At 29.1% G+C, this 57,671-nt stretch carries 57 protein-coding genes and 1 other annotated feature (1 of these 58 running past the window's edge); of the genes, 25 read left to right on the top strand and 32 right to left on the bottom strand.

What is annotated here, in order from left to right; all coding sequences use genetic code 11:
* Nucleotides 1–690, bottom strand: the 5' portion of a protein-coding gene (rsgA, locus tag B3W71_RS15695) for a ribosome small subunit-dependent GTPase A (RefSeq protein ID WP_346889886.1). 390 nt of this gene lie to the left of the window's left edge; only the first 690 of its 1,080 coding nucleotides appear in the window; its start codon is at nt 688–690; its stop codon lies beyond the left edge, outside the window.
* A gap of 918 nt (nt 691–1,608) precedes the next feature.
* Between rsgA and B3W71_RS15690 the strand changes: the two genes are divergently transcribed.
* The 4 genes from B3W71_RS15690 to B3W71_RS15675 all read left to right on the top strand — a co-directional run bounded on the left by B3W71_RS15690 (nt 1,609) and on the right by B3W71_RS15675 (nt 5,781).
* Nucleotides 1,609–2,475, top strand: a complete 867-nt coding sequence (locus B3W71_RS15690) for an acyltransferase domain-containing protein (RefSeq protein ID WP_346889885.1) — start codon at nt 1,609–1,611, stop codon at nt 2,473–2,475.
* A gap of 105 nt (nt 2,476–2,580) precedes the next feature.
* Nucleotides 2,581–4,302: a DUF4091 domain-containing protein gene (locus B3W71_RS15685; RefSeq protein ID WP_346889884.1), complete on the top strand. Its 1,722-nt coding sequence runs from the start codon at nt 2,581–2,583 to the stop codon at nt 4,300–4,302.
* 325 nt (nt 4,303–4,627) lie between these two features.
* A complete protein-coding gene (locus tag B3W71_RS15680; protein WP_346889883.1) occupies nt 4,628–5,086 on the top strand; it encodes an NUDIX hydrolase in 459 nt (152 codons plus the stop codon).
* A gap of 218 nt (nt 5,087–5,304) precedes the next feature.
* Entirely contained in the window at nt 5,305–5,781 is a 477-nt protein-coding gene (locus B3W71_RS15675) for an HIT family hydrolase (RefSeq protein ID WP_346889882.1), read from the top strand.
* Between the two features lie 590 nt (nt 5,782–6,371).
* On the opposite strand, the gene B3W71_RS15670 is transcribed toward B3W71_RS15675, so the two are convergent.
* Genes B3W71_RS15670 through B3W71_RS15655 form a run of 4 tightly spaced genes read right to left on the bottom strand, consistent with a single transcriptional unit; the run spans nt 6,372 to nt 9,511 of the window.
* Nucleotides 6,372–7,280, bottom strand: coding sequence for a cysteine synthase family protein (locus tag B3W71_RS15670; protein WP_346889881.1), 909 nt, complete (start codon nt 7,278–7,280; stop codon nt 6,372–6,374).
* Nucleotides 7,264–7,716, bottom strand: a complete 453-nt coding sequence (locus tag B3W71_RS15665) for an S-ribosylhomocysteine lyase (RefSeq protein ID WP_346889880.1) — start codon at nt 7,714–7,716, stop codon at nt 7,264–7,266. Before B3W71_RS15665 ends, B3W71_RS15670 begins: the two co-directional genes overlap by 17 nt.
* A gap of 1 nt (nt 7,717) precedes the next feature.
* Nucleotides 7,718–8,860 carry a trans-sulfuration enzyme family protein gene (locus tag B3W71_RS15660; protein WP_346889879.1) on the bottom strand — a complete coding sequence of 381 codons (1,143 nt, stop codon included), beginning with the start codon at nt 8,858–8,860 and terminating at the stop codon, nt 7,718–7,720.
* A 24-nt stretch (nt 8,861–8,884) separates the two neighbouring features.
* Nucleotides 8,885–9,511 carry a class I SAM-dependent methyltransferase gene (locus B3W71_RS15655; protein WP_346889878.1) on the bottom strand — a complete coding sequence of 209 codons (627 nt, stop codon included), beginning with the start codon at nt 9,509–9,511 and terminating at the stop codon, nt 8,885–8,887.
* A gap of 57 nt (nt 9,512–9,568) precedes the next feature.
* Nucleotides 9,569–9,820 (bottom strand) — a binding site (T-box leader).
* Between the two features lie 382 nt (nt 9,821–10,202).
* On the opposite strand from B3W71_RS15655, the gene B3W71_RS15650 reads away from it, so the two are divergent.
* From B3W71_RS15650 to B3W71_RS15630, 5 genes are all read left to right on the top strand, one after another.
* A complete protein-coding gene (locus B3W71_RS15650) occupies nt 10,203–11,048 on the top strand; it encodes an aldo/keto reductase (protein WP_346889877.1) in 846 nt (281 codons plus the stop codon).
* A 972-nt stretch (nt 11,049–12,020) separates the two neighbouring features.
* Nucleotides 12,021–13,025, top strand: coding sequence for a type II CAAX endopeptidase family protein (locus B3W71_RS15645; protein WP_346889876.1), 1,005 nt, complete (start codon nt 12,021–12,023; stop codon nt 13,023–13,025).
* Between the two features lie 18 nt (nt 13,026–13,043).
* Nucleotides 13,044–13,520: a GNAT family N-acetyltransferase gene (locus B3W71_RS15640; RefSeq protein ID WP_346889875.1), complete on the top strand. Its 477-nt coding sequence runs from the start codon at nt 13,044–13,046 to the stop codon at nt 13,518–13,520.
* Nucleotides 13,521–13,650: 130 nt separating this feature from the next.
* Nucleotides 13,651–14,454 carry a class I SAM-dependent methyltransferase gene (locus B3W71_RS15635; protein ID WP_346889874.1) on the top strand — a complete coding sequence of 268 codons (804 nt, stop codon included), beginning with the start codon at nt 13,651–13,653 and terminating at the stop codon, nt 14,452–14,454.
* A gap of 323 nt (nt 14,455–14,777) precedes the next feature.
* Complete coding sequence (locus tag B3W71_RS15630) at nt 14,778–15,365, top strand: hypothetical protein (protein WP_346889873.1); 588 nt, start codon at nt 14,778–14,780, stop codon at nt 15,363–15,365.
* A gap of 216 nt (nt 15,366–15,581) precedes the next feature.
* Here B3W71_RS15630 and B3W71_RS15625 read toward each other — a convergent pair whose 3' ends face one another.
* Nucleotides 15,582–15,761, bottom strand: a complete 180-nt coding sequence (locus tag B3W71_RS15625; protein WP_346889872.1) for a hypothetical protein — start codon at nt 15,759–15,761, stop codon at nt 15,582–15,584.
* A 384-nt stretch (nt 15,762–16,145) separates the two neighbouring features.
* Between B3W71_RS15625 and B3W71_RS15620 the strand changes: the two genes are divergently transcribed.
* The 3 genes from B3W71_RS15620 to B3W71_RS15610 all read left to right on the top strand — a co-directional run bounded on the left by B3W71_RS15620 (nt 16,146) and on the right by B3W71_RS15610 (nt 17,696).
* Nucleotides 16,146–16,496: an SdpI family protein gene (locus tag B3W71_RS15620; RefSeq protein WP_346889871.1), complete on the top strand. Its 351-nt coding sequence runs from the start codon at nt 16,146–16,148 to the stop codon at nt 16,494–16,496.
* Nucleotides 16,497–16,594: 98 nt separating this feature from the next.
* Entirely contained in the window at nt 16,595–16,927 is a 333-nt protein-coding gene (locus B3W71_RS15615; RefSeq protein WP_346889870.1) for a DUF3784 domain-containing protein, read from the top strand.
* Nucleotides 16,928–17,057: 130 nt separating this feature from the next.
* Nucleotides 17,058–17,696, top strand: a complete 639-nt coding sequence (locus tag B3W71_RS15610) for a hypothetical protein (protein ID WP_346889869.1) — start codon at nt 17,058–17,060, stop codon at nt 17,694–17,696.
* 198 nt (nt 17,697–17,894) lie between these two features.
* Here the strand turns inward: B3W71_RS15610 and B3W71_RS15605 are convergent, their stop codons facing one another.
* The 8 genes from B3W71_RS15605 to B3W71_RS15570 form a co-directional block, all read right to left on the bottom strand.
* A complete protein-coding gene (locus B3W71_RS15605; protein WP_346889868.1) occupies nt 17,895–18,425 on the bottom strand; it encodes a signal peptidase II in 531 nt (176 codons plus the stop codon).
* A gap of 480 nt (nt 18,426–18,905) precedes the next feature.
* Nucleotides 18,906–19,055, bottom strand: coding sequence for a hypothetical protein (locus B3W71_RS15600; protein WP_346889867.1), 150 nt, complete (start codon nt 19,053–19,055; stop codon nt 18,906–18,908).
* Nucleotides 19,056–19,224: 169 nt separating this feature from the next.
* Nucleotides 19,225–19,371 (bottom strand): hypothetical protein, encoded by a 147-nt coding sequence (locus B3W71_RS15595; RefSeq protein WP_346889866.1) that lies wholly within the window; start codon nt 19,369–19,371, stop codon nt 19,225–19,227.
* Nucleotides 19,372–19,420: 49 nt separating this feature from the next.
* Nucleotides 19,421–20,770: an ABC transporter permease gene (locus tag B3W71_RS15590; protein ID WP_346889865.1), complete on the bottom strand. Its 1,350-nt coding sequence runs from the start codon at nt 20,768–20,770 to the stop codon at nt 19,421–19,423.
* A 1-nt stretch (nt 20,771) separates the two neighbouring features.
* Nucleotides 20,772–21,434, bottom strand: a complete 663-nt coding sequence (locus B3W71_RS15585) for an ABC transporter ATP-binding protein (protein ID WP_346889864.1) — start codon at nt 21,432–21,434, stop codon at nt 20,772–20,774.
* 28 nt (nt 21,435–21,462) lie between these two features.
* Nucleotides 21,463–21,687 carry a helix-turn-helix transcriptional regulator gene (locus B3W71_RS15580; protein ID WP_346889863.1) on the bottom strand — a complete coding sequence of 75 codons (225 nt, stop codon included), beginning with the start codon at nt 21,685–21,687 and terminating at the stop codon, nt 21,463–21,465.
* A 14-nt stretch (nt 21,688–21,701) separates the two neighbouring features.
* A complete protein-coding gene (locus B3W71_RS15575; RefSeq protein WP_346889862.1) occupies nt 21,702–22,190 on the bottom strand; it encodes a DUF2975 domain-containing protein in 489 nt (162 codons plus the stop codon).
* Nucleotides 22,191–22,737: 547 nt separating this feature from the next.
* The gene (locus B3W71_RS15570) at nt 22,738–22,989 is read right to left on the bottom strand and encodes a kinase to dihydroxyacetone kinase (RefSeq protein WP_346889861.1); all 252 of its coding nucleotides are present in this window, start codon (nt 22,987–22,989) and stop codon (nt 22,738–22,740) included.
* Nucleotides 22,990–23,592: 603 nt separating this feature from the next.
* On the opposite strand from B3W71_RS15570, the gene B3W71_RS15565 reads away from it, so the two are divergent.
* Nucleotides 23,593–24,576, top strand: coding sequence for a M28 family peptidase (locus tag B3W71_RS15565; protein WP_346889860.1), 984 nt, complete (start codon nt 23,593–23,595; stop codon nt 24,574–24,576).
* A 687-nt stretch (nt 24,577–25,263) separates the two neighbouring features.
* Nucleotides 25,264–25,722: a hypothetical protein gene (locus B3W71_RS15560; RefSeq protein ID WP_346889859.1), complete on the top strand. Its 459-nt coding sequence runs from the start codon at nt 25,264–25,266 to the stop codon at nt 25,720–25,722.
* A 345-nt stretch (nt 25,723–26,067) separates the two neighbouring features.
* Here the strand turns inward: B3W71_RS15560 and B3W71_RS15555 are convergent, their stop codons facing one another.
* The 11 genes from B3W71_RS15555 to B3W71_RS15505 form a co-directional block, all read right to left on the bottom strand.
* Complete coding sequence (locus B3W71_RS15555) at nt 26,068–26,826, bottom strand: class I SAM-dependent methyltransferase (protein WP_346889858.1); 759 nt, start codon at nt 26,824–26,826, stop codon at nt 26,068–26,070.
* Nucleotides 26,827–26,917: 91 nt separating this feature from the next.
* Nucleotides 26,918–27,361 carry a GNAT family N-acetyltransferase gene (locus tag B3W71_RS15550; RefSeq protein WP_346889857.1) on the bottom strand — a complete coding sequence of 148 codons (444 nt, stop codon included), beginning with the start codon at nt 27,359–27,361 and terminating at the stop codon, nt 26,918–26,920.
* An 805-nt stretch (nt 27,362–28,166) separates the two neighbouring features.
* Nucleotides 28,167–28,838, bottom strand: a complete 672-nt coding sequence (locus tag B3W71_RS15545; RefSeq protein WP_346889856.1) for an ABC transporter ATP-binding protein — start codon at nt 28,836–28,838, stop codon at nt 28,167–28,169.
* 12 nt (nt 28,839–28,850) lie between these two features.
* Complete coding sequence (locus B3W71_RS15540) at nt 28,851–30,281, bottom strand: ABC transporter permease (protein WP_346889855.1); 1,431 nt, start codon at nt 30,279–30,281, stop codon at nt 28,851–28,853.
* Between the two features lie 173 nt (nt 30,282–30,454).
* Nucleotides 30,455–31,924 carry a HAMP domain-containing sensor histidine kinase gene (locus B3W71_RS15535; RefSeq protein WP_346889854.1) on the bottom strand — a complete coding sequence of 490 codons (1,470 nt, stop codon included), beginning with the start codon at nt 31,922–31,924 and terminating at the stop codon, nt 30,455–30,457.
* Complete coding sequence (locus B3W71_RS15530) at nt 31,914–32,576, bottom strand: response regulator transcription factor (protein ID WP_346889853.1); 663 nt, start codon at nt 32,574–32,576, stop codon at nt 31,914–31,916. Before B3W71_RS15530 ends, B3W71_RS15535 begins: the two co-directional genes overlap by 11 nt.
* 195 nt (nt 32,577–32,771) lie before the next feature.
* Nucleotides 32,772–34,343: a glycine betaine ABC transporter substrate-binding protein gene (locus B3W71_RS15525; protein WP_346889852.1), complete on the bottom strand. Its 1,572-nt coding sequence runs from the start codon at nt 34,341–34,343 to the stop codon at nt 32,772–32,774.
* 4 nt (nt 34,344–34,347) lie between these two features.
* Complete coding sequence (locus B3W71_RS15520; protein WP_346889851.1) at nt 34,348–35,472, bottom strand: ABC transporter ATP-binding protein; 1,125 nt, start codon at nt 35,470–35,472, stop codon at nt 34,348–34,350.
* 370 nt (nt 35,473–35,842) lie between these two features.
* Nucleotides 35,843–36,469 carry a TrkA C-terminal domain-containing protein gene (locus tag B3W71_RS15515; RefSeq protein WP_346889850.1) on the bottom strand — a complete coding sequence of 209 codons (627 nt, stop codon included), beginning with the start codon at nt 36,467–36,469 and terminating at the stop codon, nt 35,843–35,845.
* A gap of 397 nt (nt 36,470–36,866) precedes the next feature.
* A complete protein-coding gene (locus tag B3W71_RS15510; protein ID WP_346889849.1) occupies nt 36,867–37,955 on the bottom strand; it encodes a hypothetical protein in 1,089 nt (362 codons plus the stop codon).
* A gap of 94 nt (nt 37,956–38,049) precedes the next feature.
* On the bottom strand, nt 38,050–38,619 hold the full coding sequence (locus B3W71_RS15505; protein WP_346889848.1) for a GNAT family protein: 570 nt from the start codon (nt 38,617–38,619) through the stop codon (nt 38,050–38,052).
* A 363-nt stretch (nt 38,620–38,982) separates the two neighbouring features.
* Here B3W71_RS15505 and B3W71_RS15500 point away from each other — a divergent pair, with 363 nt between their 5' ends.
* The 3 genes from B3W71_RS15500 (at nt 38,983) to B3W71_RS15490 (ending at nt 43,145) form a co-directional block, all read left to right on the top strand.
* Entirely contained in the window at nt 38,983–41,367 is a 2,385-nt protein-coding gene (locus B3W71_RS15500; protein ID WP_346889847.1) for a cation-translocating P-type ATPase, read from the top strand.
* A gap of 622 nt (nt 41,368–41,989) precedes the next feature.
* A complete protein-coding gene (locus B3W71_RS15495) occupies nt 41,990–42,535 on the top strand; it encodes a CD3072 family TudS-related putative desulfidase (RefSeq protein ID WP_346889846.1) in 546 nt (181 codons plus the stop codon).
* A gap of 19 nt (nt 42,536–42,554) precedes the next feature.
* On the top strand, nt 42,555–43,145 hold the full coding sequence (locus B3W71_RS15490; RefSeq protein WP_346889845.1) for a CD3073 family putative ECF transporter S component: 591 nt from the start codon (nt 42,555–42,557) through the stop codon (nt 43,143–43,145).
* A gap of 266 nt (nt 43,146–43,411) precedes the next feature.
* On the opposite strand, the gene B3W71_RS15485 is transcribed toward B3W71_RS15490, so the two are convergent.
* From B3W71_RS15485 to B3W71_RS15465, 5 genes are all read right to left on the bottom strand, one after another.
* Nucleotides 43,412–43,555 (bottom strand): DUF6440 family protein, encoded by a 144-nt coding sequence (locus tag B3W71_RS15485; protein WP_346889844.1) that lies wholly within the window; start codon nt 43,553–43,555, stop codon nt 43,412–43,414.
* Between the two features lie 164 nt (nt 43,556–43,719).
* Nucleotides 43,720–44,187, bottom strand: coding sequence for a hypothetical protein (locus tag B3W71_RS15480; protein ID WP_346889843.1), 468 nt, complete (start codon nt 44,185–44,187; stop codon nt 43,720–43,722).
* Nucleotides 44,177–44,650: a DUF3990 domain-containing protein gene (locus B3W71_RS15475; RefSeq protein WP_346889842.1), complete on the bottom strand. Its 474-nt coding sequence runs from the start codon at nt 44,648–44,650 to the stop codon at nt 44,177–44,179. Before B3W71_RS15475 ends, B3W71_RS15480 begins: the two co-directional genes overlap by 11 nt.
* 52 nt (nt 44,651–44,702) lie before the next feature.
* Nucleotides 44,703–45,290 carry a hypothetical protein gene (locus B3W71_RS15470; RefSeq protein ID WP_346889841.1) on the bottom strand — a complete coding sequence of 196 codons (588 nt, stop codon included), beginning with the start codon at nt 45,288–45,290 and terminating at the stop codon, nt 44,703–44,705.
* The gene (locus tag B3W71_RS15465; RefSeq protein WP_346889840.1) at nt 45,283–46,038 is read right to left on the bottom strand and encodes an AAA family ATPase; all 756 of its coding nucleotides are present in this window, start codon (nt 46,036–46,038) and stop codon (nt 45,283–45,285) included. Before B3W71_RS15465 ends, B3W71_RS15470 begins: the two co-directional genes overlap by 8 nt.
* 1,171 nt (nt 46,039–47,209) lie before the next feature.
* Between B3W71_RS15465 and B3W71_RS15460 the strand changes: the two genes are divergently transcribed.
* The 4 genes from B3W71_RS15460 (at nt 47,210) to B3W71_RS15445 (ending at nt 51,132) form a co-directional block, all read left to right on the top strand.
* Nucleotides 47,210–47,482, top strand: a complete 273-nt coding sequence (locus tag B3W71_RS15460; protein WP_346889839.1) for a CD3324 family protein — start codon at nt 47,210–47,212, stop codon at nt 47,480–47,482.
* Between the two features lie 191 nt (nt 47,483–47,673).
* A complete protein-coding gene (locus B3W71_RS15455; protein WP_346889838.1) occupies nt 47,674–48,633 on the top strand; it encodes a GNAT family N-acetyltransferase in 960 nt (319 codons plus the stop codon).
* Between the two features lie 573 nt (nt 48,634–49,206).
* Complete coding sequence (locus B3W71_RS15450; RefSeq protein WP_346889837.1) at nt 49,207–49,710, top strand: GNAT family N-acetyltransferase; 504 nt, start codon at nt 49,207–49,209, stop codon at nt 49,708–49,710.
* Between the two features lie 240 nt (nt 49,711–49,950).
* Nucleotides 49,951–51,132 carry an SDR family NAD(P)-dependent oxidoreductase gene (locus B3W71_RS15445; protein ID WP_346889836.1) on the top strand — a complete coding sequence of 394 codons (1,182 nt, stop codon included), beginning with the start codon at nt 49,951–49,953 and terminating at the stop codon, nt 51,130–51,132.
* A 372-nt stretch (nt 51,133–51,504) separates the two neighbouring features.
* On the opposite strand, the gene B3W71_RS15440 is transcribed toward B3W71_RS15445, so the two are convergent.
* On the bottom strand, nt 51,505–52,341 hold the full coding sequence (locus tag B3W71_RS15440) for a class I SAM-dependent methyltransferase (RefSeq protein WP_346889835.1): 837 nt from the start codon (nt 52,339–52,341) through the stop codon (nt 51,505–51,507).
* A 301-nt stretch (nt 52,342–52,642) separates the two neighbouring features.
* Here B3W71_RS15440 and B3W71_RS15435 point away from each other — a divergent pair, with 301 nt between their 5' ends.
* The 3 genes from B3W71_RS15435 (at nt 52,643) to B3W71_RS15425 (ending at nt 55,069) form a co-directional block, all read left to right on the top strand.
* On the top strand, nt 52,643–53,233 hold the full coding sequence (locus B3W71_RS15435; RefSeq protein WP_346889834.1) for a putative glycolipid-binding domain-containing protein: 591 nt from the start codon (nt 52,643–52,645) through the stop codon (nt 53,231–53,233).
* Nucleotides 53,234–54,129: 896 nt separating this feature from the next.
* The gene (locus B3W71_RS15430) at nt 54,130–54,462 is read left to right on the top strand and encodes a PadR family transcriptional regulator (protein WP_346889833.1); all 333 of its coding nucleotides are present in this window, start codon (nt 54,130–54,132) and stop codon (nt 54,460–54,462) included.
* Nucleotides 54,455–55,069 carry a DUF1048 domain-containing protein gene (locus B3W71_RS15425; RefSeq protein ID WP_346889832.1) on the top strand — a complete coding sequence of 205 codons (615 nt, stop codon included), beginning with the start codon at nt 54,455–54,457 and terminating at the stop codon, nt 55,067–55,069. Before B3W71_RS15430 ends, B3W71_RS15425 begins: the two co-directional genes overlap by 8 nt.
* Nucleotides 55,070–55,127: 58 nt before the next feature.
* On the opposite strand, the gene B3W71_RS15420 is transcribed toward B3W71_RS15425, so the two are convergent.
* Complete coding sequence (locus B3W71_RS15420; protein WP_346889831.1) at nt 55,128–56,393, bottom strand: M20/M25/M40 family metallo-hydrolase; 1,266 nt, start codon at nt 56,391–56,393, stop codon at nt 55,128–55,130.
* Nucleotides 56,394–56,723: 330 nt separating this feature from the next.
* On the opposite strand from B3W71_RS15420, the gene B3W71_RS15415 reads away from it, so the two are divergent.
* On the top strand, nt 56,724–57,671 hold a 948-nt coding region (locus tag B3W71_RS15415; RefSeq protein ID WP_346889830.1), incomplete at its 3' end, for a C40 family peptidase.

Genomic DNA, 57,671 nt, shown 5'->3' with positions numbered 1-57,671 from the left:
TTCATCACCAAAAATATAATTAACAATTGTTGATTTGCCTACACCAGAAGAACCAAGAAATACTATGGTCTTACCACAGCATAAATATTTATCAAAGATATTCATATTGATATTATTTAAAACACTTATGGGATGTACAGCTATCCCTTTTGTAATAGTATTTATTTTTTCTATATAATCAGGTATGTTATCGCAAAGATCACATTTATTTAACAGTATAACAGGTGTAGCTCTACTACTAAGAACTAAGGTAATATATCTTTCAATTCGACCTATATTAAAATTATCATCAAGGCCACTTACAATAAATGCAATATCTATATTTGAGCCTATAATTTGTTCTTCTATATTTCCTCCAATCAGTATACCGTTTTTCATTTTTCTTCCGCCTGATATAGCAAGTTTACGAGCAAAGTAACTTTTTCTTGGTAATATCGCATATATAATAGCTTCAGTATCATTAATAATCTTAATTGCAACCCAATCTCCAACTGCAGGATAATCTTTTTTAACATCTGCATTATACATAAATTTTCCGCTTAGTCTACTATTAAAGTCACCTTTTTCTGAACGAACAATATAGTTTCCTTTATGCTGCGCTATGACTCTTGCAGCAAAGAACCCATTACTTAAATAGGGCTCAAAATTATTTTGAAAATATGTGTCCCATCCTAACTTTTCTAAACTCATAAAATCTCCTTTTCTGTAGTAAGCTAAATTTTAGCTTACTTAAATTTTAAAGCTTAATTTGAGTTTGAGATAAAGTTATATGAAGTTCTGAATGAATGAGCATTATCTTAAATTTATTTGTTAAAGTTATTTATATAAACAGAATCCTTTGCTCCAGAGGGGTTTTTACTCACACTGAAGCTTAGAAATCGTTATCCGATGGCTACCTGCTCTTTAGATAGGAGTATTAGAGCGGGTAGCCATCGGATAAAAAAGTATATAAAAATACCACAGCAAGATTAACCTACTGTGGTATACCTAATATTTGGGCATAAAAAATACACGCTAACCTGTACCGTGAATTCTAATACTAACTATTAAGGCTGAAAGGTTAAATCAAAGTTGTTCAAAAGGCACAACAAATAAAGAGTATACTAAGTACTCATAAAAAATCCTTTTGAACCTATATGCAATTATTTTAAAATCACCTCATATAACTTTTGCATAAAAAAACTTTCACTCCTTTCGGCTAAAATTTACTATTAAGCTTTAGCCATAATATACCATACAGCTACTAAAAATGCAATACTATGAATATTCTCTCAATATAACAGAAGTAAAGAACTCTGTTTATAAAATGCAGTTTTCCTCTAGGAGTCTTAATCCTAGTTACATCAAGGGTTCAAACATGGTAGAATATTGGAAGTGTGGAAGTTAAGAAGTTAGGAATAGTTACGGAAAATCGTTTCTTATTCTATAAAAGTTATTGAAAAAAATGAAGGTTCATTTATAAATTCAATAATAGATGAAGAAGGCATAGAACAAAATAAGTATTATTTAAATCTTAAATAGTTAAATGAATATATATTTGATATTTAAATTTGATTTAAATATTTCAAATATATATAATGTTTCATGTAATTACAAGAGGTGAAAAGCATGAAACAAGTAGGATTTATAGATACACTTTCCGAGTTATTACTTCATCTGGATTTTGATGAACAAGCAAAAGTCGAAGCATTAAAATATATTTCTGCTAATTATTCTTATATATCCAAGGTTTCAGATGAAGCTTATTTAGGAGATAATGAAGAATATTCAATAAAAAAAAGAAACTGCTATACTAGACTTATGATATTAATTTATAAGATGGTAAAACTAAAAAATATATATGATGAAAAAGGATTACCTGAGGAAGTGTTGTACGATACTTTATCAGATGTAACACTTCGCCAAAGATTGTATTCAAAAGAGCATGGTAGGTTAGGCCTAAATGATGAAGATATTATGTGGCTTAAGCACATTTATGAGCTTAATATTTTCAAACTTGGTTCTTTACAGTTTGAAATAGCACATATGGAATATTTAACTTGGAAAGGGCTTGTATATTTTAATGAAGCTTTTAAAAAACTTCCAGAAGGAAAGCCAACTTTAAGTGTTCATATTCTTAGAGGTGTTGATTTGTCAAAGGATGAAATTGATAAATCCTTCGAGAGAGCAGAAATCTTTTTTGCAAAATATTTTCCTAAACATAATTTTGTAGCATATACTTGCAATTCATGGTTATTGTATTCTGGAAACAAAAATATACTTTCGACCTCAAGCAATATTCTAGATTTTGCAAGAAGATTTGAGGTCATAGGTGAAAGCAATTCAAGTGATATGGCTATACAATATATTTTTGGTAAAAAATATAGAGAAAAAAAGGACTATCCTCAAGAAACAAGCTTACAAGTAAATGCACTTAGAGATTTCAAAAATTTAGGTGTAGGATGTGGCATTATCTACAGAAAAGATACAAACTAACAGACTTCTAAGTATCANNGGTGCGAATCGCTTTCACAGAGCGCGATGGGAGTATTAGAACGGGTAGTCATTAGAGAAAAATTTAATAAAAAAGGTTGTAGTAAGATGAATTTGGATTTAAAAATTTTAGATAGTTCAGTAAAACATATAAAAGGTAAAGAAAACTTTATTGAGAATAAAAATTTAGAAGTTGTAAAAGAAGAGAATTTTGCATTTCAAATATTATTAAAAGGAGATGAGCCTTTTTTTTGCTCATTAGAAAAAACTAGAGATATTTATTGGAAAGTACTAAATGATAAAATTCGTATAGATATTTCAGGTTGTGATGAAATATTTGATATGGGATTCTTAGGATATGTTAAAAATGATGATGGAAGCTTAGTAGGAGATCCTATTTTAAAGCATAAATCATTTTATATAGAAGATGGATATCAAATGATATGGGTATCTGGAAAAATCCCTAGTAATTTTTCAAAGGATGAATTAAATTTAGAAATAAAAGCTTATCATACAAAAGGATATGAAAAAGAAAAATTAATTAATTGCCAAAGTATTACTATCAAAATAATTGACTATATACTAAAACCTGTTAAAGAAGGAGATTTTTATTTAGATCTTTGGCAACACCTTAATAGTTGGGCGAGAGCTTATGATGTAGAATATTTTTCAGACGAACATTTTGGAATAATAGACAATTATATAAAAGATTTATCAGACTTAGGACAAAGAGTAATTGATTTAATTGTTACAGATTATCCATGGGCTGGACAAAGATGCTATCAATTTGAAGAAAATGCTTCCAATTTGTTTGAATTTAATATTGTAAAAGTATTAAAGGATAGAGAAGGAAAAATAAAATGCGATTTCTCATCACTTGATAGGTATATTGATATTTGTATTAAGCATGGAATTGACGAGGAAATTAACATATTTGGTATTTTAGGAAATTGGGATGCCTATTCATTTGGAAATCCTATAGAAGAGTATAAAGATCCTATGAGGGTAACTTATTATGATGAAAAAGAGCAGTGCTTTGATTTTATAAGATCAAGGGATGAACTTAAAAATTATCTTTCTATGTTATTTAGTCATTTAGTAGAAAGAGGTTTATGGGATAAAGTTAAGGTAATAAGTGATGAGCCTAGTAATGTTGAATTGTTTAAAGAATGCGTAGAATTTATACAATCTGCTATTTCAGAACATAAGGTTAATTTTAAATGTGCTATTCATGATCAGCAGTTTTTTGTGAATTTTGGAGAAAATATTCAGAGCCTTTCATTAAATACCTGTGAGCTTATAAAAAATATTGAAAAACTTTCTGAAATAAAGAAGGAAGTAAATAAAAGAAAAGGCAGATTTACATGGTATTCTTGTTGTTTTCCAGATAATTTGAATATATTTATTAAATCTCCATTGATTGAAAGTAGATTAAAGGGATGGTTCACATATTATTGGAATTTTGAAGGTTTTTTAAGATGGGCATATGCTATATGGCCAACAGATCCTTTTAAGGATATAAGATATAAATATCCAAAATGGAATGCAGGAGATATGTTTTTAATATATCCAGGAAAAGATCTTAAACCTATGAGTTCAGTAAGATTGAAAAATTTCTTGTTTGGAATACAAGATTTTAATATATTTAAGGAAATAGAAAAAATGGGTATTTCAAAGGATGAACTTATGAAAGAATTGGCAAGTTTGCTTGGAAAGAAGGAAGAAATGGAATTTATACCTGAAAGAAATGTGAAATTAAGCTATTCATTAGATCAGCAAGATTATATAAAACTTAGAAATTCATTAATAAAAAGATATTTAGTTAAATAGTTTAAAATCTTTTTACTATTATGCAGAGAATAATGCCAGTATGTAATCAGAGGATAATATTTGATATATTTGAAAAAGAAAATGATGTTATAACTATAAGTAAGCATTATCAGTTTAACCCACTAAAAACTTGATTGCACATAGCAATACAGCACATAATTATACTATGGTGGAGGATTTTAAGACAGGACAACCAATATCTGTTTAAAAGATGATAATTGTTTAATTTATGGGATTATAATCCATAAGTTATGTATAATAAAAATATAGTTTAAGATGTAAACTACCATTATATACAAAATTTTAAAGGGAGGAAAATATACATATGGATAGACATTTTACAGTTTCAATATTCATTGTTCATGAAGACAAAGTGTTATTACACTCACACAAAAAGGCTAAAAAAATACTTCCTTTGGGTGGTCATATAGAAGTTAATGAATTGCCAGAGGAGGCATGTATTCGTGAAGCCAAAGAAGAATCTGGCTTAAAAATAAGTATTTATAACTCAGTAAACAAAGAACTAAAAAAATCATGTGAATTGGTGGGCGAAAAATTATTAGCAAATCCTATGCACACAATTTTTGGTGAAATAACCCCAGATCATTGTCATATAGATTTTGTTTATTATGCAACTGCAAAATCTTATGAAACAAAACCAGCCAATGGAGAATCTAATTTACTTAAATGGTACACTAAAGAAGAATTGAAAAATGCTAATAATATTCAAGCAAATATTTTATCAATGGCTAATGAGGCGTTAGAATTGTTAACGGAATATTAAATCATAATAAACTAAAATAAAATAGTGGACAGGTTATCTGTTCACTATTTTAAGTTCTTATATCAACATTGGTTTAAAACAGAGCCTTATTTAAATATTACTTATTTTATATTTCAACCAGAATTATAATCCATAAGTTATGTATAATAAAAATATAAACTATTAAACAATAGTAATTTAAGACGTAACTGTATAATATCATGAAGGAGTGAATTATAATGAAAGATTTTATGAATAATGAGTGGAAATCTGAATGTATCGCTTGTGAAATAGATAAAGGGAATATTATACCTCCAGGTGGAATTATAAAGGAAACAGAGAATTTTTTTATACAGCAAGATTTAGAAACTCCACTAAAAGGCTTTCTCGTCATAGTATCAAAAAAACATCTAAAATCAATTGCTCAATTAACTTTAGATGAAGTAACAGAACTTACTAACCTAATATATAAATCTAGATTAGCTTTAAATGAGATTAGTGATATCAATGAAGTGGTTATTATTCAAGAAGAACGTTCAAACCACTTTCATGTATGGCTTTTTCCAAGATATAATTGGATGAATAAGTTATTTGAAAATTCATTAACTGACATTAGAAAAATTATGCAATATGTAAATTTAAATATGAAGAATGAAAAAAATATTAAAGAAGTTTTATCAACAGCTGATTTTCTTAGAAATTTAATGCAATCTTAAAGTTCCAATTAGTATGTAAATTCTAAGCTACCATTTAAGCGTTTTAAATGTGTGCAATGATACTGCATATATACTGCTCAAATAAATATAATACAAAGTTAAGTTGATTCACAATATTGATATTAGACGAACTAAATAGTAAAGTGGACAACTTGATTTGTCCACTTTTATCACGTTCTTATATCAACATTGGTTTAAAATGGAGCTAAAAATAAAAAAGTATTTAAATCTTATTATATGTTTTAGCTTTTTATGTTTTTATGTTCTTGCGCCTTTAACCCATTGAAATTACTAAGTTTATATCTCCCAGAGAAAGTTGTATTTATAGTTTTAATTTATGAAAATAAATTGTTTTAATCATTTTATCACTCCTATAAGTGGAGTGTAAAATGTTAGAAGTGAAGTTTCCTTGAGAAAGAAACTTCACTTCTTATTTTTTCATACAAACTTTAAGTTAATCGCTAAACCAATCATGGCTTTTAGTGATTTAGTTCTTTAAGAAATTATTACAATTAATTAAATGATAAAGTTAATTATAATGCAGATTGCACCACCTATAATTGATGATTGATAGATATAACCACCCCTAACTAATAAATATTTTTGCTGAAATACCTGTCTCCTCGATCTGGAAGAAGGGTAACTATATTGCCACTGTGGATTGTTTCAGCTATCTTTAAGGCAGCAGCTACGGCAGCACCAGAGGAACTTCCAACAATAAGTCCTTCCTTTAAAGCCAGAGTTTTGACCATGGCATAGGCTTCCTTATCGTTGACCTTTATAACCTGATCCACTAACTTCATATCCATTGTATTAGGTATGAAGTTATTACCAATACCTTCAATATCATAGCAACCTATGGTTCCACCTCCCATGGTAGAACCATAGGGATCAGCTAAAATCCCTTTCACATTTTTATTTTTTTCCTTAAGAAATTTTGTAACTCCTGTAAAAGTACCTCCACTCCCAGCGCCAGAAACAAAATAATCTATTTCCCCATCCATGGCTGAATATATTTCTGGACCAGTAGTTTTATAGTGAGCAAGTGGATTAGCTCTGTTTTCAAACTGTTTTAAGCTTATAGAATTTTCTATAGTCTTTAATAATTCCTCAGCTTTTTCAACAGCCCCTAACATACCAGTTTCTCTAGGTGTATTTATCACCTTGGCTCCTAAGGCTCTCATCAATGCTTGTTTTTCAACTGAAAATTTCTCTGGAACTACAAAGATTATATTGTAGCCCTTATTTATAGCCCCGAGAGCCACACCAATACCAGTATTCCCAGCAGTAGCTTCAACTATTGTATACCCTGGCTTTAACTTTCCTTCCTTCTCAGCTTGTTCAATCATGCAAATTCCTATTCTGTCTTTAACACTTCCTCCAGGATTATGATTTTCGAGCTTTGCAAAGATATTAATCCCTGGCTTAATGTCTAAATTATTAAGCTTTATAATAGGGGTATTACCTATAAGCTCTTTGATACTATCTAAATATTTCACTGCTAATCTCCTCGTTTAAAACGTGCTTTGCATACTCTTTCGCTGAAAATAGAGAATGATCCCTATAATTTCCGCATTGTACTGCATTAGTTGCAGGAACTTCTTCTGCTTCTATAACTTTATTTAAGCTATAATTCAGTGCTTCAATAACGACTTCAACTTCAACATCTCCCCAAGCTATCATATAAAATCCCGTTCTGCAACCCATTGGAGAAATGTCGATTATATTATCCATCTTTTCTCTCATATAGCCTGCTAGTAAATGCTCTAAAGTATGAACTGCTGCTGTTGGAAGCTCTTCTTCGTTAGGCTGTAAAAATCTTAAATCGAACTTAGAGATTGTATCTCCATTTTCACCTTGTTGAGTTCCGCATTTTCTTATGAAAGGTGCTTTAACCTTTGTATGATCTAACAAAAAACTTTCTACTTTGACCATTTTATATACTCTCCTTTAACGCATTTTTTAAATCTTGTATTAAATCTTCAGCATTTTCTATGCCCACAGATAATCTTATTAAATTATCTACAATACCAACCTTTTGTCTTAGCTCATAAGGTATGGAGCCATGAGTCATGGAGGCAGGGTGGCAAGCTAAGGATTCAACTCCTCCTAAGCTTTCTCCAAATGTTATAATTTGAAGATTTTCAAGGAATTTTTTATAATCATAGCCCTCCTTAAGGACAAAAGATATCATTCCACCATAACCTTTAGCCTGATTTGATTGAATTTCATAACCTGGGTGGCTTTCAAAACCAGGATAATATACCTCTGATATTTCTTCTCTATTTTGTAGGAATTCAGCAATAATCTTTGCATTGGAATTATGTCTATCCATTCTTACTGCTAAGGTTTTAATTCCTCTAATTAAAAGAAAAGAATCAAAGGGAGCTAGAACTCCACCAGTAGCATTTTGAACAAAATGAAGTCTTTCTGCTAGTTCCTTACTATTTACAACAACAATACCAGATACTATGTCACTGTGACCTCCAAGATATTTAGTTGCACTATGAATAACTATATCTGCCCCAAGAGTTATTGGTTTTTGTAGATAAGGAGTCATGAAGGTATTATCCACTATGGTATATATACCTTTTTCCTTAGCTATCTTTGACACCTCCTCTATATCAGTAATATCCATAAGAGGATTTGTTGGGCTTTCTATATATATGGCCTTTACGGTTTCATCAATGCTATTTCTTACTTCATCTAAGTCAGAGGTATTAACTATAGAATATTGAATACCAAAGTTGTTAAATACTTTATCTAGAACTCTAAAGGTTCCACCATATACATTGTTTGAAATTATTATCTTATCTCCTGACTTAAATAGTGAAAGTACAGCAGTTGTAGCAGCCATCCCTGAAGCAAAAGCAAAACCTGCATGGCCTTCCTCAAGGTCTGAAATAAGTCTTTCTAAAGCCTCTCTTGTGGGATTACCTGTTCTTGAATATTCATATCCTTTATTTAAGCCAAACTTAGGCTGTTTATAAGTTGAAGTCTGATAAATAGGAACATTTACAGCCCCTGTATTCTTATCCCCATCTATTCCACCGTGAATTAATAATGATTCAAATTTCATTTTATTTACTCCTCCTAAATCTAATTATAATTTTGTTGCACTAGCTAAGAAAATCCCTGTTTCAGTGTATTCTCCCCGGCTAGAATAACCTTTGCAACTTAAATCTGTATTTTCTATTTTTATATTTTTAAAGCCAGCCTCTTCTAGCCACTCTGCCATTTGTTTATTTGAAAAGCCGAGCCATTCATCGAACATTTCTTCTCTTGCCCATTGTCCATTATGCTCCATGACATCAGAGATAATAACTACTCCATCTTTCTTAAGAACCCGATACATTTCACTAATTGCCTTTTTTGCATCCGCTATGTGATGAAGTGCCATATTTATAAACACTGCATTTAGAGATTCATCAAATAGGGCTAGATTATCTAGTGAAGATTTTATAGGGTAGATATTTTTGTAGTCTCGTTTTGAAGCAGTAGCTGATAATTCTTTAAGCATGTTTGTGGAGTTATCAATGGAAAATACTATTGCTGCTTCATTAGCCAATGCCATGGAAACAAAACCTGTACCGCAGCCTAAATCAGCTACGATTTTGTCTTTTATATTTGTTATTGATAATATTTTATACTTTAGTCTTTCCTCAAAATATTCGCTTCTTATAACGTTCCAGCTTTTAGCTATGGAATCAAAGTACTGTAAAGAATTCATAATAGTCCTCCTATATATTAATTTTTTTGTAAATAAAAAAACTCCTGCCTCTAAAAATTTAGAGGCAGAAGTTAACTTCCGCGGTTCCACTCTAATTATCATGCATATAACAAAAAATATACAATGACATCTCATTTTTGGTACAATCATACCTCAACGCTTTAACGGGCGTTCACGCTGTCGTCTACTATATTTCGAGACAGTGCTCAAAGATGCATTCACATAAGTTACACTTAAAATCCTTTTCAGCTAGGGGGATTTCTCTCTGTTAGCTTACCTTATGATACTATTTCTTATCATAGCATTTATAATTTTTAATATTTCGCTTTAATAATTTAGTATTATGATATGTTATTAGAATAATTTTGTCAACAAAAATATTTTAATAATTTTATATTTTTTTAAAATCATAACTCAAATTATTTTTGTGTTTTATTTGAAACAGTTTATGTCACATATTATGTAACAATAATTGTATAAAAATATGTAAATAATTATGTAACTTTATTTGTATCAATATTTGTAAATATATATGTACCATAGTCTGTGTTATTAACTGTATCAATATTTGTAAATAAAAAAATCTCTGAAAAGCATTTAGATATTCTTGAAAGAATAATTAGAGAAAATAATATTATAAATAGTAATAGCAAATATATAAAAAATAGTTTATGGAAAGAAGGAGGAATATATGGAATATATAACATTAAATAATGGAGTGAAAATGCCTATTTTAGGATATGGGGTTTATCAAATTGAAAATTTGAAGGAGTGTGAGAGGTGTGTATTAGAGGCAATTGAAATAGGGTATCGTTCGATTGATACCGCTCAGACATATGGTAATGAAGAAGCTGTCGGAAGAGCAATTAAGAAGTGCAATGTTCCAAGAGAAGAATTATTTATTACAACTAAAGTGTGGATATCGAATGCTGGATATGAAAAAACGAAAATTTCTATAGAGAAGTCACTTAAAAAGCTTCAACTTGAATATTTGGATTTAGTATTAATACATCAACCTTTCAGTGATTATTATGGCACATATAAAGCTATGGAGGAAATGTATAAGAGAGGTAAGATAAGAGCTATAGGGGTAAGTAATTTCTATCCAGATAGATTAATAGATCTTATTAAGTTTAATGAGGTAGTTCCAGCAATTAATCAAGTTGAAACACATCTATTTAATCAGCAAGTAAAGGCTAAGGAAATCATGGATAAATATGGAGTACAAATTGAATCTTGGGCACCATTTGCAGAAGGGACAAATAATATCTTTACAAATAAAACTCTTAAAAAAGTTGGAGATAGATATAATAAATCTACAGCTCAAGTCGCATTAAGATATTTAATTCAAAGAGGTGTTATTGTTATTCCTAAGTCTGTGCATAAAGAAAGAATGATTCAGAATTTTAATATATTTGATTTTAAATTAAATGAGGATGATATGCGTAAGATCGCCAAATTAGACAAAGGAAAAAGTGCATTTTTCTCTCATAGTGATCCTAATATTGTAGAACTTTTTGCTGAATCAGAAGAGTAATATGAAATATTTACTTTCAATCTACTAAAAATGTTCATGAAGATTACCTCATAAACATTATACAATACTTTATTAAATTTCAGTGCTTTAAGGATATAGATATTTTAAATATCTATATCCTCTATGTATTTACCTAATGTATAAGCAATACCATCTTCTTCATTATATAAAGTCACTTTTATTACTGGATAAGGTCCAATTTTCGAAGAAATTATTTTTCCAGTTACATAAGAAGAAACAGGACATGGAAAAAAAAGTGAAATCCATGGACCAACATGTTAAAATGTTAAAATGTTAAAATGTTAAATATTTAAATAGTTTCCATTATAACTTTTTAAAAAGTTATAATGCTATATAATGTTACATATACGAACTAAATAATCCTTTTATGAAAACTACTAGATTTACCTAGCACAACAAGTTAATTTATTATTTATTATGAATAACTATTGCAGTATAGTACTTAGAAGATGAATATTTATCTTTTTTGTTTACAGTATAATAGTTCTAATTTTAGTATTTTTGATATGAGCCTTTGGGCTTGGATGCCTATATTATTATTCTTAATATCAGCATTTGTATATGGTATTAGAGTTATAAGCGCACTTAAAAAATACAAAGCTAAAATGAAAGAACAATTGCAATAAAGTAACTAATATGATTTTGCAAATAGAACTTACTCCTACAAACTTATGCGAGTAGTGAGTTTCCTATTATGAAGAATAAATATAGTGGTATTAAATGAAAAAACCTTACTTGCAGTGGTTACGTTGAACCACTGCAAGTGAGGTTTTTACTAAAATTAGATAAAAGAAATTTAATTTAGTCATAATGAATTACGAAGTAATTATGGACTAACCATATACAAATTATGTATAATAAATATATAGTTTAAGGAATAATTTGTAAGATGAGGTGAACTCTGTTTATAAAAACTGCTATTTACATTAGATTTGGGAGGTAGTAATAATTATGAGAGAAAAGAAAAATTTATTAATTTTTGTATTAGTTGCTATTGGTGTACCATTTTTGATGGGAATACCAATGTCAATAGTTCATGGGAAAGGGATAGATGTATCAATATTTGGAAATGCGCAGATGTTTTATCCAGCAGCTGGTGTAATATTATGTTATGTGATATTTAATTGGAAGGATGGGCTGCTTCCAAAGAAATTCTTCATTTCCTATTTGACTTTGACAGGAATGATGATGGTATGCTCATTTAGTCTTATGTTTTTTGATGTTATGAAGGTAACTACAATTTTTACAATAGTTATTTCTGTTGGAAGCATTGTTGTAGGAATATGTTATCTTACAGAGAAGAAGGAAAACAGAATCGCTTATCATATTAATGGTGGACATTGGAAAGTGTCCTGGCTTATGATTGGATTATTTGTCGTTTTATATACTTTAAGAATAATTATATGTTGTATGATAGATGGTTCAATTGGAACAATCGTTTCAAGGGATACACTGCCCATGCAGATTGCATTTTTTATAGCACTTCCATTCAGCTTTTTCTCTGCATTTACTGCTTTCTTTGGTGAGGAATATGGATGGAGAGGATATCTACAACCGATTTTAATGAATCGATTTGGTAGGAGAAAAGGTGTATTACTGCTTGGTATCATATGGGGATTATGGCATTTACCACTGGATCTGTTCTTCTATGCCCCAGAGACTCCATTTTTAAGTGTATTGGGTCATCAAATTACTTGTATAAGTCTTGGAATATTTTTCGCATATGTTTATCTAAAAACAGAAAATATTTGGAGTGTGGTATTGTTACATTTCTTAAATAATAACTTGATTCCAGTATTTACTGGAAGTGCAAATATTGCAAATTCAGTAATAACCATAAAGGATATTGTGATTTTATTTGTCGTAAATTTTGTTATTTTCTTACCATTCCTACTTTCCAATGTATTTTCTAAAAAAACAGAAAGCGGGAAAGAACAAATAAAAGTGAATATATAATATGGATATATAGGAGATATGAAGATGCTAAAAGTAATTCAAATCACAAGTGAATTTGTAGATATTATTCAAAGTATCCAACGAAAATCTTTTATGCCATTGCTTAATAAATATCATGATTACCACATTAATCCTGCAATGGAAAGTGTAGAATCAATTAAAGAAAAAATCGACAAAGCTAATACAACTGCTTATATTTTTCAATTAGATAATGTTAATGTTGGATGGGTTAGAGTGACTGAGTTAGAAGATAACACATGTAAAATTTCTTGTTTATGTATTCTTCCAGAATATCAGAACAAAGGAATAGCACAAGAAGCATTAAAAATAATAGAAAAAAACCATTCCAAATCACTTAAATGGATTTTAGATACAATCCATGAAGAGAAGAGAAATTGTTTATCTATACGAAAAGCTAGGCTATACCAGAACTGCAGAGGTAACGAGAATAAACGAAGATATGTCCATTGTTGGTTATGTAAAACATATGGGTAATAAATAATTCAAAAAAGGTATCATAATATTATAGAATAATGGGCTTTGTTTTAAATCAATGTTGATATATTATTACCAGAAAAGTGGACAGGAATACTATATTTAATAAATTGAAATGAAGGTGTAATTAATGGATGATATTGAAATAGTTAAAAACTACTATGATAACAATGTGCGAATGGAATGGGAAAGACTTGACAAATATTATGTAGAATTTGAAATAACTAAAAGATATTTTAATAGATATATTATTCAGGGTGATAAAGTCTTAGATGTTGGTGGTGCCCCAGGAAGATATTCTCTATATCTTTTAGAAAAAGGCTGTGACGTAACTCTTATTGATTTATCCCCCAATAATGTTAAGTTTGCAAAAGATAGGGCTGCAGAGCAGCATTTAAATCTTAATGCTATATCAGGGGATGCAAGAAGTATAACAAATATTGTTAATGATAGATTTGATCATATTTTGTTGATGGGTCCACTTTACCATTTGTCTGATAATACAGATAGAGTAAATATTATTAATTCATGTTTATCTCTGCTCAAACCTAATGGGATTATATACATCAGCTTTGTATCGTCAAATGCCAGAATTATTTATACATTAAGAGATAAACCTGAAAAGATATTAGATAATAAAGTTATACAAGATTGGCAATATTTTATCGACGGAACTGACTTTTGCGGCGATTCCTTTACAAAGGCTTATCTAATTAACCCTAAAAATATCCTGCCTTTTATGGAGCAATTCAACCTTGAAAAACTTCATTTATTTTCATGTGAGAGTATTCTTGCTCCATCCATGGATTTATTAAAACAACAACCTAAGCAGATAGTAGGTAAATGGATTGACTTTGCAGAAAGAGTATGTGAATCTGAAGACCTGTTGAGTTTTGCTGAACATTTAATGTATATTGGACGTAAAAAGGTTTAGTTTTCATCATCTTCAAGGCATACTTAAGATGGTGATTAAAAGCTCACCGGTGCTTTCCCAATGTCATCAACTTAAGAATAGTTGGTTATGTAAAACATATGGATAATAAATAATTCAAAAAAGGTATTATCATATTACAGAATAATAGGATGTCAATAGACATCCTATATAATTATTCGGATACTTACATAAATTGTTCAATAACAAAATTATAAACTAAATGTTATCCTCATGTATATATTTTACAATTAATATGAGTAACTAAATAGTTACTCAAGTATAATATATAACATCAATCAATATATTGGGAGGAATATATAATATTGTTTAAAAAGGTTTTAATTTCACTAATCTTATTTATTATAGTCTATATTCTAATAACCAATAATTATATTTATAATACTAACGATTGGAATAATCTATCTCCTTTGATAGTTGATAATAAACAAATTAACGAAATAACAAATAAAATTAAAATTAATGAAAGTGAAGTTAATATTATTCAGGAAAAATTTAATGATAAAATAAAAGGGTTTTCAGTAGAAGAAGTTACAGAAAGTAACCAAGTTTATTTATATCCGGTATGTAGCTCTCATGCAGGAAAAGATGGAGTTGTAGAATTAAGCAAAATAGATTTTCAAAACTTTTTCTTTTCAAATATCAACAATGATAAGAGATTGAAAAAAAGTTTTGAAGAAGCATTGAATATTAAATTGAATGTTAATCAAACTAAAGATATTAATCAAGAATTTAATATTGATTCTAATAATAATATTAATGTTAATACTTATATTGTCTATAAGGTTTTTAATATTCAATTGAGTAAAAAAGGATTACTTAATAAACGTATAGTAATAGATTCTACTATTGCTCTAGCTTATGAAATTGTATTTGATGTAAAAGAATACTAAGCATAAGTATTCTTTTTGTAGGTTGTATAATAAGTATTATCAGAGTATATCTTTAATTTGTTTTTATAAAGTCTGTGTCACCCCTTTGAGGTCGTTAAAAAATGGAGCTAATGTATTTATTTGAACTGAATACACCTATAGCCACCTTGTATTTTTTCTGAAATATTTAATCAAAGCTAGATTAAAATGTTGCCTATATCCCGATAAAATAAAATTTTAACCCACTGATTTTTTATTTTTACAATGAAGTGAATAATCTAGTAATCCTCCTATTAACATGCCTATAATTATAAATAGATACATATTTGACATTTGATTCATTGCAACTGCGATCGCAGGTCCCCAGCACATACCTAATGTCATAAATTTACAAGAATGTTTCTTATTTTTTTTCATGATACTCTCCATTTCTATATGAATATATTTACATCATAGTATAATTATAATGAAATTAATATAATTATACCATGCCTTCAGTAAATAAATCAAAAACTATGATAGCTTTAATATATTATTTATTAACTGCAATAGCTATTGTAGTTATTGCAGAAATACACTTAATGAAGCTATTTAATATGGATGGAAATCAAGTCAATTATCGAGATGTAAATTATTCATGGCAGTAGGAACGCAATTATCCTTTCAGCATGTTTTTTTAGCGGTATAAATGTGACAATAGCAATGAGCATTATTGTCTTTTTACTAATGATTGGTATATTCGTTACTTCATATACATCTTATAAAAAATATATTTCAAAATTTATTGTTAGGAGGATAATTATGATTACAGGCCTTTTTGTTTTTACAACTATTATTTCGTTGTCATTTGTGATTATAGGAACGTTATTATTAAAGCATCCGCCCAAAGATATTAATTCTACTATTGGATACAGAACTAAAAAATCGTCAAAAAATCAGGAAATATGGGATTTTGCTCAAAGATCGGCAGGAAAAGTATTTCTGATTACAGGAATAATTAATTTTGCTGTGTGTTCCTTAATAATTCTATTGTTTGTAAATAAACAGAACGTAGAACGCATGTTTTTAGTATTAGCATATTGTCAAATTGCAGAGTTCTTTGTTGTAATATTGATTACAGAGCTTAAACTAAAAAAAAGATTGAGAATATGAATAAAAATATTGAAAAATAGGTATTTATGATTGTAATAAAGTTATATGGTATGTGGTTATGTATCATTAATTTCGTATTTATTAATAGGAGGTAGAGAATGAGCATATATCAAATAGGATTATTAAATATAACTCTAGGATTTTTTATAATTTTAATTGTTCTCGAAGTAGTTAATCCAGAAAAGGGTATTAACTGGATAAAGTGGTATCACTCTCTTAATGAAGAGGAAAAGGAAAAATATAACCCTAAGATAGCATTATCAAGAATCAAAAAAACATGCTTTATAGGCTGCGTTATTGGTGTAACCGGTTTTGTGCTATCTTTAATAATTAGCAGAGCACTGGCTATACTAGCTTTTCTATTAATAATAGTACTATTATTAGCATCTATAATATATACTGTTCCTAAAAGTAGTCTCAAAAATCTTTAAAATCCATCGGGTAGAGTAGTTCTTGTTATAAACCTCAATATTTTCATACAATATCCTCATTTGGTAAAATATTTACAAAATGTGAATGTGTTATATAATATAGGTAGACTAATATTAAGGGGGATACAACGTGGGAAAATTAAAATCAGTAATGACAAATAAAATAACTATAGGTATATTGTGCTTTATTTTAGGTGGAATTATTTTTGGAAGAACTTCTGGAGTAAATATAACTCAAGAAAGATACTCTCAATTATTAGAAATGGAGAAAAAAGTTCTTGCTGCTAATACAAATGATAGCAAGGAGGAGGCAAAGGAAGATAACACTAATAAAAATACTACTAAGGATAATCCAAAAGAAAGTACAGAGTTCAAGGTAGGTGAAACAGCATATTTAACTGATGCTAATGGCGTTAAAGTAATGTCATTAACTATTGATGGTGCAAAATTAATAGAGAAAAGAAATAGTTATTCAGATAAACAGGCTGATAAGGTTGTTGAAATAGACTATACTTATGAGAATATTGAAAGTGAAAAGAACTTAAATATATTTAGTTCTCATTTTAAGATTTATGACGCATCTGGTAATGTATTAGAGACATACCCAGCAGGTGGTGATAAACATCCGCAAGCGATTAGTAAGGGTAAGAAATGTAGTGCTAATATGTCGTTTGCACTAAATAATGAATCAAATGAACTAGAAATAGAGTACTATGAAAATATGTATAACAGTAAACCAACAGGAAAATTTAAGATAACATGTGAATAGTTCTACAATAAAAAGTGAAGAGAAATTAAAGTCTAGGAATTAAAGTCTAGGAATTAAATTAAATCCTAGACTTTTTTAGTTCTAAAATTTCCTATCAAACTTATATTTGTAATGTCTAATGATGTATGAAAAGGTGTACCTTTAAAAGAAATGAAAAATAGCTAATAATTCTTATTCTTTCAATGATGTAATTTATATTTATGATTTTCGTAGAATATATTTAGTAAAATCTTTTACTATATCATCATCAATTTGGTTTAAAACTTTGTTTTTTAAGAGCAATGCTAAGATTAGCAATCCCATAAAAATATTAATATATACATCTTTTAAGTCAAAGGTAAAAAACCCATTTACTAATATGTAATCTAAACTACCATTCCAAAAAATCTTGTCAATTAATGAACATATAGCACCAGAAAATATAAAAGCATACATAATATTTATAGTTTTGTTAGGTCCAAATTGCTTATTTAGATATTTATAAAATAGATATATTAATATACTCATAATTGCTACTATTGAAATATGTATCCATTTACCGATCCCTAATTGTAACATAGAATTAAACCATGAATAGTCTCTATTGAACATAGGCTCAAAGTATAGCAAAGGCGGCAGTATAGGAAATTTTTTGTCAAGAAAATTGTTGTTAATTACTATTTTAATAGCCTGCTCTATTGTTACTAAAATAAGCACTGCTATACATGTCTTTTTGTTTTGAATTTTCATATTTATTCTGCACCACCTAATATAAACAATCTTAACATAATTTACAATAACTTATACCATAGGGTATTCTTTTCATCTATTCCACCTATCTTTTCTTCCTTATGCCTAAAGCTAAGATTCTATTGATATGTATATTATAATCACTATAGGCCCTTTAAGCAATGTAATGTATATATTACTTTTTAGTGAAATTTAAATAGTACATAGGCTATAATGAGCCCATGTACTATTCTTTATTTTATCTCTATATTTATTTTAAATGTAAATGGATTAAAATCTGAACTAGAATATAGACTTCTATATTTAAAATTTAATGTTGTTTTATCTATATTTAAAGCTGTAAGTGTGAAAATTTTTCTACTATATGACATACCAGTACTGTTTACAGACACTTTTTTAAAATTATTATACTTATGTTTTCAGGAATTTTAATATTTGACTTTACTAGATATTCAGATGATTAGATGAATACACTCGCCTTTATTTCTTTAATTCAGATACTTGATTTTTAATTGAATCATTTTCTTTAATAGTAGTATTAATCTTTTTATCTAAATCAACTAAATGCTTTTCAATATCCTCTAATTTTTTACAAATCACTTCAATCTTATTCAAAGTAAGTAATCCCATAAAATCCACCTCCCAATTTATTATATGTTCTTAATCTATTTATATTAATCATGACTCCATAGATGCTTAATAAGTTAAGAGTTATGGCTAAGAAATATAGATATAGGAAATGTAGACTTCAGGTTTCTTTCTATTTCACTGTTGCACTATATTCTTAAATAAGGAATCTTTAATAAAGTGCGTAAGATGAGGCTGTTGCACTTAGTGCAACAGCCTCTAAATAAGTAAGAAATAATATAAACTTTACGACATTATTAGTTATTATAAAATGAAATCTATGAGATACATCCTGAATTAGGCTTTTAGCCTTTGTCATTTACTATCTTCCATAATAGATTGTCCTAAATTGCAAGTAAATGTTAATTTTATTCGTATCTTAAGGACTCTACAGGATCAAGCTTTGAAGCTTTATTAGCAGGATAGAAGCCTGCAATGACTGAAATTAATATAGCAAATCCCATAGTCCCAAGAACTAACCAAATAGGAGTAGAGAAAATATTAGGAACATTATTAATTCCCTTTGATTTCAAGAAACTATCTAAGAATACTTTAATAATTTGAGTATTTACTAAACTAAAAACTATACCTATTAATCCTCCTATAAACCCAATGGCAGCTGATTCTACAATGAACAATCTTCTTATGTCGCCTCTAGAACATCCTAAGGCTTTCATTATACCAATAGATCTTGTTCTTTCATATATAGCCATAGTCATAGTATTAATTACACCTATAGAAGCAACAAATACTATTATTACACCTATTACTGCTAATACAGCATTAACTACAGTGAAAGTAGCTTTAACATTTTTAATCATTGATTGTATACTTGTAGCTCCATAGCCCATTTTAGTGATTTCATCTGAAACTGTTGAAATATCAGATATATTTTTTACTGTCACTTCTACTTTATCTGCTCCATTTTCTTCGTAAGAATTTTCATTTAAATTCAAGTAACCAAGTAAGTCTTTTGCATCATCCATAGAAACTATTAACTGCTCACTATTAGGAAATGCTTCTCCTACTACGCCTACAATCTTAAAGTTCTTAACTAAAGGGTCCATCTTTGGTATCCCAGACATATCTGGTAACTTAGCTGTTAAAGTGATTTCCTTTCCAACAGCAGATTCAGCATCAGTAATACCTAATTTATCTAATAGTTTTTTACCTACTAATATTGAGTTCTTATCTTCCTTTTTAAGCATTTCACCGTAGATAATTGGTTGTAAATCTTCTTTCTTTTCTTTAATTCTTACTGCTTCTATATTATTCTCAGTAAATATCGGATAGTTTAAATCATATGCCAAAATAGCTGTATCCTTTATCTCTTTATCCATAAGCTTTTTCTCAATAGATGGTATATATGTATAAACGCTTATGTCTTCAACCTCTTTAATCTCTTTAATTTTATCTAAAGCATTCTTATCTATAATCTTAGGCTCTGATTTTGATTGTTCAGAAGAATTTTCTCCTTCTTTATTGACTTCTAACTTTACACCATCCTGCTCTGTCTTATAAGGAGTTACATTAATAACATTTGCAGAAGCATTAGCTTTCAAGTTATCTTCTATAATCTTTTGTACCCCGACTCCAAGACTTACCATAAGTATTATTAACATAGTTCCTATGGAAACCGCAAAAGAAGTAAGAAAAGTTCTCGTTTTTCTTCTATTTAAATTTCTAAATGCTGTTTTTATACTATTTTTCAGTTTCATATTACACCTCCACCTTACCATCTTTAATTTTTATAACTCTATCTGCATATCTTGCTTCTTCCATGTTGTGTGTTACCATAACAATGGTATATCCTTTCTTTTTAAAACTAGTAAGCATGTCCATAGCTGCTGCACCTGATTTAGAATCTAAATTTCCAGTTGGCTCGTCCGCTAAAATTATTTTAGGATCATTTACTAAAGCCCTAGCTATGCTCACTCTCTGTCTTTGCCCTCCTGAAAGCTCTGTAGGTTTATGCTTCATTCGGTCTCCCATACCCAAGGCTTCAAGCACTGATTTAGCTTTCCCTTTCATTTCTTTATCAGATACTCCTGCGATCATAAGGGGCATCAAAACATTTTCCAGTGCTGTAAGAGTAGATTCTAGATTAAAGGATTGGAATACAAATCCGATTTTTTCATTTCTAAATTTAGACATTTTCTTGTCTTTAAACTTACTAATATCCTCACCTTCAATGATTACCTCTCCTCTTGAGGGTCTATCTAATCCTCCTATCATATTCATTAGGGTGGATTTACCTGAACCCGATGGCCCAACTATGGCAACAAACTCACCTTTTTCTATATTTAAACTAACATCGTCTAATACAGTAAGTTTCTCACTACCAATATTATAAATCTTACTTATATTTTTAATATTTATCATATTTTATCTCTCCTTAATTATAAGTTTTTTATTTCAATCGCTCATCACCTTCATATACGTACTCCAAGATATCTCCTGGTTGACAATCCAAAGTTTCACACAATGAATCTAACGTAGAAAAACGAATAGCTTTTCCTTTGTTATTTTTTAAAATCGAAATATTAGTCATAGTTATATCAATCTTTTCCGAAAGCTCTGTAGAGCTAATTTTTCTTTTTGCCATCATTACATCTAGATTTACTATAATAGGCATAGAAATACTCCTTTCTATATTGTTTTATCATTTTCATCTTTAATTTCTATAAAAATTCTAAATAGTTGTGATAGTACTAGGAATAAAAATCCTATAGTTAATCCGATAAAAGTAACTATAAAAATAGGACCGAATAAAAGAGCATTCTTTAAAAAAACAGTTGAGTGCTTTACATATGTTGCGCCTATGATAAAAATAATTATTTCACTAAATGAACAGAAAGAAATTACTTTTAAATAGCCCACAATATTAAGTGAAAAAGCATTATTTTCTGCAATTAACTTACAGATTTTCTTTAGATTAAATATAGCCATAACATATGGAACAGCACATATGTAAATACAAATTGAAATTTTTATCACTAAATTAGTATCTATTAAAGAAAATCTACTTTTTAAGAAAGCAGTTGTAACAAGTGGAGTTGCAAAAAGCATTAAAATAGTAATAAATAGACCTAGAAATACAAGACAATTTAAAATTTTATAATTTAAACTTTTTTCCATTTTATCAATCTCTCCTTTAACTTTATAATGTTATAATAAATAAATTTTTATTGTTTGTCAATAAAAATTTTATTCTAAAGAATATTTATTTATTCTATATTAATTAACAAAAGCCCCTAGTTTAATTAATAGTAATGACTGATATAGTTACAATGAACTATCCATAGCTTAAACAGACTAACATGTAAAATCCATGCTTTGTTTCACCGATATGACCTTAATACCTTCAGAGATATTCCATATCAATACCATAGGCACATTATACCCATGTAAATAAGAAACGATACCATTGCATACTGTAAGCACTCCACTAGTATTGATGTACAGATGTGTGAAGTACTTCGTAAAATATATTGCTAATCTTATATGAAATATTGAACATGTATTTTAATATTATTGTTAGTTAAAATATGCCCTCATTGTAAAAGTAGAAATACAGCTACTTTTATAAAAGAAATAAAAAATACACCTCCAAATGTTAAATATGATTTATATCACATGTTTAACATTTGGGGTGCACTTCAGTTATAGGTCTTATTAAAGTTGTTTAGCCTTGAAGACCATTGGTTTGTCGTTCCATGTTTTCTATAACAATGTCATGAATATCACCTAATGAAGCACAATACTCAAGCACTTTCCATGGAGTATTTGTGTGAAAATGTATTTTTATCAATTCATCATCTCCAACTGCAAGTAAACAATCGCCCTCAATGTTTTTTGTAATGTACTCGTTGATTTCATCTTCTGAAAGATTTTCCCCCTCAATTAATAACTGTGTATCAAATCTGTATTCAATCATAATTAATCTCCTTTTCTGTTTTGCAAATTCCTGTTTATATATTAGTTAAGCAAAAATCTAACGCACAATATAATACAAATATTCGTTAGTTTATATACTCTATTATACATAACCTATGGATAATCAATCTAGTAAATATTTATAAATTATTATATTCACACGAATATCGACTGTCTTCTCTTAAAATCACTTATCTTAGTATCGTTATAAGGTACATTATATTAAATTATAAACACATATAAATATTAATCCATTTTTATAATAAATACATTCAATAGTGATATTTCCTACATCTTTAAGATTTACATGTGCTATTTTATGTACCTTCATTGTAATATACTTTGTGATATTACTTGTAATTTTTATGTAACAATATATGTACCATATATGTAACTTAAATTAATTAAATTCCCAGTTTACCATTATTAAATAAAGTATCAGTAATCTTAAGTTTTGACATCTCTAGAGTCTCTAGAATATAAGTTAAGCTAATTTTTATCTGTTTTAATCATAGTAAATATTTTTAAATTCTATTTATAATTTTTCTCCATATAATTTGTTATATAACTATAATTTATTATGGTTTTTATAACCTAGGAGGAGGTGCTTATTATTAAAAAGAAATTATTACTTTTAACTGTCTTATGTGCTTTTGTAGTATTAGCATTTGCTTTATTTATAAATAAAACTGATTCCCATATTTCTATTAGAAATGAACCTATCGAAAATATGAAATCCATAGTAGAAAATTTATGCTCAGATAAATTTGAAGGTAGGCGAATTGGAACTGATGGAAATATTTTAGCTGAAAAATATATAAATGGCATATTTAATTCTATTGAGTTAGAGCCAATTGGAGAAAATGATTTTTATTATGATTTTCCATACACCCAACGTTTAACCCCCAATGGAGAAGGGAAAATGAAGTCGGTAGACGTAACTGCTAACAACGTAATTGGGAAGATAAGCGGTACTGATAATAATAAAGCAATTATTCTATCTGCTCATTTTGATCATATAGGCAAAGAAAATGATGATATTTATAGAGGTGCTGTTGATAATGCTTCAGGAATAGCTACCTTAATACAATTAGCTGTTTATTTGAAAAATGACTCTTTAAATGGCCCTTTTAAATATGATATTGTATTTGCTGCATTTAACGGTGAAGAATATGGATTAATTGGAAGTAGAGACTTTGCTGATGAAATAGCTAATTTATATGATGATATTATCAATATAAATATTGATTCAGTAGGATATAAAGATGGAGGAAACATAGCATTTTTTAATACTTTTAATATCTGGAATGTATTTAATAAAGTAGATATTAACAATAATTATATTGATTTAATGAGTAATATTAAATCATCCCTTAATAAATATGGCATAAATGCAATTGAAAAAGATTTACTAGTAGGAAGCGATGATATGTCTTTTCAAGCAAAAGGTTATACAAGCATTTCTATTTCAGAAGAAAATATTAAAAAAGTTATTCATACCACAAATGATACTGCTGAAGTTATAGATTATAGTAGATTAGAGAAAATAGTATATTCACTACAATACTTTATTAATAATTATATATAATACTATCGTAGTGTGAGCTATCATAAGGTCATAAGAGCTACCTTAAGGCTCTTTTACTAAAAAATTAGTTATATATTTCTATTATTTAGCCTTCACTCATAACACTTACCACTATTTATCATTAGCTGAAATAACAATAACAATAATTTAAAATTATTTTAATAGCTACATAGTTACAAAAAAGTTTCTATATCCTAATATATAGTATCCCAAAATATGTTATAATAGTATAAAATTATGTGAGGAGTTTGCCTATGAATATATATAAAATATTTAATGTTATTGTTTTATTAATAAGTGGTTTCCTTTTAATATTAAGTAAGGAATTTGGTGTTTTATGTATAATTATTTCATCAACGCTTTTAATACTTTGGACAATTCTTTTTGTACAAAGAAAAACCTAAATAAATTACCTAATGATTTATTTAGGTAATTTATAATTTTATATACTCTTCAAAATTTATAAGGAATCTTTAACTTCTATAGCTGAAGTTTCTAATTAGTTCTTCCATGCATTTAGCCCTCATAGTCCTCTTACTTCTTCATTTTCAAATATATACATACTATATCCCTTTAAGCTAAGCATATTTATTACCTTTTTAGGACGATAACCTGATATAATGAAAATTATGTGTTATATTACAATATAGTAATATATATCTTGCTAAAGAGGAGGATATTTTGTTTATGCGCAAGAACAATTTAGTTATTACACCTATATTTATATATACTTCAATATTATCTATAATTTCATTCGTATTTATGAATATTATTAATCATTTTATTTATCATAGAGTATTAGATTCAGGCTTTTACTACTCTGCATATTCTTTTATAATTATTATTAGTTACTCATTACAAAAAAAGAAGTTATATAAATTTGTACCCATCATTTTAATAGTTATAGTAACATTACTATTTGGGATTAATAGACCCAACTTTACTTATAAACAAGCAATCGAAATAATCCAAAGTGAAGAAAATTTAGAACATATAGATATAGATACTAGCAATATGCTATTGCTTAATTCTCCTAATATCTGTATAAATAAAGCATATGTTATAGATATGAAAAAAGATGGACAAGTAATTAAATATGTGTTTGATCCTATTAGTGGGAAATATTATATTTCCAATTTATTTTAATTTGTGGTGATTTTACGAAAACAAAAATTATTTCTATGATGTCGGTAGCTACATTATTAGTGCCAATAACTGTATCTACGAGTATAGATAAAACTTATATTAATAAAAATAGTCAAAGTGATGAATAGATTACTACTAATGGTATTAATTATACAATTGTAGAGAATGAAGCATTAAGACAGTATTTGAAATGTATAAATTTTTATGGGAAGCCATTTTTGAAGTGACCTCCAAAAATTAAACACTGTAAATAAGAAGTGTATAATTAAAAGGTTGGTGCATATAATTTTGACTTCCCTTAATTCATCTTTTAAAGAATAATTCGAATTATTTCATATAGAAATATTACTTTATTTTACAAACATACAACGCTGTTTCATAATCAAAGTTTACCATTCCACTTTTATTGTGTTTTTCGAATAGAAGTTTAAACTCTGAAAGCATGGTACTAAATATTGTTTCTTCCTCACTAGGAATGTATGAATAGGATAATAGATCCCCTTGTAGTCTCTCTAAGTCAAATATCTGAGGATTCTCGAATACCTCTTTGTAAATTGCTTTTGAATCAAGGAAATCTACCAAATTTGTATTAAGTGGTTTACTGACCTCACTCTCAGAATATTTTCTAATTAATTCTACATATCCATTCATAAATTCACTACCAGGTTTTCTTCTATTATTGATTATTACTATGAATCCATCGGGTTTCAATATTCTAAGAAATTCTTTTTTTGTTTCTTCTGGCTCAAACCAATGAATTGCTTGTCCACAAACAATTACATCTATTGATTCCGATTCTAATTTAGTACATTCAGAAGAAGCATCTATAGAATAAAAATTTGTATAGTTATATAAATACCTTTCTCCTGCTCTTCTCATATCTTCGTTAGGCTCTACACCATATACTTTATTTCCATTGTCCAAAAATAATTTAGAAGAAATACCAGTTCCAGAACCTATATCAGCAACAATAGATTCTTTTGTAAAACTTGTATTTGTATTTAGAAATTTTATTATATCATTTGGATAGTTAGGTCTATATTTTTCATAATTTTCCACACGATTGCTAAACCTTCCTTTAGGATTAAGTTCCAATAAGCTCATGTTATTTCCCCCTAAATTAATATACTTTAATAGCTTACATACCGATAGTCATTATAATAGGATATTTATAAATAATTCATTTATAGCTTTTCTATTTTTGTTGCATATATAAGGTATTAGGATAAAATCCAAGACTCCTATAAAAACATATCGTTGATTCATTCTCTTGGGATACAGTTACCCCAATCACTTTACAATTCATTTCCTTCATCCATTCTATGTGTTTGGATGCAAGTTGCCTCCCGATTCCATTACCTCGATTACTCTCATCAACATGCAGTGATTGAAGCTCTCCCGTTCCATCCACTATGGTTGATATACAATATCCTATATATTTATCATTGCTTTTAGCCACAGTTATTTTCATTGTATCTTTATTGAACATAGAAAAAGCCTTTATTCTTTCATCAAAGTTAATGGAGCGATATGATTCTTTAAAGTATTCTGAACTATTCTGATGATATAACCTATTCTTTTCCCAAAGGTTCTTGATAATATCAATGTCATTATAAGAAATATCGAAAATTTCACTCATAATTATCTTCTCCTTAATATATTTATTGCGTATAATTTTTACAAGCGTGTACTAAATTATAGTGTATCCATATGATAATTATAGCAAAAATTCCATTATAATGTATATATCTAACTATACAGAATAATAATTATAATTTTATGAATATTCATGATATAATAATGGTAAGTTAACCCTAATAAGTAAACTTGAGGGGTTGATTAAAATCAAAGAAGTGAATAGGAGAGGATTATTATGCGTGCATTATGCATAGCCTCCTTTTGTAGATTAATATAATTATTGAATCACATGAATGAAATAGCTCTCGAATTATCGAGGGTGTTTTGTGATTAATAAGTTAATCTACAGGAGGTTTAATGATAGAACACTAATTGTTATTACTCGCCAGTTTACTGATTCTAAAATAGACAAATTTAGCAAAGTTCATATCATTTAATAAATATTACCCTTTTTACAATTGATATAATATAATACGAAGTTAAGGGTTTAACAGTTTAATATCAATGAGATAATTATGTAACAAAGAAAACTTGGAATTCTCCTATGGCATTAGTAGTAGACAAAAAATTCATCGATACATTTCTAAGATGGTATTAATATTAGAATCATACCTACATGCAAGTGAATGTCACCATAGCATGAGAGTAAGATATTAAAGATTACGAAAAGGAATCAGATTAATATTCTGATTCCTTTTTTATAAGACGACTGGTAATATTTTAAGATAAATTTTTTATTAAATTGGAAATTTATTAGTTTCATTAACATCACTTATCATCTTTGGATAATAAATTAACAAAAGTCTTTAAGCTATAACAAGTTTTCCATTCTTAAGTTTAAGTTTAACATCTGATTGAGCTGCTACATCGTTTGAATGTGTAACAACAATAATACATTTGTTGTTTTCATGAGCCAATGTTTTAAATAGGTTTGTTATATCAATGGCTGTGTCATGATCAAGGTTTCCTGTAGGTTCATCAGCAAAAATTATATCTCCTTCTGTAGCTAATGCACGAGCTATTGCAACCCTCTGCTGCTGTCCACCGCTTAGCTTTAATATGTTTCTATTGGTTTCCTCCTTTGTTAAACCCATATTTTCTAATAAATCATAAGCCTTATGTTTTCTATTTTCTATTTTATTTTTAGTTATTTCCATTGCTGTTAAAACATTTTGTAAAGATGTCATATAAGGTATAAGATTGTAGGATTGAAATACTATTCCTATATTTTTATTTCTAAAGTTAGTTAATCCTATATTATTAATATTCTCACCACTAAATAATATATCTCCTGATTTAGGTGTATCCAAGCCACTAATTAAAGAAAGAAGTGTTGTTTTACCTGACCCAGAGGAGCCTAATATAGTATAAAACTTTCCTTTCTCAAAGCTGAAATCAACATTATTTAAAATAGATACTCTTTTTGAAGCATCTTGATAGTGATAACTTATATTTTTTAATTCTAATATTGCACCCATTTTTATACCTCCTTATTCATTTTTAGATAAAATCGTTTTTGGATTAAACCTAATTATTGATATTGCTGGAATAGCTGTTGCTAGAATTACGATTAGGAATCCAATTAAATATAATTTTTGAAGATCCTTTGAATTTACACCAACATCAATTTTATCTATAGCATCAACCTGTTCGTTCATTGTTCCTCCAGGTCCAATTGCAATCGCTCCTCCGATTGAAGGTTGTGAATTTTTCTGATTTTCAGTGGCCTTTATTTCATTCTGTAATAGGTTATTACCTATTTTCTGTGCTACTGCATTCCCAGTAAATGTTGATATACTAAAAGCTATGCAAGCAACAATCATGGTCTCTACTAGCAATTGACTAACAATTTTAAATCTGCTTTCTCCCATAGACATTAACACACCAATTTCATATCTTCTGTCCTTAAGTGATAAAATTATTATGAGTGACAGAATTGCTGCTCCTGCAATGGCAACTATAATAACTATAGTTTTTGAAAATGATCCAACATTTTCGATAGGTTCCATCATCTGCTTATACAAAGAATCCTTTGCATCTAGTTTATAATCTTCTAAATTTATACCTGAAGCTTTTACATCATTTTTGAAGCTTTCAACATTCATAGGATCATCCATATAATATACAGCATTTTGAATAGTATCTGTTTGCTCAGATGAGGAAGAGTCCAATTGTGATGTAACTGAATTAGGCACATATATTTTATTATACGGACTTAAAAATGGTATAGAATCCATCATAGGATCTGATTCAATTTTTTCAGCTGTATATATTCCTACCACTTCTAATTCTACAGTATTTTTCCCTTCTAAACTTTTTACTTTTATTTTGTCGCCAAGCTTTAAATTGTTCTTATCTGCTAGTTTTTTCTCTATAACTGCTACATTTTTTCCTTGATCGCTTTCTGTTAAGTTTCTTCCCTCAATGATCTTACTTTTTCCTTCAGTAAAGTCAGGAGAGAGCTCTGTATATAAATTACCCTCTAATGATACATCTGGCTGAGCCATATCTGCGGGTCCACCAAATGATACCTGTGGAGAATTCTTATCATCCTTCTTATCATCTTGTTCTTTCACAACGGGTTTAAAATTCTCTGACGAAACCATTCCTGAGGATGAGTAATTATATGCTTTAACATGTTCTAAGTCTTTTAATTTATCTACATCTTTAATAGTTAGTGGAGTTATGTCGATTTTACCACCTTTATTACCTGATTTAGACATTGCCTTTTCAAAATCAACACTAAGAGATACAGCCCCTCCAAGTTTTTTTCTAGCAAATTCACCTGATTTAACAGTAGCAGATCGTATTGCTAAACCAGCAAGGACCATATTTGCTATAACACTTAAAATTACAATTAATATTATAGTTTTTACTTTTCTTTTAGTAACACTTAATATTGCTCTTTTTATAAAGTTCATTGTTCTTCCTCCTATTTTTAATATTTAGGCATATGAAAATAAATAATAAGTCAAATAGACGATCATTCTAGCTTATTTATTTTTTGAAGATGCCTTATTACATTATTAATTGTAAATTTGTATTGTGTAGTTACTGTGAAGTCTAAGTGTTTTTAGCATGAAAAAACAGAAGCTTAATTGCTTCTGTTAAAAATAATTTTAAAACAAACTCCTGACTCGGTATTGCTCAGTCTATATTCTATTCCATGAGCCTCAAATATTGTCTTTACAATATATAACCCTAAACCAGTACCTCCAGTGCTTCTGTTCCGAGATTTTTCTATACGATAAAAAGGATTAAAGAGCCTTTCTAATTCAGTTTCATCTATATGTACCCCTGTATTTTCAACAGTTAGTACTACCTTATTTTTTTCTTCCCATAAGTTTATAAAGACTTTCTCATTTCTCGCTGAATGGGTAATTGAGTTATTAATAACATTAGATATTGCCTTTTTAATTAGTTTTTCATCAGCCTGAACATAAACTTCTTCAGATATATTTAGAATTAAATTTATACCCCTTTCACTTGCAAGACAACTGAGGGTTTTAAGAGAATTATTAACTAGATAATATAGATTTATTTCTGTATATTGCGGCCTAAAATCATGAGATTCTAATTTTGATACTTCAAGTATTTCTTTTACCATTAACTCCATATCCTGCAAAACTATTAAAGATCTATTCATATATTTATCTCTATCCTTATAAACTCCTATATTGCCAAGCATACCTTCAAGCTGACCTTTTATTATTGTAATTGGAGTTTTTAATTCATGTGAAATTGTAGCAGTAAATTCTCTTCTTTTCCTTTCAATTTCCCGTTCTCTTTCAATATCATCTAAAAGCTGTAAATTAGTATTTTTAAGTTCATTCATAGTATACTGCAAATTAGAGGCTAATTCATTTAAGCTTAAGGCGATTTCTCCTATTTCATCATTACTCTTTACCTCACAGCTTTTTTCAAAATCTAAAGCTGCCAGATGTCTAGCTGCATTATTTATTTGAAGTAAGGGCTTAGTAATTATTTTTGAATATATAAAGGCTCCTACCACTGATATAATAAGGACTACAAGGCCAATTAAGGGTAGTAAATTAAAAATAACCTTTGAAGCTTCGTCTATTGGCTGCAGCGGCACTATAACATTCATAGTGTAGCTTTGATTATCATTTAAAAAAGTTATCTGTCTTGAAATCATATAGGTAGAAGGAGGTTGATTATTACCCTGAATTAAAATGCTACCTGCTTGGGATATACTTATGGATGAATACGCATTAGCTATACTACCTTGATCTAATATAGACATTCCTATCAAATTAAATGGTAAGTATACAGGCCTTCCTAGACTATCCTGTATAGTCAAGCTAACAGTATATTTAACATTAAACTCATCAAAGTATCTTTTAGCGTCATTAATTGAAAGCTTTGAAACAGTGCTTTCTAGTTTATTCAATCCTGTTTCAATATTACTTTTTTTATATTTATAATAATAGCTTGGCAGTAAGAAATATAGTATTAAATATATACAGATTGTTGAAGTAATTAGCAATATTGATGTGATTTTAAAAATTTTAAAAGTAATACCTTTTTTTGTACTATTTTTCAAGTTTATAGCCAACACCTCTAATCGTTTTAATATAATCAATCTTTAACTTGCACCTTAAATTTTTAATGTGAGTGTCAATAACTCTAGCATCTCCATAAAAATCATAACCCCATAACTGATTCAATAACACTTCTCTGGTTAAAATTCTGCCTTTATTTTTAATAAATATCTTGAGGAGTTCAAACTCTTTAGCAGTAAGCTCAATATCTTTCTCACTAACTGAAACCTTAAAGCAGTTGACATCAATAAGGATATCTTCAAAACTCAGCCTTGCTTCCTCATCTATAGCTTTTGTTCGTCTAAATACTGCTTCAACTCTCTTAATTAGAAGATTAACTGAAAACGGCTTCGTTATGTAGTCGTCTACTTCTAGTTCAAAACCCTTTATCTGATCTTGTTCCTCTTCTAGAGCAGTTAACATTATTATTGGGACTTTAGATGTCTTTCTAATAATTTCACAAACAACAAAACCATCAATCTTTGGAAGCATTACATCAAGAAGTATCAAATCAAATTTATCTGAATTAAATTTTTCAATGCCTTTTAATCCATCCTCAGCTACTTCAACAACATATCCATTTGCAAGCAAAAACTCACATATTATTTCCTGTATGTCTAAATCATCTTCAATTACAAGTATCTTTTCATTCATGCTTTCACCTTCCTATATCAATTATTATAAGGTATGATTGTGTTTTTTATGTGAAGTCAGAAATTAAAAGTATAGCTTATTGCTGTGACTTATATTAGCTCCACTTAAAAAAGATGATTCCTGTTCAATACAGAAATCATCTTCTAATTTAAGGCACTCTTTTTTAGTTTTCTTGACAGAGGTTACATTTTTTATTTATATTAGTCCCTGCTCCTCTAAGAATTCACGTGCTACATCAGCAGGGTCAATTTGTAATTCGTCAACCTTATAATTAAGCTCCATCATAACAGTATCATTAAGAACAGTTGATAGTTCTTCTAATATAGGAACTATTTCTGGAAATTCTTCAACAGTTTCACCTCTAACTATAGGCATTGCATAATAAGGTGGAAAAAAATTTTTATCGTCCTTTAATGTTTTTAATTCAAACTTTTTCAATAAACCATCTGTTGCAAAGGCATCTATTACATCTACTTTGTCATTGACAAGAGCAGTATATCGAGAGGAACCATCAAGTCCTATGGAATCATTAAATGTAAAATTATATTCTTTAGTTAATCCAGGAAGTCCATCATCACGATTTAAAAATTCAAGAGTAGTTCCAGACTTTAAATTACTTGCAACACGTGAGAGATCACTGATGCTTTCTAAATTATATTTCTTAGCTGTTTCTTCTTTAACAGCTAGAGTATAGGTATTGTTGAATCCCATTTGGTTTAAAACTTCAATATCATATTTTTCTTTGAAATCATTTTTCACAGTGTCATAGACTTTTTCCACATCACTTATAGGTTTATAGCCTAAAGTATCTCCATAAGCTGTCCCACTATATTCAATGTATAAATCTATATCACCAGATTTCAAAGCAGAAAAGCATACTTGAGTTCCACCAAGATTTACTTTACGATTTACTGAAATATCAGTGTTTTCTTCTATTAAATCAGCAACCATGTGACCTAATATAATTTGTTCACTATAATCTTTACTTCCTATAGTAATAGATTTTGAGTTAGTATTAACTTTGGTAATTGAAGAAAATACAAATACTAAAATAATAAAAATACTTGAAATTACTAATAATCTTTTTTGAAATTTACGAGTTTTAATCAAATCTTTTTTAGTAGTAGATTTAACTTCTTGCAAACTTATAGGAGTTACTAGTTTTTCAACAGTACCAGCTAAAAAGTCTACAACTAAAGCAAGTAAACAAGCTGGGATTGCACCGGCTAGGATTTGATTATTATTTACAGTTCTTATTCCTGAGAACACAAGATAGCCTAAACCACCTGCACCTATAAAGGCAGCAATTGTCATTAATCCTACAGCAGTAACAGCAGAAATACGAACTCCAGCCATTATAATAGGTAGTGCTAGTGGAATTTGAATTTTTGTTAGTATTTGAAATTTGGTTAACCCAATTCCTTTTGCTGCTTCAATGGTCTGTGGATTAATGTTAGAAATTCCAGTATATGTGTTTTTAATTATAGGTAATAAAGAATATAGAACTACAGTTGTAACTGCTGGAAGAGTTCCTATACCTAAAAGTGGTATAAAAAGTCCTAATAAAGCCATGGTAGGAATAGCTTGAATAATATTTGTCATTCCAAGAATAGGTTTATTTAACTTTTTCACATAAGAAATAAGAATTCCTAAGGGAACACCGATTAAAATGGCTAGGCCAACTGAAATTGCAGTAAGTTCGATATGTTCAATCAATAATGAGATAATTTGAGTTTTGTTTTGCAAAAAGTATTCAAAAATATTCATATTACTACGCCTCCTCTTCTATATATTGCTGGCTAAGCGTTGTAACAAGACTACTTTCTGTGATTAATCCAATAAGACTACCGTTATCATTTAAAACGGGGATTGTTGAAATGCTATTTTCATTTACGCTTTTTAAAACATCGATTATAGTATCATCAGGGGAAACATAAGTATAATTATCCTCAAGAATAGAACTAACCTTAATTGACTTATCATCGATTAATCGTATTTGTTTTCCCTTTACAATACCTCGTAGTTTTTTAGATTTGTTATCAATAACCATTAAACTGTCAACTTTATATGAACGCATCTTTTCTATGCATTTAAATATTGATAGGTCCTCAGAACAAGTTATAGGATTTTCTATCATAATATCTTCAGCTTTAATAAATTCAGGAGATGCCCATATTCTTTTTTTACCAACAAACTCTGAAACAAAATCGTTCACAGGATTCTTTAGTATATTTTCAGGAGTGTCATATTGAATAATCTCACCTTTATCCATTATACATATTTTATCAGATATTCTTACAGCCTCGTCCATATCATGAGTTACAAACACAATTGTCTTTTTTAACTTTGATTGCAAGCTAACAAGTTCATCTTGTAAACTTGAACGAGTAATTGGGTCTAAAGCTGAAAATGGTTCGTCCATTAATATTATATCTGGATTTGTAGCGAATGCTCTTGCAACACCTACTCTTTGTTGTTGACCACCACTAAGTTCTGTTGGGTACCTATCAAGAAATTTATTGCAGTCAAGACCTACCATATCCATTAAATCATAAGTTCTTTGAGTTATATCTTCAGTACTTTTGTTTTGAACTTTAGGAATTAGTTCAATATTTTCTCTTATGGTCATATGTGGAAATAGACCTGTCTGTTGAATAACATAACCAATGTTTCTTCGAAGATCTATTACATTTTTCATACTAATATCTTCACCATTAATGTAAATTTTACCTGATGTTGGTTTTATAAGCCTATTAATCATTTTAAGTGTAGTTGTTTTTCCGCAACCACTTTCACCTATAATGGCTACTAATTGTCCTTCTTCAATCTCAAAAGTAACATCTGAAAGGACAGTAGCATTTTTAAATTTTTTTGAAACTTTTTCGAATTTTATCAATATAAATCCTCCTTTCAAAGTAACAACTCAATACTATCATTAAGTTGTTACTTTGTCAAATTCCAAATATAAACAGAATTTTTTGAAGAAGATTGGAGTATTAGAGCGGCTAGTCATCGGATAAACAGAATTCTTTACTTCATAGGAGTTTTTTCCCACTGAAGCTTAGAAGTCGTTATCCAGGGTCGTAGCTGCTCTTTACTCACACTTTGAAGAAGATGTGAGTATTAGAGCAGCTAGTCATCGGATAAGCATGACAAATAGACTATCTTAAATAATTATCAAATCTTCATTCAACATTCTGATAAAGACTAATTAATTATTTGAGATAGTCTGTTAAATTGTATTAATTTATATAAAGTAAGTTTATTTATGGATATATATATTTTTTAACACGATCAATACAATTTTCATCTCCAATAAAATAAAATATATCATTTTCTTGAAAGGTCGCGTATGGGCCAGGAGACATGAGTAAAGAATCGTTTCTTCCTATCGCAATTATTGTTGCTGATGTGTTATGCCAAAAGTTTATATCTGATACCGATTTGTTAATATAAGGTGTAGCAGATGTTATTTCTATTTGAAATGGAATAAATGGATTTACAGAGCGAAATCTATCAGTTTTATCAATTAGGTCAGAAAGACGCCCATAAAGAAATTTAATTTCTTTTTTTTGTCTCTCAACACTATCAATAATATCTTCCTTTAGATTATTTATAGTTGTAATGTCATTATATTGTTTAATAAATTTAATGGCATTTTCATAGGACGTTATAGTAACTCCACTTCCCTTTGAAGTATCCACAATATTTAAATCGGATAATACACAAATAGCTCGTCTTGCTGTTTCAGATGAAACACCATATTGACTTGCAAGAGAAGACCTTGCATAAATCTTATCACCAACTTTATAATGACCGTCAGCGATTTTTGCTGCAACATCTGCAGCTATTTGTTGATACCTGGGACTTGTTATTTTAATTTTATTTTCCATAGCAATTCTCCTATAATATATTTTTCAGTTAGTTTTAATTAAATTTCCAGTATTAAAATCTACTACAAATATAAAAAGATTACTGGAAATTTAAATGCTTGTACTGGATTACTCCTAAACGTCAATATCTATAAATAAAAATTGGTGTAGGGCTATTTAAATTATAACACAATTTAATTTAAACATAACTTACTTATGGTAATCGAGTATACATATCATAGCTATATACTATGATTATATTATTGCTCTAAGTTATGGAGAAATCACAGAGTATGGTACATTTGAGGAACTAATGAGTGCTAAAGGTTATTTCTATAGTTTATATACTGTTAATAATTAATTGTATTAACTTTAAAGGGAAAAGACTTTACATGATAAAAATTATGAAATTATCAATTTATTTATAGGTAAAAGATATTGAAGGAATAAATGAACTTGGAATTTCAAAAACTTTGCTTATTTTCATTTTATCAAAGTTATAACAATACAAAGCATTTGGATAAACTGTTATTCCTGAAATGTTTTTTTCACTTGTTCCAGTAGGAATAGCAGCAAAGTAGATATTTTTTTCATCAGAACTAAGAGCTGCGATAAAAGGTTGAGAAATTTGAGAGACTTCATTGGTTTTTTTGACCTGTTCTTCAGTTAATAAGTTCTCTATCTTATTTTTATTTATATCTAACTTATAGAATCCTTTTTCATTATCATGTAGTCCCGCTCCACCTAGTATGATAAAATCTTTTGATTTCGAAAATGAGATTGAGTCTACACTTACAGCCTTTATCTCAGATATAACTTTTTTATTGCTCCCCTCCATATCCATTTCTATAATAGAGTAGTTGATTTTTTCAGAATTATTTTGTTCTTTAAATTTCGTTTTTATAAATTCTTCAAAAGAAAATGTTAATGCAATTATTTTATTGTCACGCACATCAAAATCTTGCACAGCAACATCAGGATCTAATTCAATACTCCTTCCATTTTTACCATTTATATCCACTATTGATATCTGAGGAACAGGAGAAGTTTTACCTCCGCTCTTTGCAAGTATTATGTTTCCTTCTTCGTCACCGAAATGCAAATTAAATTGGCCTAAAGGGTCATCAGTAACCTGATAAGTTTCATTATCAGGTATATTAAGTTTAAATATATCCCATGGGTTGTTCCCAATAGCATCAGAATAAATTAAAATATCTCCAGCAGCATTAACTTTACCTTTTATCATTGGATATCTATCACTTACTAACTTTTGTTTCCTTTGATCTTTAGTATCTATCATCCATAACTCACTTTTACTATCGGGCTTAGTAACAGTTACAACTATCCATTCGCCATTACTATAAGAAGATCTGCTTGTTGATGTCCTATTACTTACTTTGTTAAAAATAAGTAATATAGAAGCAGTAAAGACAATTAAACTTAGTAATACATATTTAATGTGAATACTTTTAAAAGTTAATATACACCACTTTTTTTTAAATATCAAAATGTAACACCTCTAGAATATTTGTTTATTTCTTTATTCTATATGCTGCTTGTTACAAAAACATTCGTTGAATTTAGTATACTTATAATACTAATCAATCTGTATTATTTATGACATAAACCATGTTGTCTGTCCATGTATCAGATTCAAAGATAAATCCTTTTCGGATACACTCAAGCTTCACTCCAGCTGCTTCTGCTGTCTTTTGAGAAGCTATATTATCCAAATTTATATGTGCCTCTATTCTATGAAAGCCAAGTTCCTTAAAAGCTATATCAATTGCTAACTTTAACATCTCACTTCCATAGCCATTACCCCAATACTGATTTAATAGCCAATACCCAACCTCTGCCCACTGAAAATTCTTCCGCAAAATAGTTTTTATAATAACACCGCCGATATAGCTACCATCCTCTTTCTTAAAAGTACGAAACAAATATGCTTTATCACCTTTTGCATACTGTATTAATGTATCTACATTGTTTTTGCAAAAAGTTTCTGTATAAATATCTGCAAGTTCGAGTTCTTCATCATCATATTTGTTTTGCTGTACTTTCTGCCCCTTTAGACCGTCTCTAATTGCTACAAAATCCTCTTCTCTCGTTGGATGGATTACAATTCTCTGGGTTTCTCTACTAATACTCATAAAATCTACTGACTGCATTTTTCCACCTCACACAATTAAATAATAATTATCTGCCTTTTATACAAGTGCATATTTATATTTTATACCACTTATCCACCAGATACTAATATGTATTACATATATTGGGTAATTTTTCTTCAATACTTTACAATATATATCATAAAATTCATGTTCTACTTTAGTTCATAGTGTATCTTTGTTTTTATTGTATATAATAAAACTATATATTTTACGATTAATATGAGTAACTGATGATTAGCTGAATAGTTATATTAAGGCATATTCAAAAAATAAATAAGTCAGAATGCTCGTATATTTGACTTGTTATTTATTTTCAGATGCCTAATTTTAGATTTTTATAATAAGGAGTTAAATAGATATATGGATAGAAATTTAGAAACTCAGGATGAAGTAGTTGATAATGAAAAAGTAGAGTCAAAAGTTGTAGGTCTAACCGAAGAAGAAGTGCAGGAAAGAATTAAAAAAGGACAGGTAAATATACTTCCTAAAGCACCCTCAAGGACAATAGGACAAATAATAAAGGCAAACTTATTTACTCTTTTTAATGCTATAAATGCAGTGCTGGCGGTAATTGTAATAACTGCAGGTTCTCCTAAAAATGCACTTTTTGCAGGGGTTATACTAAGTAATACTTTATTAGGAATAATACAAGAACTTAGGGCTAAGGCCACACTAGAAAAGCTCTCTGTACTTAATATGTCTAAGGTTAAGGTTATTAGAGATGGAGAGGATAAGGAGATATATGTAGAAGAGCTAGTTTTAGATGATGTAATGATTTTAACTCCAGGAGATCAAATAATAGCAGACGGAGTAGTTCTTAAAGATAGTGAATTTGAAGTAGATGAATCACTATTAACTGGAGAAGCAGATTCTGTTGGAAAAAAAGAAAATACTAATCTTCTATCAGGAAGCTTTATAGTGGCAGGAGAGGGCTATGCCAAAGTAATCAATGTAGGAGCTAATACATATGCCACAAAACTTGCAGATGAGGCAAGAAAGTTTAAATTAATTAATTCAGAGCTTCAAGGAGCCACAAATAAAATATTAAAGATAATAATGTGGTTAATAATCCCAATAGGAGGGCTATTGGTAACAACTCAAATTCTTTTTAGTGAGAGAAGTTGGCAGGAAGCAGTAATAGGGACTACAGCTGGAATAATTGGAATGGTTCCAGAAGGAATGGTCTTATTAACAAGCTTAACTTTTGTTGTAGGTGTAGTTAGATTATCCAAGTGGAAAACTCTTGTTCAAGAACTGCCAGCTACAGAGATTTTAGCTAGAGTTGATGTGCTCTGTTTGGATAAAACAGGGACTTTAACAGAGGGAGCTTTAAAGTTAATTGATGTTGTGGTCCTAGGCGAAAGAGACAAAAAAGATATAGACGATATATTATCAGCTGTAGTTCATGCATTTCCTCACACGAATCCAACTCAACATGCAATTTTAGAAAGGTATAGTACTTCATCAAACTTAAATATATTAAAAAAGGTACCTTTTTCATCAGCTAGAAAATGGAGTGGAATAACCATTGAATATAAAGGGAATTGGGTATTAGGGGCTCCAGAAATGATTTTAGGAGATGCATATGAGGATATAAGAGAACAGGTTGAGAAAGAAGCAGTGAAGGGAAGAAGAGTATTATTATTAGCTAATTTTAATGAAGAAGAATTAAGTGAAAAATTACCTAATAATATTGAGAAAGGAGCTCTTATATTAATAGAGGATATAATTAGAGAAGAAGCTCCAAAAACATTAGAATATTTTAGAAAAGAAGGAGTTGCTTTAAAGATAATTTCTGGGGATAATCCAGTTACAGTTGCTGCAGTATCAGAGAGGGCTGGAGTCTTAGGAGCTAAAAATTATGTTGATGCTAGAACTTTGCCAGAGGCCAAAGAGGCGTTAGAGAAGATGGTTGAGGAGAATACTGTATTCGGAAGGGTTACTCCTCATCAGAAGAGAGAATTAGTTAAAGCTCTTCAGTCAAAGGGGCACACAGTTGCAATGACTGGAGATGGAGTTAATGATGTATTAGCATTAAAGGAGTCAGATTGTGGTATAGCTATGGCATCAGGTAGTGATGCAACAAAGGCAGTAGCTCAATTAGTTTTGCTTGATTCTAACTTTAGTGCTTTGCCTGAAATAGTATCAGAGGGAAGAAAGATGATAAATAACATTGAAAAAGTATCAGAGTTGTATTTAACTAAGGCAATGAATTTTATAATCCTATCTACTATATTTGCAATAGCACTTCTGCCTTACCCTATAATGCCAATACAACTAACTCTTATAGGATCTATTTCAATAGGAATTCCTTCTTTCTTTTTAGCATTAGGACCTAATAAGGATAGAGTAGAAAAAGGATTTCTAAAGAGGATATTACAAGTTTCCATTCCTAATGGAGTGGTAATAGCATTGAGTACAGTAACCATATTTATTCTTGCATATACTGCAGGCCTTTCATTAGAGGAATGTAGAACATTATCTGTAATAGTTGCAGGTGGAATAGGTCTTGTAGTATTAGCTAGAGTAGCTTATCCTTTAAGCATTTGGAAACTAGCTCTAGTGTTAAGTATGATTGGTGTTTTCATAATAAGTTTTATAATTCCTTCAGCAAGAAAGATATTCATATTTACTCCTGTAAGTGGTGTATTTATATTTGTAGCATTATTTCTAGTAGCATTATCTTGGCCACTGATAACTTTAATTACAGGAACAGTAAAGAAGATCGGAGAAAAAAGATACTAGTATTTTACATAAGCAATAAGTAACTATTCAGCTAAATAATATATGTGATGTCTCATTCTAAAATGCTAAGCATTTTAAAATTAAATAACTGTTCCTTAACCTCTTCAGTAGGGTTAAGTGCTACTAAACTAAGGGATGTCCAACTTTTAATCACTTTATATGAAAAATGGCTTTGAAGTTTAATCAAAGCCATTGAAAAGTTTTATTTGTAGCATTTTTATTACATGATTTGAAACATTTTTTGAGTCAATATTTGTGTTGTTATTTGTAATGATATTTGTAACATATTCTGTTATTTCTTTTGTACATTCTCTATCTTATTATTTGTATTATTTTAGCAAGATTAATATATTATCTTTTTTATTTTATTGATATTAAGCGTAAAATACCTTTACATAAAAAGTTATCCCTTATTGTAAAATAATTTATCTAATTTACAATAAGGGATAACTTTTAAATCTATGTATGACAAAAATATGTAGAACACTTCAAATGCTATAGATATTTACTATGGATGGTTTTGGACCTATCCATATTTTCAATTTTCAAACACTTACAATGTGTGTTATATTTTAAATGGCTGTAAGATAATAGAATATTATTTATTATAAGGAGATTGATCATGGAGAAAAAGAAAATTGTTTTCGTAAGTCATTGTGTGTTAAATACAGCTTCAAAAGTTCTTTCTAATGTAAAAGAAGGTATTACTGAAGAAGAAATAGCAAGAAAGAATTTTTTATGTAAAGCAATTAAAGAAGACCTACATATTATTCAATTGCCTTGTCCTGAATTTAATTTATATGGCTCTAATCGTTGGGGGCATACAAAGGAGCAATTTGATAATCCATTTTTCAGAGACAATTGTAGGAGAATGCTGGAACCTTACATATTACAAATGAAAGAGTATGTAAATTCATCAGATAAATTCGAAGTTCTTGGTGTTATTGGCATTGATGGAAGTCCAAGCTGTGGTGTAAATATTACATGTTTCGGTGAGTGGGGTGGTGAGTTTTCAAGCCATGATGATATTAATGCAGTAATACAAAGAGTTTATGTAAAGGAAGAAAAAGGCGTTTTTATGGAGGTGTTAGAAGGGATGATTCATGAAAATGGAATAAATATAACTATAGTTGGATTAAAGGAAGGATTAAATAGAATAATTATATGAATATAAGGGGGAGTTATAAATGAATAAAAGAATTTCAAACACATCGATACTTATGCTTTCTGCCCTTGCAATTGCACTTAATATTGTATTAGGTATTATAACAAGTTCACTTAAATTACCACTTTATCTAGATACTATAGGAACCGTATTTATTGCAATTTACTTTGGACCATGGTATGGTGCAGCAGTTGGTGGCTTAAGCAATTTTTTAGCTAGCATCTTAATGAATCCACAAGGAATTCCATTTATGATAGTTAGTATTATAATTGGTCTTGTAGTAGGATTTGTATTTAGAAAGATTAAATTTACGTTTATTTCATCACTAATCATAGGACTTATACTTAGCGTTGTAGCACCTTTAATTGGAACTCCAATTGGGATATATGTATATGGTGGTCTTACAGGAACTATATCTGATATTGCAGTAATGTGGATAAAACAAAGTGGAGCAAGCATTTTTACCGCTTCTTTTATTCCTAAAGTATTTAACAATCTTATTGATAAGGTTGGAACTTGTATAATTCTCTATTTCGTTATTTCAGCGTTACCTGCAACTTTTAAACCACAGAATTTTACCGAATTGGACATGACTAAATTTGTAGAGAGCTAGTAAAGTTCATGCATACTGCCAAAATTGAAAGGCATATAATTATATCTAACACCGTTGAAAAAAGATGATTTCTGCTTAATAACAGAAATCATCCTTCACATTAAAATACTTTTTAATAACCTTATTCTATTAATTTTATATCCACTATTGCATTAATGAACTTTAAACTATATTTTGAATTAGCCCCTTATAGCAAACATCTGAAAAATTGAGGTAGGTTCAAGTTATCCTGTAATAGACTGAAGAGTATATTTCTACATAAAATATTATGCTCCTTTAGTTATAATTGGTCTTCCATCAGAGTCTAATAATACTGTTAATCCACCTGAAGTACCGTTACTAGCATACAAATAGTTAACTCCCATTTCGTTATCTGTAACAATTTTACAATAAGTAAAAGTTAAATGCAATTTTTAATTACTTTATATGAAAATGGCTTTGAAATTTAATCAAAGCCATTGAAAAGTTTTATTCCTAAGTAATCTTGATAATCTTCTAAAACATACATAGGATCAACAGTATGATAAATCTTATAGTTTCTTATCAAATGTTCAACTCCATCTTCTCCACTTACCTAAATCGTCAGCATTTCCCCTGCTTTATAGCTTTCGTATATACATTCTGGACTAGAAAAGTAGAAACCAATTACATAATCATCTATGCACTCTGCTATATAAGAATTATAAACCTCTATTAAAATTTCTAACTTGTCACTATTAAATTCGTTATCGCAAAGAGGCATAATTAATCTCATATAAATCTTACCTACATCCCAAAATGAAGGAACCCTATACTCTTCTTCTTCACATTCCTTAACATTATCAAAGGTTCCATTTACTATTTTATAGTCCCTTATAAGTTCATCTGCAACGGCATCTATATTCTCTGAATGTAGTACGTCTGCAAATTCATATATAAAGTCAATGCCCTTTGCACCTAGCATATTAACTATATATGCTCTTTTATTTTTAGTTAACCTACCTATATACTCGATAATAGAGCAGGTAAAAAATAAATCATTATCAAATTTATCATTTCTCATATAATTCACTTCCTCTCCACTCTAAACAACTTAATGCCTTTTCACTACAGAAGCATAATTGATGGGTTGGATACCTAAACTTAGCTAATTCCCAAAATACATGTCTAGGAATAACTCCACTTATATAGTCATTAATATAGTTATATATTTCATCATCAGCCATAGGGCCTTCCACTATATCATAGGAATGAGGTTTACCATTTCTACAAGATATAATAAAATCTAACCATTCTTCCGTCATAACATTAAATCTTAAGGTATTTAAATCTTTAGTTTTTATATAGTCATAATTATAAGTACTTACATAACCTTTGGATTTTCCTTTTCTAATTGCCCATCTTATAGCTTGCTTCTTTATATTTGTGCAGTAAAAACCTTCACCAAAATCCTTGTAAAATTTACTTTCTTTAATAAGCTGAGGTGATTTTATTTCTATATTACTTCCATGGTATATTTCAAACATAAAATTCTCCTCCATCTTTTTATATCATTGTATTTATTATTAACTTATTATATTATTTCTTATTTCCCTTATTAAGTATTTCTGTTAATACACTGTTTAAAACTAAGTCAACAAATTCAGCTTTTTTCATTCCAGATAATTTAGAGCATACTTCTATTTTATCTATGGTATCTTGTCTTAAATGATAAGCACATCTAGTGGCTAATTCATCACTGGAATAAGTGCTTTCAAGGGTTTTATTTCCTATCTTTATAGACTTTACATGAGTTATCTTAGGTGTTCTATTTGTAACAATTTTTGTTACATCATTTGCAACTTCTTTTGTTTCATTATTTGTAATATTATTTATAACACTTTCTGTATTATTATTTGTATCAATATTTGTATTATCTATTGAATCATTATCTTTAACATTATCTGTGTCATCTATTATATCACTCTCTTTAACACTCTCTATATCATTTGTGTTACTTTTTTGTTTACTTTTCTGTGATTTCTTTTGTACACTTTCTGTTTTGCTATTTGTATCATCTTCAGTTTCATTATTATTACCTGAACTTGATACAAAGGCACTCATAACTCCTTTGATAACCTTTGGAGTTTCTTTTTCTCTCTTATCTAAACTTGCTCTCTTACTCATGGCTAACAATCTCCTTTGCTATACTCATATAAGCTTGTGCTCCCTCAAAGTTATCTCCCTCTGTTTCAAAAATACTACTCATATTTAGACAGGCATCAGGGAATTTAATACTTCTTTTAATAAAGTCCTCAAAGACAGGATATCTCTCCTTTAATGCTGCTACCACTTCATTATGATGTTTAGTTCTACCATCATACATAGTAACTACTACTCCTAAAAATTCTAATTTCTTATTCCACTCTTTAACTTCCTCTAATGTTGAATTTAATATTTCTAATCCTTTAAGGGCAAAGAAAGTAGGATCTGTTGGTGCGATTACATAATCAGCAGCCATTAAGCTATTAATAGTTAAAATTCCTAAGCTAGGAGAGTTGTCTATTATTATATAGTCATATTCCTCTTCAAGGGCCTTAATCTTATTTTTTAGTATATATTCTCTCCCCATTTTATTAATTATAGTGAACTCAGCCCTAGATAATTCTATACTACTTGTTACTATCCATAAATTTTCTATGTGAGTGGCACATATAGTTTCTTCTATTGGAGTATCCTCAATTAAAACATTATTTATGCTGACCATTCTTTCTAAAGGATCTATTCCAAAGTTAACACTTAAACTTGCCTGAGGATCTAAGTCAATCATTAATACCTTTTTTCCAAGCTTAGTCAATGCAACTGCAATATTAAGTGTAGTGGTAGTCTTAGCTACACCACCTTTATTATTAGTAATACTTATTATCTTTCTCATCACGTTACCTCCTAACATTTGTACATACTTTGTAACAAAAATGTTTCAATCTATGTGTAGATTATAACACATAACTTTTATCATTTCATGTGTAATAAAAAATATTATAGTTATATAATGCGAAATAAAAATTATTTTAATATAATATATATAAATGGAAGTTTAAAGTAATGATTATTTATATTTTATGAGGGGGGATAAAATGGATAACTTAGATATACTCAGAGTGAAAAAACTATATTTATAGGTGATGCTGATTGTGGAGATTGTTATAATCTAAATGGACAATATGATAAATTAAAATTGAAATCTTATATCGAATTTATTCAAGAACTCAATTTTAACAAATATGTTGTAGGTCATGATAAACCTGAATCTAAAGAGACTGCAATTAGGTATTTGTATGAGCGACTATCCAAATAGTATTAATAAATTACAAATAAAAGTAGTAATATTAGGCTTATTTATGTAAACCTAAATTACTATTTTTTCATTATTGATACTTTTGTAATGTACTATGATAAACCTCTACTAAATGAAGGCCATAAAAATATATTAAAATATAGAATATCCTTTTATAAAAAAGATTGTATGATTAAAAAAGTTAACAACTAATTTAAGTCGATAAAGAGCTAGATACCGCTTGGTATCTAGCTCTTTATCCTTTTATTATCAATCTTTTTAACAACTCTCATTATTAATTTTTTTATTAAAATATGTGTAATATTCGATACATTTATTGTTACAATTACTGTACATACCTTTTAACAAATATATCACAAATTATGTTATAGATACTAAACAAACAATGTACTTATTTTGAAATATGTTTAGTTTCAGAATAAGTACATATAATGAAATAACTTTGTCTCAAATATTATACATATTAAATAACATTCTATTGCACAATATCTAACACATACTATTCACCATTTCATGATAATGATATAGTTGCCATTTATAATTTACACATGATAAATAATTGAAATAAACTTAAAATTCATGTATAATATTATTTAAAATATTTATAAATTAACAATTATGTTATTTATTTCAATGGAGGTATTGCTTGTACAAAAAAAGTTCATTATGCATAGCAAAGGCTATTGCATAATAAAATATGAAATAGCCTTTGCTCAATCCTAATAAATAAGTTACTAGGAGGAGTAAAATGAGCTATAAAAGGGCATCAGATATTTTACCGAAAGAATTAATCGATATAATTCAAGACTATGTTGACGGTGAATATATCTATATACCAAGAAAAGAATGCAATAAAAAGTCATGGGGAGACAAAACAAAGAGTAAAGATGAAGTATATAAAAGAAATCTGACAATTTATGATAAATACAAAAGCGGCATATCAGTGAAAAAGCTTTCGGAAATATACTATTTGTCACCTAACTGGATTCATAGAATAATTGCAAAATTAAACGTAGAATAGTTATTAGAAGGCACTATAAAGAATATTTTATGGTGCTTTTTTGTTTATGAAAAGAATTAGCATTAATAATTAAGATATACATTTGATATACTCATCTTGTGGTACAAAATTACAAATTAAGAGATCCTAGGATATAAAAATAAAAAGATTAACTATTAGAAAATTTAATGCTAATGATTGGAGTGACTTGTATGAATAAAGAATTACAAATAAGTAATATGACGGACTTAGATATTGAAGAGGCAGAGAAAATTTGGGTAGCTCAGTGTGAGTGCTACTGTAATGATGGTAGTTTTCCTTCCTATTGGAAAGAGCAAAGGGAACTGTTAGAAAAATTTCTTAAGATGAAAATAAAGAATCAAAGCGCTATTGTCGCAAAGATAGAGAATAGGGTCGTAGGTTTTTTAGCATATGATGTATTCCCCTTCAATGGAGAAAACTCAGTATTTTGCCCAGCTATAGGACATGCATCTATTGAAGAATACAAGGAAATTGTATATCAAGCAATATATAAAAGTATTTCGCAGGAATGGGTTAATAAAAATATTTTTAACCATATGTGGACAATATTTTATAACGATAATAAGTTAAAAAGCATACTATTTGACTTAGGATATGGCTCATATTTAATAGATGCATTTAGCGATTGCAATATTAAATGTAGTGAAAAAAATACACATGATATTAGAAAAGCTACTACTAAAGATACGAATGTTTTATATGAACTTGTAGAGGAATCAAATCAATATTACTCTTCAGCACCTTTATTCCTAAAAAGAGATGAGTTAACTTTAAAAGAGATTGAAGAACTAATATTAAAGAATAATGTGTTTATAGCATGGGACAAAGAAACACCAATTGGTTTTATGAATTTAAGTATTGCTGACAATAATAACTTTATTGATTTGTCTGTGAAAAATTGCGGCTTAATAGATGAAATTGGTGCTTATATAAAATTAGAATATAGAAATAAAAAAATAGGCAGCGAACTATTACAAACTGTAAATGACTATTGTAGAGAGGTTAATTCTAAATATATTCATGTGGATTTTGAAACATGTAATTTATATGGTAATAAATTTCGGAAAAAATATTTTAATCCAATGCTATTATCTATGAGAAGAACGATTAACAAAAATATAAATGACTAGGAATAAATTTACAACTAGTAAATATTATGCTACTTTATAAGTGTAATAGTATGATTATGGAAGGTGGAATGTCGTCCAGCTATCTTAGTGTTATATAACCACATAGCATAAGACGCATGGAGAGGTAGAATAAAATCATAAAATTAAATAGGTTGGTGTACTGATTATTAATAGTTAATTATTTAATAACGGTTTATTTATAATGCCAATATATTTAGTCATGATTTTATATTTACTCTCAGCGCGAATTTTGCAACCTTTTTACTGTGAAAGTCGTAGAATAAATCTGCGACTTTTTTATTTTGCCTAGAATTATACTATTACATTTATTTTAGAAAAAAGAAAGGATGTTAAATATATATTTTACCATAATAGTACATGGATAGTTATGATGTCTTTTATATCATTTTCAAATCACTAATGTATTTGTTTTTATAAGTAACCAGAATAATTTAACTATAGAGTTATAAATTGATATATAATTATCTTGTAAACACTAAATGTTATTGCCAATTTTGAAGTATATTGGAAGTAATACTTTAGATGGTAAATTTTATCATAGGAGGATAAGAAATGATTCAATTACGAAAAATTGATGGAGATAATATTGAGGAAGTTATATCTCTTGAAGTCGAAGAAAATCAAAAAGAATTTTTAGAAACAACTAATCTTAGAAGTTTTGCAGACGCTCATGCGATGAATTCAGACGGAACCCCAGCGAATCCATTAGCCATTTATGTCGATGATGTTTTGATAGGATTTGTGATGTACGTTTATGATATACTTGACCATGAAACATTTGAAAATATGTATTTTTACGAAAAAAAGAGTTACTTTATTTCTCACTTTATGATTGGAAAAGACTTTCAAGGCAAAGGATACGGAAAGGAATCTTTTGCAGAAACTTTAAGAAACATTGAAACTATGCCTTATGGAGAAGCTGAATATATAGTTCTTTTTTATAACATAAACAATGTTAAAGCTAAAACATTATATTCTTCATTTTCTTTTACAGAAACAGGTATTATAATGGATAATTCCATGTTGGCAATCAAAAATTTAGATTTGAAAATATAAGTGCTGTAGAAATTAATATTCATAAATATATCAGAATATCCGAGTTCTATTAAAGTAGTTGGAAACTGTAAGTTAGTTTTTTATTAAACTAATATATAAACAGGAATGTATAAAGGCTTATACAGCATACCAAAATGATATAGGGAACAGGATAATAAACGGGCTTGACGAAGTGGAAAAGCAACAGCTTGTTGTGTTACTGAAAAAATATCATCTTATATGATTGGGAGGTAACAGATTATGAACAGAAAATTGGACTGTAACATTTTAGCGGGAAGAATTGTCCTATTAACAGGCGCAGGCGGTGGTATCGGTTTTGAAGCCGCAAAGGCATTTTCTGAAATGGGGGCAAAAATTCTTATCGTAGAAGTCAACAGGGAAAAAGGTACACAGGCAGCCGAATATATCAACGAGATTCATTTCAATTCAGCGGAATTTTTTCATGCCGATTTATCCGATGAATCGGCAACCAAGCAATTATGTGAAGACATATTAACGAAATATGGGTGCCCTGATATTATTTTTAACAACGCCACTGTTGCCATAATTGGCAGTATCGGAACTATCAATATTATGGATTGGGATCAGAGCTACGCAATAAACCTGAAAGCCCCGATTCTGCTTACAACGCTGTTTTTACATCAAATGAAGAATAGGGATAGCGGTTGTATCGTGTTTGTTTCTTCCTCTGGAGCGGCGCCATATTTAGGAGCATATGAGATTTTCAAGACGGCACAAGTAGAATTTTCCAATACACTGGCTATGGAATTGGAAGGGACGAATGTTTCCGCCTATACCATTAGCCCTGGTTTGGTAAAAACAAACACAGCGGAAAAAAGCATAGAAATCGTTGCTTCTAATATGGGGATGACGGTAGATGAATTTTATCAGATGAATGCGTCGCATATTTTAGATGTCACAGACGCAGGCGTTGGCTTTGCTGTATCTGTCCTAAAGGCAAAAGAATATCATGGGCAGGAAATTTCATCCATACAGGCTCTCAATGATTTTGACGTACAGGTGAAAGAACCCGTCATTATGGAGGAAAAATGTAGCATTTCCCCTTTGGCAATTGAACTTATAAGTAAAATCATCAGTACATTTCAAGAACAATATGAAGGCTGGCGGAATATGAATATTTTTGAACGTCAGTGGGTACTCAGGGATTTTAAAAAGCACATGGGAATTTCAGCGGATACACTTCAAAACGAATTTCTGAAATTCAGAAATGAGATAAACAGTGAAGCAGGGATACAAAGCATATCGAGAAATATTTTTGAAAAGTTGCAGTACTATTGGGAACATCAGCTAAAGCTGTTACAGGGATACGAAAAAAATAGCGAACGCCTTGCTGAAAATAGCAAAACGATTTCCGAATGGATTACCGATATTAAAACGCTTCTTACTATGTTCGGTTACTAAACTATGAAGAAACATGAGTGGTTATTATGTCCTGCTTGTGGGCGGTGCAGCGCCAAAGGATGTGCAGGCGCTTCTCGGACACGCCGATGTGAGTACCACGATGAAAATCTTCCAGGTGAATTTACTGTTATAGCAAAGAAATGTAAGTAAATTTGTTAAGAAAGAAGTGCTAACCTTGTGAGGATGAAGCACTTCTTTCTTTGCTTTTAACTTCTATATCAAGACCAAGGAACTTAAGTAAGAGTCCAAATCTTTGATTTGGTTACTCGAACTTACTCATTTGAACGCATGTGAGAAGGAGTTTCCTTTACTAAAGCGAATGTGAGTCGAGTTTCCTAAGTAATGTATAAAAAGATTATACTTTAGTAGAGGTTAAGGCTTTACTGCTAAATATAAATCCATTGTATCAGAAAGAGCAAACTTTCCGCCATTACCGTCAATTGCTTCCTTTATTTCTTTTCCAAAAAGTATTCTTATGTTCTCCGGCAATGCTATTTGGTCGCAATAGGTACTGATTAATGATATATAGCTTTCAGAGTCATATGTTAATGTCTGATGATACGACCTATATATTACATCAGCAAATCCGTATTGTTTAATTGCATTCGCTTGCCACAGACATTTTTCTTCGCTGTGCGGTGTCGGAGGTCCCATCGAGGTCAAAGTCTGCCTGTATTTATCATGGACTTTATCCAAACTGATGCTTTTGTCGGCATAAAAAGCATGTCTGTATTTATCATAGACCTTATCCATTGCAGCAGCTACATGGGCATATCCTTGTGCGTGAAATAGAGAATGACCAAACTTTGCAAACACTCCACCGCTTTTCAAAAGCTGATAAACTTTTGGAAAGCCTATTTCCGGCGTTATCCATTGAAAAGCAGATGCAGAATAAATTAAGTCATAAGAATTATTGTCAAGGATAATACTTTCAAAATCCTCATTGATTACATCGAAATTTTCAAATTCCGAAAACTTTGCCTTTGTGAACGCTGCCATTTTGTTCCCCAATTCAACAGCAGTAACCTTACAGCCAGTCTTCAAAAAAGGTAATGTAGCCTGGCCTGTACCAATACCTATTTCAAGTGCATTTTTACTGCTGTTTAAGCCTGTAAATTTTATTACATCGTCAAACAGTTCCTCTACATACAGTGGGCGCATTCTGTCATATTCCGATGCAACTTCGTTAAATGTAAGGCGTAAATCCATTTCAATACCTCCGTAAAATATAAATAATAGATAGTTCGTTTAAAAATATAATTAACATTAAGTTACAGTTAATCTGCATTCCAATTATATTATTAATTCCAATATAATGTATGCATATATGCAAATATCGGTTCTCTTTCTCTATAGTCTGCTGTTTTTGTATAATCATGGGCTACATTGCATTGAATCCTTCGATTAAATGTGTTTATGATATTATGCTAACATCAATATAATGTTTTAACATGGACATATAAAAATATATTTAGTATAATTAATGAGAACAGATGTTTGTAATAGGGAGATGGGATTAATGAAAGAAGAAAATAAAATTATAATGAACGCAATGTGGGAGAAATTTAGTGAGACAGGATTGGAGCATTTATTCCTATTGAAAGATAATGAATATATTACGGCAAATTCAGTCATTCTAACAACGCAAGATGATATGCCAGTTCGAATATCATATACTATACACTGTAGTTTAGACTGGAAGGTTTATAAATTTCATATGAAAGTATTTGATGATAACTATAGAGATATGGTATTGCAATCAGATGGAAGTGGAAATTGGACAACAGATACCGGCAAACTGTTGAAAAATTTAGAAGGCTGTATAGATATTGATATTTCTGCTACACCTTTTACGAATACAATTCCAATTAGGCGGTTATCATTAAAATCTGGAGAATCAAGAGAAATCAAAGTAGTTTATATTGATATTTACAATTTTAGTATAACACCTGTAAAACAGCGTTATACCTACTTGAAATCAAATGTAGACGGTTATAAATACAGATATGAAAATTTAGATAGTGGATTTATGGCAGAATTTTTTGTAGATAAAGAAGGATTTGTTATAGATTATCCAGATTTATTTAAACGAATTTTTTAATACGAAAAGTTTAAAAATAATGTTGACTTCTAAAGCTCTTTTACTATATTGACCTATTGTGCTAGTTAAAGACATCATAGATAATAATATTATTTATATTTCACTTTTATTCATACATAGAAAGGTAGATAACACCAACTTCCAATGAATGGACCAACATTTTAAAATGTTAAAATTTTAAAATGTTAAATATTTAAATAGTTTCCATTATAACTTTTTAAAAAGTTATAATGCTATATATAATGTTATATATATGAACTAAATAATTCTTTTATGAAAATTACTAAATTCACCTAGCAGAGCAAGTTATATTATCTTATAAGGGGTGAGAGAATAAATAGTTTTACTTCCTACCACCATAAGTATCAGAAAATGAAGGTTATACAAATATATTAAAGTATGGAATAGCCTTTTATAAAAAAGATTGTATGATTAAAAAAGTATTAACAACTAACTTAAGTGGATAAAGAGCTAGATACCAAGTAGCATCTAGCCCTTTATCCTTTTATCATCAGCTTTTTCATAGCTTTCATTATTAATTTTCATCTTGATATATACATATTTTGAAACAAATATTGTTACAACCACTGTACATATTATGTTATAAATATATTACAATTTATATACTAAATATATATCAAAATAAGTACATATTTAGTACATATAATGAAATACTTTTATCTCAAATATTATACATATTACTTAACATTCTATGATACATAATCTAACACATAATATTTGCCATTTCATGAGTAATAAATATATCAACCTATTAAGTATTGATATTACTATCTTAGGGGTTCTTTTCTATTTTGGTTTATATATACCTTGCAATGCAAAGTATAATTGAATATAATATTAATACACTTTGTATTACAAGGTAAGGAGGGATTACTTTGAATAATAATTCTCAAATTCTTAAGGGAATTCTTGAAGGCTGTATACTAAGTATAATTTATAGACAAGAGACATATGGTTATGAGCTATTAACAAAACTAAAAGAAAGTGGGTTTGAAGATATTGTAGAGGGAACACTGTATCCATTGCTGCTTAGGCTTGAAAAAAATGAATTAATAATTTCTGAAAAAAAGAAATCACCTACAGGAGTAAATAGAAAATACTATAAATTATCAGATAGAGGGACCCTTGAACTTAAAAACTTTATAAACTACTGGGGAAAGCTGTATGTTGATGTGAATAATATTATAGGGGGAATTGCAGATGAGTAGTGACGTGTTAAAAGGTGAATATAAAGATACATACACAAATATAGTAATGTATTTATCAATTAGTAATATACCTAATGACTTTCTAAATGAAGTGAGTGAAGATGTAAAAGACTTATTAGTAAATGCACAAAATGACGAAATGGATGTAAAAAATATTATTGGTAATAATATTGAAGATTTTTGTAAAGAAATAATAAAGACAAAGAAATTTAAGAATCAATCAGTATTTAATGTAGTTAAGAGTATTAACTTAGCATTATTTATGTCGGCAATAACATCATTAGGATATTACTTAATAAATATCCCAATGACATTAAATGTGATATTTATGTTTATAATTGATTATCTCTTCTTTACATTTATTTTTGGTAGAGGATTAAGGAAAGCAGTACTAAAAGGTAAAGATAATGTAAAAAAAATTGCTATCATATTACTTTTATTTGTTTTATTTCTAATAGCAGGATCAATTTTAAATTATATATTACTTACAATGTATGTTATAAACATAGATTCTTTATATACAGCTATGGTGCTATTAATTACAATGGTAGGTATTCATATAGTAGCTAAAGTTTTGAGAGATAGGAAGATTAAGATATTGAATTAGAGTATATAAAGGCTTACATCAAGGGATGTAAGCCTTTATTGCTATTTTTTCCATTCAATTAATCTTCTTTTTTAGGTTCTTTACCAAAGTATTTATCTAATTCTTTTCTCATGTTATCTGGAATCTTTCTTTCAATGGGAAATACTACAGAGTTTATAATTAATTCGCTGAATTCTCTAGTTATAATAGTAGTTTTTTCTAAGGCTTCAGCACTTAAAAAATCAATAACATCGTTGCGAGTGTGGATGAATGCTCCACCTTCAGGTGCAAAACGGCAGAAGGCAACAGAAGGAATTCCTGCATCAGCGAAGGCTGTTGAATCACTTGAGTATATATCCTGTTCAACCTTAAGTGGGAAGCCTTTAATTTTAGCCATATGATCTATATAATCAACTAAGCTTTTTTCAGCAGTAACTAGCGCCTCCTCTTCTCCAAGAATGGAGCCTCCCACATCTACATTAATCATTAGAAGATGTTTTTTTAGTTCTTCCTCATGAGCCTTTAAATAAGCTTGGCTACCAAGAAGTCCAACTTCTTCAGAGCCATACCATATAAACTTTACAGTTCTTATTGGTGGATTTTCTTTAAAATGTCTAAGCAGTTCCATTATAATAACTGAACCAGCCCCATTGTCATATACACCTGTACTGAAAGGAACACTATCATAATGAGCACCGAAAGATATTATCTCATCAGGGTATTTAGAACCTTCTAAGGTTACAATAACATTATGGGAAGTAAGTTCTATATCTTCAGTAATTAATTCTACTTTCACTTTAGATGCTTTGTTTTTAACCATATGGAAGCAATCTTTCATGCGCATATTTAAAGTAGGTACTTTTCCATATTGTGTATTCTTTTCACGCATTCTAGCTACAGTAATATCAGTTTTATCTTCTTCATCTATGGCAGTACCACACATGGTGATATAGCCCGCGATACCAGATTTTATAAGTTTTTTATAAAGCTTAGGATCTGGACGCTTATTTATAAGTACAAATTTTCCTTTAAGGTCAACTAAATTTGCATCAAGTCCATCTTCTATATATACAAAATCTGTAGTTATCCCACCTTCAGGTGTACTAATTGAGCAGTTATATGGTGTAATCTCATATTCCTTTTCATAGGGCTCAACTATCTTTAGTGAGGCTTTCTTAATTTTAGAAGTAGGAATTTTAAAATCTTCTAAGTATGCCTTACATCCTATTGAGGATATTTCTTCTAGTAGAATGTTTGCGGCTTTTAACTCTTCTTCTGAGCCGCCAGTTCGTATAAAACCAATTTTCTTTAAAAGTTCAAATTCTCTTTGACTATTTATTGCCATAACATTTCCCCCCCGTGTATGTACTTATATATAGTATACCAGAATTGAAAGAAAATTCAAAATAGCAATAAAGGCCATCTATTATAGGATTGGTAGCAATCTTTACAGAGATAAATATTAAGAAGTTATAAAAGTGAATTATTTAAGTAAGGAAGAGGGAATGAAAAAAGAAGTTTTCTCTTCTTTTATATTGAAGTTATTAGAGAAAATAATTTAACTGATTTTTACAGATACACAATATCAAAGTACGACAAATTACATTGTATCCATTTGACTTTTTTGTATTATATATTATAATAATGTTAAAATATGAAATAAGGGGGAGATATTATGAAATCAAAAATAAAATTCTTTAGACTACTCTCTATAGTAATGGCTACTTTTTTAATATTCCAAGCTTTTCCTGCTAAAAAAGTGTTTGCAACAACTATTGCTGATCAGGTTATAGCAGAAGCTGAAAAATATATGGGGGTTCCTTATGTTTGGGGTGGAAAAACTCCTAGTGGGTTCGATTGTTCTGGATTTGTCTGGTACGTATTTAAACAATTTGGATATACACTAGAGCCTCCGACTACAACTCAAGTGAAGTATGGTACTAATGTATCGTTTAGTAACTTAAAAAAAGGTGATCTAATATTTTTTGATGATACCTATGATGGACCTAATCCAACTCATGTTGGTATATATGCAGGAAATGGTGAGATGATTCATGCTAGTGATACTAAGGGTATCACTCGTGCTAATATCAACACCAGTTATTGGAAGGACCATTTTGCAACTGGAAGAAGAATTCTTAGTGATGTTCCTGAACCAGGAACACCTGACACTCTAATAGGTGCTGTTGATATTTATGCTGATAGTGAAGCTAAAGTTAAAATTGGTACTTTAAATGCTGGAACAAATGTAAAGGTAGAGGCTTATTATTCTAAATTAACGTCTATTTATTACAATGATACTCATGTTTATATAGCGACTTCAGCCCTTAAATCTAAAGCTAAATCAGTAAAATTCGAAGAAAGTAAACCAATTTATGGTGATAGTAATTTTTCTAAAGTAATAGATAATTTAACTGCAGGTTCTTCTTTCTATATTAGTGATGAATATAGTGATAGCTACAGGATATATTATCAGAATTCTTTTGCTTATGTAAAAAAGGATAAAGGAACACCTGATACTTTAATAGGTGCTGTTGATATATATGCTGATAGTGAAGCTAAAGTTAAAATTGGTACTTTAAATGTTGGAACAAATGTAAGGGTAGAGGCTTATTATTCTAAA

The organism is Clostridium sp. UBA1056 (genome assembly GCA_002316385.1).
Classification (GTDB): domain Bacteria; phylum Bacillota; class Clostridia; order Clostridiales; family Clostridiaceae; genus Clostridium_J.
Note: the sequence above shows the minus strand (reverse complement) of the source record. Positions and strands in the feature narration are given on the sequence as shown.

What these genes read in the sequence shown, in the direction of transcription:
- B3W71_RS15675 (WP_346889882.1), top strand. Translation starts at nt 5,305, where the DNA reads ATGAAAGATTTTATGAATAATGAGTGGAAATCTGAATGTATCGCTTGT.
- B3W71_RS15495 (WP_346889846.1), top strand. Translation starts at nt 41,990, where the DNA reads ATGGAGAAAAAGAAAATTGTTTTCGTAAGTCATTGTGTGTTAAATACA.
- B3W71_RS15575 (WP_346889862.1), bottom strand. Translation starts at nt 22,190, where the DNA reads ATGGAAAAAAGTTTAAATTATAAAATTTTAAATTGTCTTGTATTTCTA.
- B3W71_RS15450 (WP_346889837.1), top strand. Translation starts at nt 49,207, where the DNA reads ATGATTCAATTACGAAAAATTGATGGAGATAATATTGAGGAAGTTATA.
- B3W71_RS15635 (WP_346889874.1), top strand. Translation starts at nt 13,651, where the DNA reads ATGGATGATATTGAAATAGTTAAAAACTACTATGATAACAATGTGCGA.
- B3W71_RS15595 (WP_346889866.1), bottom strand. Translation starts at nt 19,371, where the DNA reads ATGACAAAGGCTAAAAGCCTAATTCAGGATGTATCTCATAGATTTCAT.
- B3W71_RS15680 (WP_346889883.1), top strand. Translation starts at nt 4,628, where the DNA reads ATGGATAGACATTTTACAGTTTCAATATTCATTGTTCATGAAGACAAA.
- B3W71_RS15665 (WP_346889880.1), bottom strand. Translation starts at nt 7,716, where the DNA reads ATGGTCAAAGTAGAAAGTTTTTTGTTAGATCATACAAAGGTTAAAGCA.
- B3W71_RS15505 (WP_346889848.1), bottom strand. Translation starts at nt 38,619, where the DNA reads ATGCAGTCAGTAGATTTTATGAGTATTAGTAGAGAAACCCAGAGAATT.
- B3W71_RS15540 (WP_346889855.1), bottom strand. Translation starts at nt 30,281, where the DNA reads ATGAACTTTATAAAAAGAGCAATATTAAGTGTTACTAAAAGAAAAGTA.
- B3W71_RS15585 (WP_346889864.1), bottom strand. Translation starts at nt 21,434, where the DNA reads ATGATAAATATTAAAAATATAAGTAAGATTTATAATATTGGTAGTGAG.
- B3W71_RS15600 (WP_346889867.1), bottom strand. Translation starts at nt 19,055, where the DNA reads ATGGGATTACTTACTTTGAATAAGATTGAAGTGATTTGTAAAAAATTA.
- B3W71_RS15640 (WP_346889875.1), top strand. Translation starts at nt 13,044, where the DNA reads ATGAAGATGCTAAAAGTAATTCAAATCACAAGTGAATTTGTAGATATT.
- B3W71_RS15530 (WP_346889853.1), bottom strand. Translation starts at nt 32,576, where the DNA reads ATGAATGAAAAGATACTTGTAATTGAAGATGATTTAGACATACAGGAA.
- B3W71_RS15425 (WP_346889832.1), top strand. Translation starts at nt 54,455, where the DNA reads ATGAGTAGTGACGTGTTAAAAGGTGAATATAAAGATACATACACAAAT.
- B3W71_RS15650 (WP_346889877.1), top strand. Translation starts at nt 10,203, where the DNA reads ATGGAATATATAACATTAAATAATGGAGTGAAAATGCCTATTTTAGGA.
- B3W71_RS15555 (WP_346889858.1), bottom strand. Translation starts at nt 26,826, where the DNA reads ATGAGCTTATTGGAACTTAATCCTAAAGGAAGGTTTAGCAATCGTGTG.
- B3W71_RS15525 (WP_346889852.1), bottom strand. Translation starts at nt 34,343, where the DNA reads ATGAATATTTTTGAATACTTTTTGCAAAACAAAACTCAAATTATCTCA.
- B3W71_RS15645 (WP_346889876.1), top strand. Translation starts at nt 12,021, where the DNA reads ATGAGAGAAAAGAAAAATTTATTAATTTTTGTATTAGTTGCTATTGGT.
- B3W71_RS15570 (WP_346889861.1), bottom strand. Translation starts at nt 22,989, where the DNA reads ATGATTGAATACAGATTTGATACACAGTTATTAATTGAGGGGGAAAAT.
- B3W71_RS15420 (WP_346889831.1), bottom strand. Translation starts at nt 56,393, where the DNA reads ATGGCAATAAATAGTCAAAGAGAATTTGAACTTTTAAAGAAAATTGGT.
- B3W71_RS15475 (WP_346889842.1), bottom strand. Translation starts at nt 44,650, where the DNA reads ATGTTTGAAATATACCATGGAAGTAATATAGAAATAAAATCACCTCAG.
- B3W71_RS15560 (WP_346889859.1), top strand. Translation starts at nt 25,264, where the DNA reads ATGCGCAAGAACAATTTAGTTATTACACCTATATTTATATATACTTCA.
- B3W71_RS15490 (WP_346889845.1), top strand. Translation starts at nt 42,555, where the DNA reads ATGAATAAAAGAATTTCAAACACATCGATACTTATGCTTTCTGCCCTT.
- B3W71_RS15660 (WP_346889879.1), bottom strand. Translation starts at nt 8,860, where the DNA reads ATGAAATTTGAATCATTATTAATTCACGGTGGAATAGATGGGGATAAG.
- B3W71_RS15620 (WP_346889871.1), top strand. Translation starts at nt 16,146, where the DNA reads ATGATTACAGGCCTTTTTGTTTTTACAACTATTATTTCGTTGTCATTT.
- B3W71_RS15615 (WP_346889870.1), top strand. Translation starts at nt 16,595, where the DNA reads ATGAGCATATATCAAATAGGATTATTAAATATAACTCTAGGATTTTTT.
- B3W71_RS15685 (WP_346889884.1), top strand. Translation starts at nt 2,581, where the DNA reads ATGAATTTGGATTTAAAAATTTTAGATAGTTCAGTAAAACATATAAAA.
- B3W71_RS15455 (WP_346889838.1), top strand. Translation starts at nt 47,674, where the DNA reads ATGAATAAAGAATTACAAATAAGTAATATGACGGACTTAGATATTGAA.
- B3W71_RS15460 (WP_346889839.1), top strand. Translation starts at nt 47,210, where the DNA reads ATGAGCTATAAAAGGGCATCAGATATTTTACCGAAAGAATTAATCGAT.
- B3W71_RS15545 (WP_346889856.1), bottom strand. Translation starts at nt 28,838, where the DNA reads ATGGGTGCAATATTAGAATTAAAAAATATAAGTTATCACTATCAAGAT.
- B3W71_RS15500 (WP_346889847.1), top strand. Translation starts at nt 38,983, where the DNA reads ATGGATAGAAATTTAGAAACTCAGGATGAAGTAGTTGATAATGAAAAA.
- B3W71_RS15465 (WP_346889840.1), bottom strand. Translation starts at nt 46,038, where the DNA reads ATGAGAAAGATAATAAGTATTACTAATAATAAAGGTGGTGTAGCTAAG.
- B3W71_RS15440 (WP_346889835.1), bottom strand. Translation starts at nt 52,341, where the DNA reads ATGGATTTACGCCTTACATTTAACGAAGTTGCATCGGAATATGACAGA.
- B3W71_RS15550 (WP_346889857.1), bottom strand. Translation starts at nt 27,361, where the DNA reads ATGAGTGAAATTTTCGATATTTCTTATAATGACATTGATATTATCAAG.
- B3W71_RS15480 (WP_346889843.1), bottom strand. Translation starts at nt 44,187, where the DNA reads ATGAGAAATGATAAATTTGATAATGATTTATTTTTTACCTGCTCTATT.
- B3W71_RS15590 (WP_346889865.1), bottom strand. Translation starts at nt 20,770, where the DNA reads ATGAAACTGAAAAATAGTATAAAAACAGCATTTAGAAATTTAAATAGA.
- B3W71_RS15690 (WP_346889885.1), top strand. Translation starts at nt 1,609, where the DNA reads ATGAAACAAGTAGGATTTATAGATACACTTTCCGAGTTATTACTTCAT.
- B3W71_RS15580 (WP_346889863.1), bottom strand. Translation starts at nt 21,687, where the DNA reads ATGCCTATTATAGTAAATCTAGATGTAATGATGGCAAAAAGAAAAATT.
- B3W71_RS15470 (WP_346889841.1), bottom strand. Translation starts at nt 45,290, where the DNA reads ATGAGTAAGAGAGCAAGTTTAGATAAGAGAGAAAAAGAAACTCCAAAG.
- B3W71_RS15515 (WP_346889850.1), bottom strand. Translation starts at nt 36,469, where the DNA reads ATGGAAAATAAAATTAAAATAACAAGTCCCAGGTATCAACAAATAGCT.
- B3W71_RS15625 (WP_346889872.1), bottom strand. Translation starts at nt 15,761, where the DNA reads ATGAAAAAAAATAAGAAACATTCTTGTAAATTTATGACATTAGGTATG.
- B3W71_RS15605 (WP_346889868.1), bottom strand. Translation starts at nt 18,425, where the DNA reads ATGAAAATTCAAAACAAAAAGACATGTATAGCAGTGCTTATTTTAGTA.
- B3W71_RS15655 (WP_346889878.1), bottom strand. Translation starts at nt 9,511, where the DNA reads ATGAATTCTTTACAGTACTTTGATTCCATAGCTAAAAGCTGGAACGTT.
- B3W71_RS15435 (WP_346889834.1), top strand. Translation starts at nt 52,643, where the DNA reads ATGGGATTAATGAAAGAAGAAAATAAAATTATAATGAACGCAATGTGG.
- B3W71_RS15445 (WP_346889836.1), top strand. Translation starts at nt 49,951, where the DNA reads ATGAACAGAAAATTGGACTGTAACATTTTAGCGGGAAGAATTGTCCTA.